Consider the following 56568-nt stretch of genomic DNA (forward strand, 5'->3'; position numbering starts at 1 on the left):
GCATATGTGACGGGAAACGCCTCCATCACGCCTTACAGCGTGGCGCAGACCGCCGCGCAGCAGGGCTATTACATACCCGGCGAGGGCACGAGCTGGGAGCTGATGAATATAGGCGCAGCGGCATTTGGTGTCGTTTGTGAACAGCTCTCGCTGGACAAAGCGCAGATCGACGCCGCGCTCACCGCCGGCCATCCAGTGATCTGCTCGATGCTGCCAGGCGATTTCACATCCTCCGGGCACTTTATCGTGCTGAGCGGCAAGGAGGACGGCGGCTATGCCGTGCGCGATCCCAACAGCCGCGAGCGGAGCGGGAAGGTTTGGAGCTATGACACGCTTTCCGGACAGATCGCCGCGCTGTGGAGCTGCCGCGCCGCTTAACGGGGCTTGTCCCCTGCGGAAAAACATGGTATGCTGATACCGAGGTGAGGAAAATGCGCAGAAAAGACCGGGAATTGACCGGACGGAAAAATATTGAGCCGATCTTGCAGGCTTGTAAGGTGTGCCGGGTAGCGATGATAAGCGGGGGAAAGCCCTACGTTGTGCCGCTGAACTTTGGCTACGAATGGGACGAGACCGGCCTGACGCTGTATTTCCACAGCGGGCTCAAGGGCAAGAAAATCGACGCACTGCGGGCAAACCCCGCCGTGTGCTTTGAGCTGGAGTGCGAGCACGGCGTGATCGACGGCGGTGACGTCGCCTGCAAATACAGCTATGCGTTCGCATCCATCATCGGCGAGGGTGTCATGCAGTTTGCGCACGACAATGCGGAAAAGCGCCATGGCTTCGACGTCATTATGCGGCATTTGACTGGGCGGGACGGCTGGAGCTATTCGGACGCGCATTTATCGGTGGCCGAGGTGTTCTGGGTGCACGCCGATTCGTTTGAGGCATCTTGCAAGAGGCAGAAGCCGGTATGAGCAGGCGCAGCACGAATCGTATCATCGCTGGTGTTGTGACGCTGACGCTGGTGGCCGCGACCGCGGCGGTGGTGGTGCTGGGGGTGCGGCACGCGTCAAGCGAAAGCGATCCTCCGGCAGAGATGCCGCCCGCGCAAGGGCTGCGGCCGCCCTCGTCTGAACAGTCGGACACTGTCGCGACACTGTGCGTCGCGGGCGATATCGTCGCGCATATGCCGCTGGTGAACGAAGCGCTGTCGGTGGGCGGCGGCAACGATTATGATTTTACTTATTTGTTTGAACAGGCGCGGCCATATTATGAGGCGGCGGACTATACGACCGCCTGCCTTGAAACCACGTTCAACGGGCCGCCGTATTCCGGCTTTCCGCAGTTCTGCGCGCCCGACGCGCTCGCTCGCGATTTAAAAGCGGTCGGCTTCGATCTGCTGTCCACCGTCGGCAACCACAGCCTGGACACGTATTACGACGGCCTTGCCCGCACGCTCGACGTGCTGGAACAGAACGGGCTTGACCATGTCGGCACCTACCGTACCCAGCAGGAGCGCGACACGGTCAAAATCGTCGATATCGGCGGCATCAAGACGGCCTTTCTGGGCTATACCTACGGCACCAACGGCCTGCCGTTGGGCGAGCATCCTTACGCGGTGAACGTCTACGCGACCGACTATATGGAGGACAGCACGGAAGTCGATTATGAGATGATCCGGCGCGATTTGGAAGCTGCGAAGGCGCAAAAACCGGACTGCATCGCCGTATATATGCACTGGGGACAGGAATACAGCACGACGCCGAGCGAGCAGCAAACAGCGCTTGCCGATTTCCTATTTGAAAACGGCGCGACACTGGTGCTTGGCGGGCATGTGCACGTGCCGCAGCCGATGGAACTGCGCGCGCTTCCGGATGGGCGGACAGGCTTTTTGTGCTATTGCCTCGGAAATCTGATCTCCAACCAGCACGATCCCTATACCAACCTGACCGCCGCGGTCAACATTGAGTTGACGAAGGATGGCAAGACGGGCGCGGTCACGGTCAGCGGATGCGAGTATATCCCGATGTATATGATGCACGCGGACGCGTCGAACGAAAACCGGTACCGGCTGCTTGATATTCACAAAACGATGCAGGCCTATGAAAACGGCGACCAGTCGATCATTGGGCCCAATAATTACGAAAATTTGAAAAAGGGCTTAAATGATCTGCACGCGATCATGAGCCCCGACGAAAAGCTGAAATAAAAAGAAACGCTGCGAAAGCAGCGTTTCTTTTTATAAAAGAGGAAAAACAGGTTTCAGCGTTTTACAAATTTGCTGCGTGGCGCGCGGCAGATCGGACAGATATAGTCATCCGGGATCTCATCCGACAGACGGACATAGCCGCATACCGTGCATTTCCAGCCTGCGTTGGCGTCCAGCTCGTGATAGACGGGGGCGGCGGGCGGCACATCGGCGCCGCGGGTTTCATATTCCTTGACGGTCAGGCAGTCGCCTTCGTCGAGTAGCTCAGCATCGGCCAGCTCGCAGATAAAGAGCGTGTGCGTGCCGACAGCGACCTGCTCCAGCACCTTGAACGCCAGTCTCGCAACCATGTCTTTTTTCAGAAACGGACAGCCCTGTGCATCGGTTTCAAACGGGAAAGACGCAAATTTGTCCACCGCCCGGCCGGATTTGTAGCCAAATTCGTTTACGATTTCCTTGGGGCAGTCCTTGCCGAGCAGCGTGACGGCGAGCACGCTGGATTTTTTGATAGCGGCGCAGGTGGCGGAATCATTGTGCAACGAAAGCGAAAACTTTTGCGGAGACGAGGACGTAACCTGATGCAATGAGTTTACAATACAGCCAAAATTTTTGCCCTCCGCCGCAGTCGAGGCCAGCGTAAGGCTATAATTGAGCTTTTTGAGAGCCTTTGTATTCATTTGATATTCCTCCTTATAAATGAAAATAATTCCTAATTACAAACTTATATTAACAAATGAGCAGATAGAAAACTAGAGCAATTATCCACAAAAAGGAATGCATTTATTTGGGGAATTAGAACACATTTTTGATGCTGGCCTCGTCCAGCTCGGGCAAATGGGCCAGTTGGGAAAGCAGTTCGGCCCGCTCGATGGCCAGTTCGCGGTCTTCGCCCACATCACGGGCTTTGATGGCACGCGCGAAGAGGCGGTCGGTCTGGTCGAGTTCCTCGTGCATAAGCAGCGCGCCGAACAAAGACTGCGCCTCCGACCATTGTTTCTGTGCGCTGTCGAGGTCGTCCTGCTGCACGGCTTGTTCGATCTGGCCGACCACACGCTCCAGCGACCGGTCGCTCCAGACACAGCCGGCGAGCAGGACGGCGAGCAGAATAAGGGCGATCAGTGGTCTGCGCATATTAGTTCGCCTCCTTTGGCTGGATAAAGACGTTGCCGCAGTCGTCGAGCGTCATGAGGAACACGTCGGCAACCGTATAACCTTGGTTTTTGAGCTGGTTCTCGACCTCTTTGGCTTCCTTGTGAAGCAACTGAAGCGAGCGCTGCACCAGCTTGCCGTCGGACACGACGACGACCGGCAGGCCTTGGTCCTTGGGGGTCAGATTCAGCATTTCCGCAGTCACGGGCTGCTGCGGCTGCTTGAGAACGATCGACAGCGTGCCGTCAGGCTCGATCACGCCGTATTTTACGTCGGACACCGAGGCGACGCCCTGCTTGCGCAGCGTTTCAATGATTTCGTCGGTTGTCAGGCGCATCTGCCGCATTTTTTGGATGTCCAATTCGCCCTTTTTAATGATGATGGCGGGCTGCCCGTTGATCAGGCGCCGGAAGCGGCGGCTTTTCATTGCAAAATAACTCATGAAGATTTCTAGGATGATGAGCGCCGCGATCGGCACCAGCCCGGCGAACAGCGGGATGCCCAGATCCTGCATTGGAATGGCGGCAAGATCAGAAATCAGAATCGTGATGACCAGTTCGGACGGGTCCAGCTCGCCGATCTGCCGTTTGCCCATGACGCGCACGGCGGCGACAACGGCAAAATATAATATGACGGTTCGTAGAAGCGGTACAGACATGGAAAGCAGCCTCATTTCGGATAGATTCCCGGTTAGTATGGCGTTTTCCGTGCAGTTCATTCGCGTAAGAAAGGTTTTGCACAAAGAAAAATAAAAATCACGGTTGACAATTATATGCCGCCGCTTTATAATGATAAAGTAAATTCAAATACCAACAAAGTGCGATGACCGGGAAAAGTAGCGTCCGGAATCCTGCAGAGAGCTGTCGGCTGGTGAAAGACGGCGGAGGATGGAACGTGCGAAAGTCTCCCCGAGAGCAGTATGGCTGAAATGGGATGAAACAGGGCCCTGTGTAAGCCGTATCGTCTGACCCGCGTTATCCGGTCGCAAAGTGGTCGCGCGGGACGCGCGGCAAAAAGAGTGGTACCGCAGAGGTTTAAGTCTTTGTCTCTTTAAGAAGAGACAGGGGCTTTTTTTATTGGCAAACAGAGAAAGGAGGCGGATTCGCATGGTAAAGAACGGTTCGGAGATTTTGGTGGAGGTATTGGTAGAGCAGGGTGTCGATACGATTTTCGGCTATCCCGGCGGCTCGGTCCTCAATATCTACGATGCGCTCTATCAGAACAGCGGCCGCATTCGACATATTTTGACCGCCCACGAACAGGGCGCATCCCACGCGGCGGACGGCTACGCCCGTTCGACCGGCAAGACCGGTGTGTGTCTTGCGACTTCGGGACCGGGCGCGACCAACCTGGTCACCGGCATTGCGACTGCGTACATGGATTCGATCCCGATGGTCGCGATCACCGGCAACGTCGGCACTTCGCTGATCGGGCGGGACTCGTTCCAAGAGGTCTATATCGCCGGCATCACCATGCCGATCACCAAGCACAATTTCGTTGTGCGCAATGTGGAGGAACTGGCCGACACGCTGCGCGACGCGTTCCGCATCGCCAACACCGGCCGCCCCGGCCCGGTGCTCGTCGATATCCCGAAAGACGTGACCGCCGCGACCTGCGAATACATACCGGGCGCGCCGCTCCCCATCGAGGAGCCGCCGGCGGCTCCCGAAGCGCAAGTGCGCGAGATCGCGGCGCTCATTAATGCGTCCGAACGCCCGGTCATCTACTACGGCGGCGGCGTGGAGCTGTCGGATGCGAGCGAGGCGCTGTTTGCGCTGATGCAGAAGGCCGATATTCCGTCCGCGCATACGATGATGGCCATTGGCTGTATTCCGGACAGCGAGCCGCTCAGTCTCGGCATGATCGGTATGCATGGCACGGTTTCCGCCGACTGGGCGGTTGAACGGTCCGACCTGCTGATTTGCCTCGGCGCGCGTTTTTCCGACCGCGTGGCGACCGATACGCGTCGCTTCGCGCCGGACGCGAAGATCGTCCATGTGGACATTGACGCGGCGGAGATCAACAAGAATATCGGAGTGGACGTTTCCGCGGTCAGCGACGCTTCGAAGTTCCTGACCGCCGTGCTGCCGCTTGTAGAGCCTGCAAAGCACGACGCGTGGCGCGCGCAGATCGAAGAATGGCGCGTCAAGCTCGACTATAAGCCGAAAGACGACGAATCTGTCATCCACCCGCACCAGCTTCTGCGCACGCTCGCGGAGGAAACGCCGGAGGATACGATCATCGCCACCGACGTTGGACAGCATCAGCTTTGGTCCTCGCAATACAATTACCGCAAGCATGTGCGGCAATTCCTGACCTCGGGCGGCCTCGGTACCATGGGCTTCGGCTACGGCGCGGCCATCGGCGCGCAGTTTGCCTACCCGGACAGGACGGTCGTCCACATCACGGGCGACGGCTCGTTCCACATGAACCTGAACGAGATGGTCACGGCGGTCTCTTACGACCTGCCGATCATCACCGTCATTATGAATAACCGCGTGCTGGGCAATGTCCGCCAGTGGCAGACCATGTTCTATGGCAAGCGCTACTCCGCGACCGACCCGCAGCGCAAAACCGATTATGTGAAGCTTGCCGAGGCATTCGGCGCGCGCGGCTGCCGCGTGAGCAATATCGCCGAGCTGCGCGCCGCACTGGTCGAGGCGCGAAAGCGTAAAGGCCCGTTTATAATCGACTGCCTGATCGACAAGGACGAGCGCGTGCTGCCCATGATCCCGGCGGGCGGCACGATCGACGACATGGTCGTGGACTGAGGAAAGGAGAAAAGAAATGCAAAAATATATCCTTTCCGTGACCGTCCGCAACAATGCGGGTGTTCTGGCTCGCGTGTCCAGCCTGTTCGGACGGCGCGGCTACAACATCGATTCGCTGACCGTTTCGGCGACCACCGATCCCAAGATCTCCCGCATGTCGATCGTCGTCACGGGCGATGAGCCGATTTTGGAGCAGATCATCAAGCAGGTTTCCAAGCTCGAGGAAGTAATTCTGGTCGAGCATTTGCAGGAGACGGATTCCTATTGCCGCGAGCTGGTTTTCGTCAAGCTCGCCGCTGAGGACGCCGCCGCGCGCGACGCGGTGCGGCAGGTCGCAGAGGTGTACGGCGCGCAAATCATCGAGACGACAGGTCACAGCATGATCGTCGAACTGACCGAGGTGCCCAGCCGTATCGACGCGTTCCTCGCGGTTGTCGCAAACTTCCGGGTCAAGGAAATGTGCCGTTCGGGCGTTACCGCGATCCTCAGATAACCTCAGGTTTCTCAATACATTTTATATACATACTTAGGAGGAAACAACAATGGTAAAGATGTACTATGATTCGGACTGCAACCTGTCCCTGCTCGACGGCAAGACCGTTGCCATCATCGGCTTTGGCTCGCAGGGCCACGCGCACGCGATGAACCTCAAGGATTCGGGCGTCAACGTCGTCGTCGGCCTGCGTCCGGGTTCGGGGCACGAAAAGAAAGCCAAGGACTACGGCCTGACCGTCATGACCCCGGCAGAGGCCGCCAAGGCGGGCGACATCGTCATGATGCTCGTGCCGGATGAGAAGCAGGCCGATATCTATAAGAGCGATATCGAGCCGGGCCTCAAGCCGGGCAACGTTCTGGCGTTTGCGCACGGCTTCAACATCCACTTTAAGCAGATCGTGCCCCCGGCAGACGTCGACGTCATTATGATCGCGCCCAAGGGCCCCGGCCACACGGTCCGCTCGCAGTACCTCGAGGGCCACGGCGTGCCCGATCTGGTGTGCGTGCACCAGAACGCTTCGGGCAAAGCGATGGATATCGCGCTGGCCTATGCCTGCGGCATCGGCGGCGGCCGCGCGGGCATTCTGGAGTCCACGTTCCGCGCCGAGACCGAGACCGACCTGTTCGGCGAGCAAGCTGTCCTGTGCGGCGGCGTGTGCGAGCTGATGAAAGCCGGCTTTGAGACCCTGGTAGAGGCTGGTTACGCGCCCGAGAACGCTTATTTTGAGTGCGTGCACGAAATGAAGCTGATCATTGATCTGGTCAATGAGGGCGGCTTTGCCAAGATGCGCTACTCGATCTCCGACACCGCGGAGTACGGCGATTACCGCACCGGCAAACGCATTATCACCGAGGAGACCCGCAAGGAGATGAAGAAGATCCTGCGCGAGATCCAGGACGGCACGTTTGCTTCCGAGTGGATTCAGGAGAACCGCGCGGGCGGCCGCGCCAAGTTCCTCGCGACCCGCCAGGTCGAAAGCGAATCCCTGCTCGAGGAGACCGGCAAGAAGCTGCGCGGCCTGATGAGCTGGCTGAAGAAATAAGACGAAAACCGCACGGAGGGCGGACGGTGCGAGCCGTCCGCCCTTGCTTTCAAAGAGGAGGTATATCCCAATGTCCAAAAGAAGCGACAATATCGTAGCGGGCGCGGAGCGCATGCCAAACCGCTCGCTGCTGCGTGCCTGCGGCCTGACCGATGAGGAAATGTCCCGCCCGATCATCGGCGTGGTGTCGGCGCACTCGGAGATCATCCCGGGGCATATCAACCTGGATAAGATCGCGGACGCGGCCAAGGCCGGCGTACGCATGGCGGGCGGCACGCCCATCATGGTTCCAGCCATCGGCGTGTGCGACGGCATCGCCATGGGGCACATCGGCATGAAATATTCACTGCCCAGCCGCGAGCTGATCGCGGACAGCGTGGAAACGCTCGCGCAGGCGCACCAGTTCGACGGCCTCGTGCTCATCCCGAACTGCGACAAGATCGTGCCCGGCATGCTGATGGCCGCAGCGCGGCTCAACATCCCGTCGATCGTCATTTCGGGCGGCCCGATGCTGGCCGGACGGTACGACGGCGAGGAGATCTCGCTTTCCAAGACGTTTGAGACGGTCGGCGCGTACAAGGCCGGTCTGATTGGCGACGAAAAGCTTCACGAATGCGAACTCGGCTCGTGCCCGGGCTGCGGCTCGTGCTCGGGCATGTACACGGCGAACTCGATGAACTGCCTGAGCGAAGCCATCGGCATGGCGCTGCCCGGCAACGGCACGACCCCGGCCGTGCACGCCGCGCGCATTCAGCTCGCCAAGCGCGCGGGCATGCAGATCATGGAACTGGTCGAAAAGGATATCAAGCCCCGCGATATCCTGACCCCTGCGGCGTTCCGCAACGCGCTCACCTGTGAAATGGCCATCGGCTGTTCGACTAATTCAGTGCTGCACCTGCTCGCGCTTGCGCATGAGGCGGGCGTCGCGCTCGATTTGAACACGCTCAACGAGCTTTCGGCGGGGGTGCCGAACATCTGCCATCTCGCGCCCGCCGGCCCGCACCATATCGAGGAACTGTATCTGGCGGGCGGCGTGCCGGCGATTATGAAGGAGCTGACCAAGCGCGACCTGCTCGACCTGACGCTGCCGACCGTCACGGGCAAGACCGTGGGCGAAAACCTTGCAGGCGTTATAAACAAAAACCCCGAGGTCGTGCGTCCGCTCGAAAGCCCCTACTCCGAGACCGGCGGCATCGCCGTTTTGTGGGGCAATATCGCGAAAAACGGCTGTGTGGTCAAGCGCAGCGCGGTCGCGCCCGAAATGATGGTGCACGAGGGTCCCGCCCGCGTGTTCGACAGCGAGGACGACGCGATTGAAGCCATTTATGGCGGCAAGATCGTCAAGGGCGACGTGGTGGTCATCCGCTACGAGGGCCCCAAGGGCGGCCCGGGTATGCGCGAGATGCTCAACCCGACCTCGGCGCTTGCCGGTATGCAGCTCGATAAGGACTGCGCGCTGATTACGGACGGCCGCTTCTCCGGCGCGTCCCGCGGCGCGTCCATCGGGCACGTATCGCCCGAGGCGGCGGCGGGCGGCGAGATCGCGCTCATTGAGGAGGGCGACCTGATCGTCATCGACATCCCGGCGAACAGCGTGAACGTCAAGGTGTCCGATGAGGAACTGGAAAAGCGCCGCGCGAAATTCACGCCGCGCGAGCCTAATATCAAGACCGGCTGGCTGGCGCGCTATGCGCGCATGGTCACCTCGGCGGATAAGGGCGCGGTATTAGAGTAAAAAGGAATCCCCCGGCTTCTGCCGGGGGATTCTTTTATTTTTGCGGCGGGAATGCGTCTGCCGCTTGCCGCTTTTGATGGAATCTGCTATAATAAATCCAAATGAGAAAAGGACGGGAATACCATGCTGACAGAGGCCAAAAAAGAGTTTATCGAATTCATGATGAGCGCGGATGTGTTGCGCTTTGGCGATTTTACGACCAAATCCGGCCGCAAGACCCCGTATTTCGTCAATACGGGCAACTATAAGACCGGCCTGCAGTCCTCGCGGCTGGGCGAGTTCTACGCCGCGCTCGTCAAGGAAACGGTGGGGGACGCGTTCGACGCGATGTTCGGCCCGGCCTATAAGGGCATCCCGCTGGCGACCTCGGTCGCGGGCGCGCTCGCGCGGATGTACGGCATCGACAAGCCGTTTTTCTTCAACCGCAAGGAGGCCAAGGATCATGGCGAGGGCGGCTCGATCGTCGGCTATAAGCCGCAGGACGGCGACCGCGTCATCATTATCGAGGACGTCATCACGGCGGGTACGGCTATCCGCGAGACCATGCCGGTCTTGCAGAGCTGCGCGGACGTGCAGGTGACCGACATGTTCATCTCGGTCAACCGCTGCGAGGTTGGCACCACCCCGGGCAAGACCGCGGTCATGGAGGTTGGCGAGGAGTTCGGCATCCGCGTGCACGCGCTTATCACCGTGCAGGATATCCGCGAATACCTCGCGCAGCACGGCGGCTATGACGAAATTTTGCCGCGCATGGATGCCTATATGGAGCAATACTGCGTGTTTTAAAAGAAAAGGGCGTTCCCGCACCGGGAACGCCCTTTTTATACTCTTTTACAGCGTTTTGAGGAACTGCCGCATGCGCAGGCAGGCCTCGCGCAAATGGTTCATCGAATAGGAATAGGAAATGCGGACGTGCCCCTCGCCGCTGTCGCCAAAGGCGTTGCCGGGAACGACCGCGACCTTCTGCTCGCGCAGCAGGCGCTCGCAGAACTCCTCGGAGGAAAGCCCGGTCGATTCGATGGAGGGGAACATATAAAACGCGCCCTCAGGCTCAAAGCAGTCCAGCCCCATGCCGCGTAGCTCGCCCAACAGATAGCGGCGGCGCAGGTCGTACTGCTCGCGCATGCGCGCGATGTCCTCCTCGCCCGTGCGGATGGCCTCGATGCCGGCAAACTGCGCGGTCGTCGGCGCGGACATAATGCCGAACTGGTGGATTTTGCAGATCGGCTTCATCAGCTCCTTGGGGCCCATCGCCCAGCCGAGCCGCCAGCCGGTCATGGCATAGGACTTGGAAAACCCATCCACCACGATGGTGCGCTCCTGCATGCCCGGCAGCTCGGCAAAGCATACGTGCGGCTCGCTGCCGTAGGTCAGGCTGCAATAAATTTCGTCCGAAATCACGAGGATGTTGGTGTCCCGCAGCACGGCGGCGATTCCCTCAAGCTCGTCCCGGGTCATGATCGCGCCGGTCGGATTGTTGGGGTAGGGCAGCACCAGCACCTTGGTTTTGGGCGTGATGGCCGCGCGCAGGCGGTCGGGCGTCAGCTTGAAATGGTCCTCCGCGCTCGTGGGAAGCGGCACGGGTATGCCGCCCGCCATCTGGGTCAGCGGTGTGTAGCATACGAACGACGGCTCGGGGATGAGCACCTCGTCGCCCACGGAGAGAAAGGCGCGCAGCGCGTTGTCGATGGCTTCCGACCCACCGACGGTCACGAGAATCTCCTTTTCGGGATCATAGCAGAGCTGGTACTTGCGGCGGGTCAGCGCGGCGATCTGGCTGCGCAGCTCAGCAAGGCCCCAGTTAGAGGTATAAAAAGTCTGTCCCTTTTCGAGCGACTGGATGCCCGCGCGGCGGATCTGCCAGGGGGTCTCAAAGTCGGGCTCGCCTACGCCGAGCGAAATGGCGTCCTGCATGGTCGACACGATATCGAAAAACTTGCGGATGCCAGAGGGCTTGACGATTTTGACGCGGTCGGACAGAAGCTGCTCGTAGTCTACCATGAAAGCATGACCTCTCTCTTATCCCCGGAGGAAGGATCGAATTCGACGCTTTGCTCCTTGTATTTTTTTAGGATGAAGTGCGTGCCGGTCGACAGTACATGCTCCATCGGCGCGAGCTGCTCGGACACAAAGCGCGCGACCTCGCGCATCGAGCGGCCGCGGATGATGACGGTAAGGTCGAAGCCACCCGACATCAGATAGACGCTCTCGACCTGATGATGCGAGCAGATCTGGCGGGCGATCTCGTCAAAGCCCATGCCTTTCTGGGGCGTGATCTTGACTTCGATGAGCGCGGTCACGTCCTCATTCGAGGTCTTGTCCCAGTCGACGATCGTTTTATAGCCAAGGATCGTGTTGTTTTTCTCATATGCCCGCAAGGTTTCGGCGACCTCGTCTTCGGTCGCGCCCGTCATAGCGGCGAGCTGTGCGGGGGTAAGCCGCGCGTCCTGGCAGAGCAGGCCGAGCAGTTTTTCGGGGTTATTCATAACGAAAATCCTCCCTGCAAAAAAAGATATCCCTATTATACACCACATTTAGCGTTTTCGTAAAGAGAAAATGCAAAATGCGGTTGCGCAACGGGCGGAAACGCGGTACAATAGCAAATAGGAAGGTAGGTGCCCAAACCATGGCATTCACAGGCTTTTCCGCAGAGGGCATCGACCTGCTGCAGCTTAACCGCCTGCAAAATAACAAGGAATTTTACGAAGCGAACAAGGAAGAGATCAAAGCGCTCGGCATCCAGCCCTTTCATGACCTGATCGAAGCGATGACGCCCACTATGCTGGAGATCGACCCGCTGTTCGTCACCATACCGTCGCGCATGGTATCGCGCGTGCGCCGCGATACACGCTATACGACTGACAAAACGCTGTACCGTGCAAACCTCTGGATGTATTTCCGCCGCCAGCGTGAGTATCCGCACGAATCCATGCCATTTTATTATGTGGAGGTCGGCCCGGAATCGTGGGGCTACGGCTGCTGGGGCTGCTTTGGCAAGGGCGAGATGGCCGAGGTGCGCGAAATGATCCTGCATGAGGACAAATTGTTCCAGGAAGCGAAAAAAGCGCTCGACGGATGTCCGGCGTTCTCGCTCGCGGGCGATTTATTTAAGCGTCCCAAGCATCCCGGCGCAAAAGCTGAATATCAGCCTTGGCTGAACCGCAAAAACTTGGGCGCGGATTATACCGAGACAGACGATTTTGCGCCCGTGTTGGATGGAACGTTTCTCGCCTCCATGCTGGAGGGCTTCCGGAAGCTTACGCCGTTTTACCGTCTGCTGGTGGCGGCGAAAGAGCGCGCGGAGGCCGCACCGAGGGAGGCTGTCCGATGAAATATATGGCGATCGACTTCGAGACGGGCAACGCCTCGCCCCTGTCGGCGTGTTCTATCGGCGTCGCCGTGTTTGAGGATGGCGGGCCCGTGGAAAGCGAAGCCTATCTCATCCGCCCGCCGGACGAGGTCGGCAGGTTTCACTGGGGCAATATCCGGGTGCATGGCATTAAAGAACGCATGGTGGCAGACGCGCCGCCGTTTGATCTGGTCTGGCGGCACATCGCGCGCCGCGCGGATGGCGGTGTGCTGGTCGCGCACAACGCGATGTTCGATACCGCCGTATTGTGTGCGTGCCTGTCGTATTACCGCATGCCCATGCCGGACTGCGATTACCTGTGCACGGTCAAGGTCGCGCAGCGGGTATGGCCGGATCTGCCCAACCATAAGCTGAATACAGTGTCTGAGGCATTGGGTATTGCGCTAAACCATCATGAGGCCGGCTCGGACGCGCGCGCTTCGGGGCTGATCCTGCAGGCGGCTCTGCGGGAGACCGGCAGCGCGGACGCCGCGCAGCTCGCCGAAAAGATCGGCATGCGGCTCGGCCGCATCTCCTGCGCCGGGAAGACGGCGTGCAGCATTGCAAAAACCGGGCGTACGCCCGCCAAACATGTGTAAAAAAGGAGAGTACGACCTATGAAAAACTACATTCCCGACATCGACCGCGACGCTGTCCGCGCCCGTGCCGAGCAGATGCTCGCCTATGCAAACGACGCGAAAGACTGTGCAAGCCGCTGGACCGGCCTTGCTATGGACAAGGCGCACGGATTTTCCATCTTTGATTTCGCCATGCTCAAGGTATGCCTGCTGTCACTCGGCCTGTGGCTGGGCGCGTGCTTTGCAAAATTCTTTAAGAAATTCCGCGGGGCGCTGTTCGTGCTGTTCGCGGCGAGCTGGATGTATCTTTTCTGGCGCATCTTTTTTGAAGACGAAGACTAATTCGCCCCATCCGCGGGCAGGGAAGGAGTGCGGCTGTGCACGACCCAACACCGGAAAAACCTAAAAAGCAAGCCGAACAGGGACACTACTTTCAATGGGGGCTGACTGCGTTTTGCGTGATCGTCGCCAGTATTCTGGTGTTTTTCCTGCTGTTCCGGCTGAGCGGCGTGATGTCGGTCATCAAAAAGATTATCGGCATTCTCAAACCGTTTATTTATGGCTTTGTCATGGCCTATCTGCTGCTTCCGATATTCAACGCGCTGTACCGCTGGTCGCGGCCAAAATTCAGCGCGAGGTTTAAAAACGGCGTCGGCATCGCAAAAGGCTTTTCAAGCATTATGGCGCTGCTGTGCGGCGTGATCGTCGTCGGCGGGCTGCTATGGATGGTGCTGCCGCAGTTTGTATTAAGCATTTTTTCGCTGCTCAACTCCATGGAAACATACTTGGATGAGATCTCGCAGTGGGTGGCGGCGCTTTTGAAGGATAATCCGCTTATCGAACGCAATTTCCTGCAGCTTTATGACCAGCTTTCCAATCAGATCGTCAACTGGGTGCAGAATATCGCGCTGCCGCAGCTCGTGGAGCTGATGACTGGCGTGATGAGCACCGTTTCGGTGCTGTTCGATTTCCTGATCGGTATTATTATCACCCTCTATATCCTAAACAGCAAGGACACCTTTTGCGCACAGGCTAAAAAAGCGTCTTACAGTTTGCTCTCTGTCAAGCGCGCCAATCAGGTGATGAGCCGCGTGAACCATCTGCACCGTGTCTTTGGCGGCTTTATCACGGGTAAACTGATCGATTCGCTGATCATCGGCGTGCTGTGTTTTATCGGCCTAAGCCTTTTGAACAGCTTTGGCGTATTGAGTATTTCTGAGTATATTGTGCTGATTTCGGTCGTCATCGGCGTGACCAATATCATCCCGTTTTTTGGGCCGTTCATCGGCGCGATCCCAAGCGTGATTCTGATTGCGGTCATCAGCCCGGTGCAGGCGCTGTATTTTATCATTTTTATCGTTATTCTGCAGCAGTTTGACGGTAATATCCTGGGCCCGAAAATCCTGGGCGATTCCACCGGGCTTTCGAGTTTTTGGGTTATGTTTGCCATTTTGGTGTTTGGCGGCGTATTCGGCTTTGTCGGCATGGCGGTTGGCGTGCCGCTGTTCGCGGTGCTGTACAGCATCCTAACCGAGCGCTTTAATCATTTGCTGAAGAAGCGCGGCCTATCCACGAATACGAACGATTACCGGGGGGCGACCCGCCTCGACCCGGAAACCGGAGAATTTGTTGAAGCAAAAGAAGAGTTCCGGCCGGTTTCCAAAAAAGAACGCCGCAAAGCGGATCAAGAGCAGGCGGCACGGGAAAATAAAAAATAGAGAACAAAAAACCAGCGGATTTATCCGCTGGTTTTTCTTTTTAAATGGTGAACGAACGGTTTGAAAGCTGGAGTTCATCGTCAACTGCACGCATTGCGTCGACGATTTGCTGACAAAAACCGGGCGTGTAGCGGTGCTGCGGCAAAACAATATTGATTCCCGCGCTGTTATCTTGTAATGCGACCGCCAAACAATAAGCGTCCATTTCAGGTTCAAACTTTAAACAGTATCCATCCCGCCGTATATCATTACAGTTTTGCAGGTAAGCGGCAGGGATATCGATGCCACGGTTGGCCAGCACGAGCAAGCCTATGGCGGAATTATAGTATTCGTCCATATTGCCGACTACGGAGGTCATGCGGTAAGGTTTGGACGGCTCGGACTTGTCTATGTAAATCACTTTGTCATCCCGAACAATGCCCAGATGAAACGTTTCGTTGAATTGGCGCGTAAGGGAGACCAGATGCGGATGTACAGAGGCGATCAACTGCTGTTCTACATTAAAACTGAGCGCATAGTGGAACAGGCGGTAGCCGAGGATATAGCGTCCGGCTTCATTTTTTTGAAGAAGCTTCCAGTGCTCCAGTGTTGTGCAAAAGCCGTGCAGCGTGGTGATGGGCAGCCTCATGACCTTGCTGAGCTCGCTTAAGGTATACTCTCCGGGATGCTGGGCGATGGTATCCAGCAGCAATACCGTGCGGTCTACGGATTGAATTGTTTTCATCTTAGCACCTCGGCTTTGCAAACGGATAAAAGGAAAGCCCCTGATGATCCGTCAAGGGCTTAGGGGCTTATTTGGATGGTTTGGCGTCTGCCGGCCGTTCATAGCTGGAAAAGAAATCGGTCGGGTATTGATCTTTGAGACCATACGACTCGGTCAGGTGGCTGATGATGATATTGGTGGCCAGATCTTCATCATAATTCATTAGCGCTTCGGCAATTTCAAAATGCTGGCGCACATGCTTAAACTCGTCAGAAACAGAGTTGGGATGGGTCAAAAGGATAAACTGGACACGCAGATATAATTCTTTTTGAAACTTAACCAAGAGATCGTTGCGTGAAATTTTGGCAAGCTCCAAGTGGAAGTCGCAATCATGCTGGATCTGAGTCAAACGGTCCTGCGCCCCAAGCGCGTTGGAGCATTTTTCAGCGAGTTCAACCAGATGCAGGAAATCCGCACGGCTGCCGTAGAGCGAGGCCAGCTTGACCGCCGTTGTATCAAAGGATACGCGCAGCGTGCCAATCTCGCGGATCTCATCGGCTGAATAGTCCTTGACAAGCGCAAATCGGTTGGGGAAAATTTCGATCAGACCTTCGTTGGCGAGTTGGCGCATGGCATCGCGCACCGGTGTGCGGCTGATACCAAACTGCTCTGCAATTTTTGTTTCCGGTATTTTCTGGCCGGGCTGCAGCTGCTGTGTCATGATCAGCGACAAAATATGATTATAAGCGGGTTCAATCAACCCAACAGAAGTTTTAGACATCGATGAGCTCCTTTGTGTTTGAATTTGCCATCTTGTATTATTTTTATTATAACACGATTATAAAAAAAGAAAAGTGTTTTCCTGGAATAAAATGCATATTTGTTTAATAAAACCGAAAAAATGTCCGTTAACCGTTTCCAAAACCTGTTGTTAATGTAAAAGATCAAAAAGATTTCACAGGATGAGGAAAAAAGAACCAGTTTACGCAGGTTTTATTAAATACTAATAAATAAAACGCAGGTTTTTAATAGAATTCAACAATTTATAACGGACAATACACAAAAATACACAAAAATAAACAATGAAATTCTAATAAATGAAGTGAGAAAACCGTGGTTTCGCCTTGCAAAATATGTCTATATTCGATACAATTAAATTCGTAAATAACGTATTCAGTTCGATAATTACGAAAAAAGGGGAACGGGTATGAGGATGAATTACGAGACACCGGAATTACAGATGGACCTCGTGAACAGATTTATAGAAATATGTGAATGGCTGGAGTATGGACATCCGATTTCGGAAGTTTTGCAGCGTCTGATTAAATTTGATGTCGATCAGCTGGAACTGCTATGCAAAAATGCCCGAATAGGAGAAAGAAAAGCACAGTTTGGCATACTTTCAATGCAAAGCCTGGTTGTGATTGAGGAATATTGCTCTCTGGTGCGTGTGCAGGATCGTGTATGCGCCGCAGTACGAAGCGCCTGAAGTCCCCGATGCACCCTGCGAAGGATTTTCGTAGGGTGCATTTTTATGTATACATCTGATATAATTATAAAATATAAATTGCATACAATATATTGACATATAATTAAGAGTGCTATATGATAATTGAAAAGGCACAGGAACCGTTATGGTAAGCTGCTGCGGGTGCGGAAAGGAGGAGAAATGCAAGTCGAGGTCATGCTGAAATATGGCGGGCATTTTGCTGCGCAGACGGGGTGCGCGCAAGAGCCGCTCGAAGTGGATGAACAGGTAGAGGCCGCATGCGAGCAAGTGCAGCGTTTTGTGCAGCAGCGGTATCAGATCTGTCCGCCATACATCCTGCTGGTCGGAAACCAGCATATGATCGGCGCCTGCAAAAAGCGGAAAGATCAGCCGCTGCAACGGGGAGAGGTGTTTCAACTGCTTCCGTTTGTTTCAGGAGGCTGAGTACAATCAGTGAGGTGATGAAATGAAAGGCTATGCCGGCCAAATCCTGCATGTGGATTTGACAAAAGGACAGTGCTGGGTGGAAAAACCGGAAGAAGGCTTTTACCGTTCATATCTGGGCGGGAGCTGTCTAGGTACGTATTATGTTTTAAAAGAATCCCCGAAAGGCTGCGACCCGCTGGGACCGGAAAACGTAATCGTTTTCTCGGTGGGCCCGGTGACCGGGGCGAGCCTCAGCGGCGCGGCGCGGCACGCGGTAACAGCAAAATCACCGCTCACAGGCTCCATCGGCGCGAGCGAAGCCGGTGGATACTGGGCGCCCGAACTAAAAAAGGCCGGGTTTGACGCGGTCGTGATCAAGGGACGCGCATCCGTGCCGCAATACCTATGGATTCATAATGGCTCCTACGAATTGCGGGATGCGTCCGCCTTGTGGGGCAAGACCACAGGCGACGTACAGCAGATGATCCGGGAAGAGCTGAACGACAAAAACATTCGCGTCGCACAGATCGGTCCGTCCGGCGAAAACGGCTGTATGTACGCCAATATCGTAAATGAACTGGCGCATTTCAATGGGCGCGGCGGTCTGGGTGCGGTGATGGGTTCGAAAAACCTGCGCGCGATTGCGGTGCGCGGTACCGTCCAGGCAGAGTTTGCGGATGCCGCGGGGCTGATGGCGCTGGCCAAACGCGGTGCACAGCAGGTTTTGAACGAGGCGGGCCCGGCGGGCTTTAAGCAGGAAGGTACGAACAACTGCGTCAACGCACACATCGGCTTGGGTGGCTTGCCGACGCGCAACTGGTCGTCCGGCGTGTTCGAGGGGCAGGATGACCTGACGCCAAAAGCATGGGAAAGCGTCATAAAACCCGGCACCTGTTTTGCCTGCGTACAAAGCTGTAAGCGCCATGTCGACCCGAAAAAGGTGGCGCCGGACGTATTAGACGCGCGGTATGGCGGACCGGAATACGAAACGGTCGGCATGTGCGGTTCAAACCTGTGCATTTCTGATAAGATTGCAATATGCAAGATCAACGAGATCGCCGCAAAATATGCGTTTGACACAATTTCTTTCGGCGTAACGGTTGGCTTTCTTATGGAATGTATGGAAAAAGGCCTGATTACGGCAGAGGATACCGGCGGGATCGAACTTCGTTTCGGCGATGCGGACGGGGTCATCCGTCTTGCAGAGCTGACGGGGAAAGGCGAGGGCTTCGGCAAAGAGGTGGCGCTGGGCTCGGCACGTCTGGCGAAAAAAATCGGGAAAGGCTCGGAAAAGCTTTTGGCAACGGTGAAAAACCGGGAATTCCCGGCACACATGCCGCAGGCAAAAGCTTCGCTCGCGCTGGCGTATGCGCTGACGCCGTTTGGCGCGGATCACGTAACGATCGAAATGGATCCGGCGATCGGCGCGCTGCCGCTGTCCGACCAGATGCGCGGCTTTGGCTTTGACCGCGCGGAAGATCCTTATGAGCTGAATCTGGAGAAATCCAAGCTGTTTTGGCGCACCCAACTGATGTACAGCATGATGGACTCCGCGTGTATGTGCCTGCTGGCGTGGGGCATGTGGACGATTTACACACCGGATGATTTTGTCGATGCGGTCAATATGGCAACCGGTTGGAAGACCAATTTATACGAAATGCTGATGGTCGGAGAGCGCCGGCTGCAGATGATGCGCGCTTACAACATCCGCGAGGGCCTGACCAATGCGGACGATGAACTGCCGGGCAAAATGTTTGCGCCGCTCAAAGGCGGGATCACCGACGGCTTCACCGTCGATAAGGATATGTTTTATCAGGCGCGCGAGTTTTTCTATGAGATGGCGGGCTGGACGGGAGAAAACGGCGCGCCGACAAAAGCGCGGTTGCTTTCGCTTAATCTGGATTGGCTTGCAGACTAAAGGTTTTAAATTGAAAACAACGTATATCTCCGAACCCGTTTGCCTACCTGCGTTTGTGCGCACAGGGTGGGCGGGTCGTTAGGGGAGCGGGGGAAACGCCGCTGCCTTCCGTGTTGAAAAGGAGATGGCTTGCAGTGGGAAAACAAGAATTTGCCGATTGCTGCGTCCGCAAAAGATCAATGACGGGAATTTGGAGTTTATACGTATCCATAAATCACATTCTGTCATTATAGGAATGGCTGAGTCCGGACCTGTAAAATAAAAAGATCTTTTGGGGAGTGTCAGAAAACATGAAAAACAAAAAGGGACTGCTGGCGGCGCTGGCCGCATTGCTGATACTGGGGGGCTGCGGACAGGGAGCGTCCGATGCACAGACGCCGGAGGCGCCGGAGGATACGGGTACACAAGCGCCGGAAAAACAGTCCATTATCTTGGCGACGACGACCAGCACGCAGGACAGCGGCCTACTGGATGTGCTGCTGCCGGAGTTTACCGGAGAAACGGGTATCGAGGTCAAGATCATCGCGGTTGGCACTGGAAAGGCGATCCAGATGGGCGTGGATGGGGAAGCCGACGTGCTGCTTGTCCATGATACGGCCTCGGAACTGAAGTTTATGGACGAGGGGAACGGCGTGGAACGAAACCAGGTGATGTATAACGATTTCATTCTGGTCGGCCCGGAGAGTGATCCCGCCGGGATTGCCGCGTCGTTTGGCAGCGATGCTGCCGGCGCACTGGGAAAAATCGCGGAGACTGCATCGCCTTTTGTTTCCCGTGCGGATGATTCGGGTACGCATAAAAAGGAGCTCAAGCTGTGGGGCGACTTGGCGCACGAGGGCGATTGGTACATCGAGGCCGGCGCGGGCATGGGCGATGTGCTCAAGATGGCCGATGAGAAGCAGGCATATACCATTTCTGACCGCGCGACCTACCTCGCTATGCAGGATGACCTCGATTTGGCCATTGTCTGCGAGGGCGATCAGAATATGTTTAACCAGTACGGTGTGATGACGGTCGATCCGAAGAAAAACGACCAGATCAATTACGACGGTGCCAAGGCGTTTTACGATTGGATGATCAGCGACGCCACACAGAACCGCATTGCGGAATTTGGCAAGGATACCTATGGCCAATCACTGTTCACGCCGAACGCCAAGGGCTGACGGGAGCGGAGCGTCATGGCCTATTTATGGGAGGGGCTGGTATCCGCCGTCCATCTGATTCTGGGGGGCGATCCGGAATTCTGGGGGATCGTGCTGCGCTCAGTCGCGGTATCCGGGCTGGCAACAGTGCTGGCGGCAGTGCTGATGTTTCCGCTGTCGGTTCAGCTGGGGCTGTCCTCTTTCCGGGGTGAAAAAACGGTTTCAAAAATACTGGGTACGCTGATGAGCGTACCCAGTATCCTTATCGGCCTGCTTGTTTGCCTGTTTTTATCGCGCCGGGGACCGCTGGGTTCACTTTCCTTATTATATACGAAGCCCGCCATGGTGTTCGCGCAGATGTTGCTGGTATCGCCGCTGCTGCTGGGGCTCGCCTATCCGGCGGTGAAAGGAAAAGGGCGGATGATCCGGGAGACCGCGCAGACGCTTGGAGCGGGACGGAGGCAGGTGCTGGCGGCCGTATTACGCGAGATGCGCGGGGACTTTCTGGTGTTTTTCACCTCTGCATTCGGTCGCGCGTTTTCCGAGGTGGGCAGTGTTATGATGGTGGGCGGCAATATCCGCGGCCAGACACGCGTGATCACCACCGCGATTTCGCTGGAAAATTCGATGGGGGATTACAGCATGTCGATCGCGCTGGGACTGGTGCTGCTGGCGGCGGCGCTGGCGCTGAACTGGATCGTGTATTCTTTCAAGGAGCGAAGCGGCGATGAAAGTCGGGATTGAAAATTTGCAGATGTCTTATGGCAAACGGAAAGTGCTTGATATACCGGCGTTGGAGATCGCGGACGGGAAAATGGCGGCGCTGTGGGGCGATAACGGCGCGGGGAAATCGACGCTGCTCCGTATTCTAGCCGGCGTGCTGCCCGGCTGGACGGGAAAGATCGATTACGGCGGCAAAGCGTGCGGTTCATATTTAAAAGGCGTGACACTGGTGCACCAGACACCCTATATGTTTAACTGCTCGGTGCGGGAAAACATTGGGTATCCGCTGCGGCTGCGGAAAGAACCGGAAAAGGAGATCGTCCGCCGCACGGATGAATGGATGCGCGTGCTTGGGATAGACGCCCTTGCGGAGCGAAACGCGCGCCGGCTGTCCGGCGGCGAGACGCAGAAAACCGCACTGGCGCGGGCATTTGCGGCCGAGCCGGAGCTATTGCTGCTCGATGAAGCAACTGCGGGCATCGATCTGGCTTCAATGTCATGCATCGAAGAAGCTTTGCGCACTTATAGGGCGCAAAAGCATGCCACCATCCTGTTTTCCACTCATTCGAGGGAACAGGCGCTCCGGCTGGCCGACTGCGTGATTTGTTTGGATAAGGGAAAGGTCAGGGCGGAAAATGAATTTTTTACAGATCGTGTCTATTCCACAGGCGATTGAGCTGCTGCTTGGGATCAATGGCGAGGTGTGGAGCGCGCGCGAGCGGGTACGCGCGGCGGACAGCGTCGGGCGTATTGCAGCGAGCGACCACCTTGCTGCCAGCGCGCTTCCGCCATTCAGCCGTTCAACTGTGGACGGGTTCGCGGTGCAGTCCAGTGATACGTTTGGCGCTTCCGAGCAAGCGCCCACCTTGCTACGCCTGTGTGGCGCAGTGCAAATGGGCTGCGAAGCCAAAACGGATGTTGCCGCGGGCGGCGCGGCTTTGATTCCGACCGGCGGCATGTTGCCTGAAGGAGCCGACGCGGTCGTAATGAAAGAGTATTGTGAACAGCTTGCGCAGGACTGGGTCTCGGTCGGCCGTGCAGTGTCGCCGCGTGAAAACACGGTGCTCTGTGGGGAGGATGCGGCGGCAGGCGAGGTGATCCTCGCACGGGGCGCGCGGATCGGCGCGCGGACGGCGGCGGTGCTTGCGGCGTGCGGACTGGAGGAGACAACGGTTCAGATAAGGCCGCGCATAGCCCTGATCTCAACGGGAGACGAGCTGGTCGAACCAGGCAGCGCGCTTGCACCGGGCTGCATTTACGACTGCAATTCAACAGCGCTCGAAGCGCTTTGCGCGGAACAGGATTTGCAGGTATGCTCCGTCCAGCGCACGGGGGACAGCCTGCCGGATTTAAAAGAAGCGCTGCTCCGGGCGGCGGACAGCGAGATGGTACTGATTTCGGGCGGCAGCTCGGCGGGTGCAAAAGACTATACGGTCCGTGCGTTGGAGGAAATACCGGATGGAGACGTGCTGGCGCACGGACTGGCCGCAAAACCCGGAAAGCCGACTATCGTCGGACGGTTGGGGCGCGTGCCGGTGATCGGCCTGCCGGGGCATCCGGCGGCAGCGATGATGGTATTCTCCGAAGTGGCGGCGGCTTACTGGCGGCGTAGGCGGCAAAGCGCGGATACGCGCCGCCGTTTGACGGTGCGGCTGTCGGAGGATGTGCACGCTTCGCCCGGACGGCAGGTGATGCTTCTTGCCAGACTGTTTCCGAGGGAAAATGCGCTTTGGGCGGAGCCGGTTCACAGCAAATCCAGCCATATCCGCACGATGCAGCAGGCTGACGGTTATCTGTGCATCCCTCCCGAACAGGAGGGGCTTCGCCAGGGACAGCTCAGCGAGATGATATTGTTTTAGGAGGATAGCACGTGGAAAACAACCGGTATATTGAAAATTACGACGCGGAGCAGACGATCGAAGCATATGCCGCGCGGTTTTCTTGGGAAGACGCGGAAAGCATAGAAACCGTGCGTGCACATGGCCGGGTGACCGCCGCACCTTGCTATGCGCGGGTGTCCGACCCATGCTATCACGCGGCGGCGATGGACGGCATCATGGTCTGTGCGGCGGATACGGTGGGCGCCTCCGAGACGACGCCGATGACACTGGAGCAAGGACAGTATGCACCGGTCAATACCGGCGATCCCATCCGGCAGCCTTATGACAGCGTGGTAATGATTGAGGATGTTGTAGAAGCCGGCGGGGGCAGGGTGCGGCTGATCACACCGTCCTTTCCGTGGCAGCATGTGCGCGCGGTAGGGGAAAGCGTGGTCAGCGGCGAAATGATTCTGCCGTCCGCGCACCGTATCCGCCCCATTGACATTGGGGCGCTGCTGGCGGGCGGTGTGGAAACGCTCAACGTGAGGCGGCGGCTCATGATCGGCATTATCCCAACGGGGCATGAGTTGGTCGAACATGTGGACGAGCTGCGGCAGGGGCGGCTGGTTGAATACAATTCCCATGTATTCTCCGCGCTGGCGGAGGAATACGACGCCGAGGCGAAGCGTTATCCAATCGTCCGGGGTGACCAAAACGAGCTGTCCCGCGCGCTTTCGCAGGCAGTGGACGAGTGCGATATTGTGGTGATCAACGCCGGGTCTTCGGCCGGTACGCGGGATTTCACGCGCGCGGCGATCGAAGCGGCAGGCACCGTGTATGCGCATGGGCTGGCCATTCGTCCGGGCAAGCCTACGGTTTTGGGGGAAGCGCGGGGCAAGCCGGTGCTGGGTATCCCGGGATACCCCGTGGCGGCCTACCTGATGTTTCAAAAGTGCCTGCGCGCGCTGCTCCGGCCGGGAACGTGCGAAAAAAAGGTAAAAGCGCGTTTGGTGCGGCGGGTGGTTTCGGCACTGCGGCATGAAGAGCTGATCCGCGTCAGCGTGGGCTGGATCGGCGGCGAATGGACTGCCGCGCCGCTCGAACGGGGCGCGGCCTCGATCATGAGCGTGGTGCGGGCGGACGGTGTGCTGACCATTCCCCAGCAGCTGGAAGGGCTTGAAGCGGGGGCAGCGGTCGAGGTCGTTTTGACCGAACCTGCCGAAGAGCTGCGACAAACGCTGCAAATAATCGGCAGCCATGATTTGATGCTGGACGAATTGCGGGAACGTGTGCCGCTTAAAAGCGTGCATGTGGGCAGCATGAATGGCCTGCTCGCGCTGAAAAACGGCCAGTGTCATTTGGCTCCGATCCACATTTTAGACGAGGATACCGGCCGATATAATGAAAATCTGGCGCGCGCGGTGCTTGGCGCGGGCGATTACAGCATCATTCGCGGAGTCGGGCGCGTACAAGGGTTTTACCTGAGAGCGGAAGATCCCTTGGAGACCATATCGTTCGCGGAGCTGGTACAGCCGGAAATTTCGCTGGCCAACCGGCAGCGTGGCGCGGGAACGCGTCTGCTGCTGGATTATCATTTACGGCTGCAAAATATTGATTCGGGCGCAGTCGATGGATATCGCCGGGAATGGAATACCCATATGGCGGTGGCGAGCGCGGTGCAAAGCGGCATGTGCCGCACCGGACTGGGCGTGTATTCCGCCGCAAAGGCGCTAGGGCTGCGGTTTGTCCCGGTTTGCGAGGAACAGTATGATTTTGCTGTTCGCACCGCCGATCTGGAAGACCCGCGCGTGCTGCGGTTTATCAAAGGCTTGCAGTCCGACTGGCTGCAGGAACGTCTTTCCGTGCTGGGCGGCTATACCGTGCGCGGTATTGGAGAAATTCGCAGCTTATGAAAACAGGAGGGAAAGCCGTGGAAGCGCGGGTGATTTGCTTGCAGGTGCAGGAAGAAAAGGGAGCGGCAATAAAGCGCGTACAGCGGCTATACTGCCAAGCGCAGCATGGCGTTCAAAATGATGTGCACAGCGGACCGGGAAAGCGGCAGGTGTGCCTGCGGTTTACGGAAACGAGCCAAGCGATGCCGCCGGACGGCTTATGCGCCAAAAAGTTTCAGGAAAATATTCGGATCGCGGGCATGTCGGAACACCTGCTTTTGCCGGGGACTGTCCTACAAGCTGGCGGCAGCATCATGCGGCTGACACAACGCGGGAAACGCTGTTATACGGGCTGTGCGGCCGCACAAAGGGGCGAGATCTGCGCGCTCTCGCGGGAAACGGCGTTTGCAGAGGTGCTGGAAAGCGGCTGGATCGCGCAGGGCGACCCGGTACGTCGGATTGGAGACAGCGATGAGATTTGAACGGCAAATCAAGCTGACCGGTGCGGCGGGTCAGGCGCGTCTCCAAAACGCGCGCGTGACGGTGATTGGCGCAGGCGGCCTTGGCTGCCCGGTGCTTGTGTATTTGGCGGCGGCAGGCGTGGGGGCGATACGCATTGTGGATGGCGATGCCGTCAGCGAGAGCAATTTAAACCGGCAGTTTTTGTATCATCCTGATGAAGTGGGGAAAAGCAAGGCTGTTTTGGCAGGCCATCGGTTGCGGCAGGCGTACCCGAAGCTGCATGTTGAGACTTTCGCGGAGGCTGCGGATGAGAACCGGGCGGGCGTTCTTTGCGCGGGAAGCGACTTAGTGGTTTGCTGCGTGGATTCAATGGAGGCGAGGTATCTGATCGAACACGCAGCGCTTTCGCAGGGTATCCCGGTGATCGATGGCGGCGTCGGCGGCGCTGACGGGTTTGTGCTTGCAGCCGCACCCGGCGGGCCGTGCCTTGGCTGCATGACGGGCGGCGCGATCGGCAATGCCGGGGCGCCGCAGGTGTTGGGCGCCTCGGCCGGCATGATTGGCAGTATGCAGGCAGGGCTGGCGGTCGAGGTGCTGTTGGGCGGCAGGGAACGGTTTGGGCAGTATACGGCAATCGGTTTTGCGCCCTTTTCTTTGACAACCTTTTCAATAGAATCGACGTGCGATTGTCAAATATGCCAAAAGAAATATTAAAGAATTCAATATATAATACAAAAAGATAAATATAATATAAATCGATTGACAAGTCGACATAAAGTCGATAAAATGAAGATAGCCAAATAGATGATGATTCCCACACATCGTCATCACCATAAGCAAGCTTATTTGCAGCAAAAGGAGGGATATCAAGTGTTGCAGTTGACTCCGAGATTGGAAAAACTGAAGGACCGCCTGTTTAACATTGAATACCATGACCCGGGTGTATGGCATTTTCAGAATGTCAATATTCTGGATATCACCGGAAACGAATTTATGAAGGACGATCCGCTGGTCGTCCGCAAGGCATATGCGCAGCAGCATATCTGCCGCTATCTTCCCGCGGAAATCAAGCCGGATGAGCTGATCGTCGGCCGGCCGAACCAAAACAGCGTCGGCTGGGGCAGCGTACTGCCCAAATACTATACCAAGGACGAGGGCGAGCTTGCGGCACGGTATGAGCTGGACGAGTGCTCACTGTGGGGACATCATCCCCCGGCATTTGACAAAATCCTGACTCAGGGCGTGACCGGCGTCAAGGCCGAGGTAGAGGAGGCGCTGCAGCTGCAGCTTGACAGCGCAGAGCCGGACGAAATGGCGGTCAACGAATACCGCGCCATGCTGATCTCGCTGGACGCATTGGTCGAGTTTTCTCACCGTCATGCGGCGGAAGCACTCAAACAGGCGCAGACTGTGCAGGACGATATCCGCCGCAGAGAACTTATGGATATTTACCACACCTGCCAGCAGGTACCCGAGTTTCCGGCGCAGAACTTGCAGCAGGCGCTGCAGGCGTATTGGTTTACCTATGCAATCGTCAACAGCGGCGGCGAGTTTATCCCGCTGGGCCGCGCGGATCAGTATCTCTATCCGTTTTATAAAAAGGATATTGATTCGGGCAGGCTGACGAAAGAGCAGGCTGTCGATCTGCTGGGCAGCTTTTTGGTCAAGTGTAACGAACGCGTGATCATCGATACCAAAAAGGCGGAAAACCATTTCAGCTTCGGCCTGTTTTCGCAGGGCGTTGTACTGAATGACGAGGAGGCGCAGAGCCGTATCAACGGCACGGGCGGCTTCGCCCAGCGCGCGCTGATGTGGCAGGATGACGAGGATATCAACAGCGAGGCCAACTTTAACTATGGACAGTCAGGCAACGATTGGCTGATGAACTGCATGGTCGGCGGCGTGCATCCGGACGGAACCGACGCCACGAACGATATCTCCTATCTGCTCATCGACATTATGCATTCGATGCAGCTCCTGTTCCCGACGATGGGTGCGCGCGTTCACAAAAACACGCCGCAGAGCTTTTTGGAGCTGCTGGGCGCGGTGCTGCGCTATGGACAGGGCGAACCGATGATTTATAACGACGAAGCGATCATCCCCGGCTTTGTTGAACAGGGGGTTCCTTTGGAAGAGGCGCGCGAATACTGCAACGACGGCTGCTGGGAAACGCTGATTTCCGGCAAAAGCCATTTCAGCTATGCGCATGTGATGAACCTGCGGTGTCTGGAACATGTGCTGTTCCGGGGCGTCAGCCTGAACAACGGTGAAAAGGAAGGCTTGGATACCGGCGACCCGCTGGCATTCCAGAGCTTTGACGAGCTGTATGAGGCGTATGTACGCCAAATGGACGACCGTATCGACTTCCAGTGTGAGCGCCGTTTGGAAAACTTCGGCCTGTCCTATATGATCGCGCCGGACCCGCTGTTTTCTTCCATTACATACGACTGTGTGAAAAAAGGCCGCGATATCAGCCAGGACGGCGCGCGGTATATCTTTCATCTGATTCTCGCGACCGGTCTGGCCGACACGGTCGACGCACTGGCGGCAATTAAAAAGATGGTGTTCGAGGAGAAAAAGGTCACGATGGCCGAGCTGCTCGAAGCGCTGAAGAACAACTGGAAAGGCGCGGAGAAGCTGCGCGCCATGCTGATGAACGCAGTGCCCAAGTTTGGAAACGACAACGATTATGTAGACGAGATTGCCGTGCGCTTGCTGCACGATTTTGAGACGCGCGTGGTTTCTTGGCGCGAGAAGCAGGATCGCCTGATGTTCTCCTGCGGCATCGGCACCTTTGAAAATTACGCCGTACTGGGCCGCGATATCGGCGCGTCCGCGAACGGACGCTGCTTTGGCGACGCTCTGGCACCAAACTACTCGCCGGTGGCCGGACAGGACGTCGAGGGGCCGACTGCCGCGATCAAAAGCATCACCAAACCGGACTTATTGCGCTTTTATTGCGGCACACCGCTGGATATCGCGGTCAATTCCAATGAATTTGTCGGCGAGGCGGGTATCGCGCGCATGTCTGACCTAATCCGCTCGTTCTGCGATCTGGGCGGTCAGATCCTGACGATCACCAGCACGAATGTCGAGGATCTGAAGGACGCAAAAATCCATCCTGAAAACCATAAGAGCCTGCGTGTGCGTATGGGCGGCCTATCAGCCTATTTTATCGCAATGGCGCCTGCACAGCAGGATAATATCATCAAACGGTTTTCCAGATAAACCGGTGGAAGTGGTGCAATGAAAAAAGCATATGTTTCGGAGATCCAACGTTTTTGCGTGCACGACGGCCCGGGTATTCGCACGACGGTCTTTTTTCAAGGCTGTCCGCTGCGCTGCCGATGGTGTCAGAATCCGGAGACAATTTCCGCTAAACCCATATTGCTGTATAATCCCGAGTTGTGCACGGGCTGCCGTTCCTGTCTCGAAGTTTGCCCCAACCACGCGCTGACGTTGGGCGAGGATGGCTTGCTGGTCACGGACGCGTCGCGTTGCGACCAGTGCGGCGCCTGCTGTGACGCCTGCTATTTTTTGGCGCGCAAGCTCAGTTCGCAGGCGATGACGGTCGATCAACTGTTTGAAAACATCATGCGGGACGAAATCGTTTATAAAAACAGCGGCGGCGGCGTGACCATCAGCGGCGGCGAACCGCTGGTTTATCCGGACTTTAACTGGGAGCTTCTCAGCCGCTGCGTGCAAGCGGGCATTACAACGGCGGTGGAAACGGCAGGGCTGGTGCCGCAGGAGGTCGTGGAGCGCTTTGTACCGGTCACCGATACGTTCCTATTTGACATGAAGCTTTTCCACACGGAACGGCATCGGGAATGGACGGGTGTGTCAAATGATCTGATCCTGCAGAATCTGCGTCGTGTCACAGATCTGCACGATAATGTCGTCATCCGTGTGCCGCTGATCCCGGGCGTGAATGACACAGCGGAAGAGTTTGGGGCGATGATGGATTTCGTATCCAGCCTTCGTACGGTGAACGGTGTGCATATCCTGCCGTTCCATCAGTTTGGCGCGGGGAAATACAGCCTGGCGGGTATTCCCTATGCGCTTGCGGACATGGAAGAAGACAATGAGCAAGGGATCGAGCGCTGTAAAGGGATCGCGGAGCAGCACGGCCTGCGGGTAAACCTTGGCGGCACCGGCTTCTTATCCGACCGCAAAGCCACAAATGTATAATAAAAAGCAGCTCCTGTGACGAAACAGGAGCTGCTTTTTGTGAAAACACAGGGCATACGCCATATGACGTATGCCCTGCGCCAGAAAAGAGAACATAGAGGAAGCAGATCAAAGCTTAAGATCGGATGGCAGGTTGTAGAGGAAATTTCGTGGGAAGTACTGGTCGAGCAGATAAAAGCTGCTGAGGTGGTCGGTCAAAATTTCCAATCCAAGTGCCTCATCATGGTTCATCAGCGCGGAAACGATTTCAAAATGCTGCTCCACATGCCGCTGCGTGTTTACTACGGCGTCCGTATGGTACAACAGGATGAACTGCATGCGCAGGTAAAGCTCGGTATGGTATTTCACAAGAAGCTTGTTGTGGCTGATTTTCGCCAGTTCCAAGTGAAAGTTGCAATCCTCAGTGCGGCGGCTCCATTGATCGTTCTGCTCCATGGCCGTACGGCATTTCTCCGCGATTTCGTAAAGATGCAGAAAATCCGCGTGGTTGCCATAAAGCAGCGCCAGCTTAAATGCAATGCTGTCCAGTGAGATGCGCAGCATGCCGATATCACGGACCGTATCTGGCGAATAAGTAGCGACTGTAGCAAAACGGTTTGCCGCAATGTCCACCAGCCCTTGGTTGGCTAAATGGCGCAGCGCTGTACGTACGGGCGTCCGGCTGATGCCGAATTCTTCAGCGATACGTACCTCCGCAATGCGGTCACCCGGGCAGAGCTGTTTGGTCATAATCAGCTCTAAAATATGATCATAGGCAAGTTGGCTTAAAGAGTTGCGGTTTTTTGACATAATCGTATCCTCATATAAAAGTGGTGCGTTGATAAAGAGTTTGAAATACAATTTCTAATTTATACTACAATTTAATAATAACAATAAAATTAAATTTGTCAATTAAATAACAAGAAAAAAGCAAATAAAAAAATATGCATACAAAAATTAATATATAATATTGTTGAAATTCACGGGCTGTTCATTATTGACAAGAAACAAAGGGGTTGTTAATATAATTGTATGCAATACATGCAAATATAAGACGATTATAAATTAACGTCGACTAAATCACGGCAGTGTTGCAGAACCAGATGCGCAGAGGCGTGTGGCGTATCACACAACCACAGAGGAAAAAAGGAGAGTGTACTTTATGAAGAAGCTATTTGCGTTATTGCTATCGGCTGCCATGATGGTAACGGTGCTGACAGGCTGCGGCGGTAATAACACACCACCGGCGGATAATGGCAACGGCGGAGGCGAAGAGGCTGGCACAACAGGCGAAACCTGCTTGATCGGCCTGTCCATCCGCGGACTGGATAACCCGTATTACGTAGAACTGGTTGAATCGGTCAAGGCGTTCAGTGAAGCAACGCCGGGCACTGAGGTTGTTACAATGGAGCACCACAGCGACGAGCAGAAGCAGGTCAACGATATCAAATCGTTCCTCGCGCGCGGCGGCAAGGACTGTGTCCTATATGTCGACCCGCAGTCGGCTTCGATCAACGCGGAAATCGCGCAGCTTTGCGAGGATGCCGGCGTTTACTGGACGAGCACATGGACGATGGCGGAAGACGTTTATCCGCAGGATTACAAATATTATGCGGCGCACCAGACCGTAGATAATACCCAGGGCGCCTATGAGGCGGCCAAGGTGATGTTCGAGAGCTTCCCGGACAAGACCGGCAAGGTCGTACTGCTTGAAGGCGCAGTGGCGAACGACGCGTCCGACGAGCGTCTTGCGGGCTGGCAAAAGGCTCTTGAAGAATACCCGAACGTAGAAGTTCTGGATCAGCAGGCAAGCAACTGGGATCCGCAGACCGGCCTGAATATTGCGCAGACCTGGCTGACCAAATACGGCGATGAGATGGACGGTATCTGCTGTGCGAACGATTCGCTGGCGCTGGCGGTTATCGAGGGCATGAAAGCCAAGGGCAAGACCTCGGACGACATCAAGATCATCGGTTTTGACGGTATTCCGGATGCAATCACGGCGATTCAGAGCGGCGATATGCTGGCAACCTGCTATTCCAACGGCTGGTGCCAGGGCGCTTACGGCGTTGCCACTGCTTACCATGCCTATAAGGGCGAGCTGGATACCGAAACCTGCGATCAGGAAAAGCGTGCGTACTATACCAATGCAATTACAGTCAGCGGGGACAATGTAGAGCAGTTTGTAGCGGAATATATCGACAGCAAGCCCACGCTGGATTACAGCGAGAGCTTTGGCGGCTTTGCGAAGCCCATGGATATCCCCGCCGCCTGATCACTTCTTTAAGATAGGAAATTTGTATCTGCCGGATGAAATACTCCGGCAGATATATTATCTGGGCTTTGAAATTGATAGCATGGGAGATGAATATTTATGGCGATGAAAAATGCGCCTGCTGCATCGGTCGCCGATCAATTTGTGCAGAAAATCGAACGGCAGAACCGAAAAGATAAGATTATTCAATTGGTGCCGGTATGCGTGCTGGTCGGGCTGTTCATTATTTTTTCAATTGTGGCGCCCGGGTTCGCCTCAGTGGAAAACGTGCTGACAATGCTGGGACAAACCGCAACGCCGCTTGCCATTTCACTTGGTATCACGTTTGTCATTTTGATCGGCTGCATAGATCTATCGGTTGACGGCGTGATGAGCCTTGGCGGCTGCGCGGTCAGCATGCTGGTGATGAACACGATGAACAGCATGAACCTCGGCGTGCTCGGCGTGGTGCTGGCGATTTGCATTGGCTGTCTGATCGGCTTGCTGATCGGTCTGATCCATGTGAAAGCGCGCATCCCCTCCTTTATGGTGAGCTTTGGGTTTTCCGGCATCGCCATGGGTGCCGCGACAGCCATCACCGGCGCGGTCGCGCCGAACATAATGGATGAGGGCTTTCGAAATCTTGCGCTTCAAAGCTTTCTTGGCATTCCGTACATTGCGTGGATCAGCTTCGCCATGTTTGCGGTCGCGTATATTTTGCAGGAATACACGGCGTTCGGCCGGTATCTGTTTGCCATCGGCAACGATGAGTCTATCCCGAAGATGACGGGCGTCAATATTACGGCCGTCAAGCTCAAGGCGTTTATCTGGTCGGGTGCAATGATCAGCCTGGCTGGTGTGCTGGGCGCGTCACGTCTCGGCATGGGCACGATTTTGATTGGTAAAAACAACCTGTTCCCGGCAATGACCGCGGTCGTGCTGGGCGGTACGGCACTGACCGGCGGCAAGGGCGGCGTGCTCAATACGCTGCTGGGCGTTTTGATCGTCACTGAACTAAACAACGGCTTGGTGCTGCTGGGCGTTGCGCCCGACATCCAGACCGGCATCCAGAGCGTTATCATACTGGCCGCGGTGGCGCTGTCCTCTGTCCGCGGACGCCGTGTCGTCAGCAAGTAAGAGGTGAATGATTTTGAGTGAGAAAAAACTGCTTTTTGAAGCTGAAAATATTGAAATGCGCTTTCCGGCGACCCTCGCGCTCCAGGGGATTGATATGCAGGTGTACGAGGGTGAGATCATCGGTCTTGTCGGTGAAAACGGCGCGGGTAAATCGACGCTTCTGAAAATCATTCAGGGCGTGCAGACGCAGACCGACGGTACAATGAAGATGCATGGCAAACCCTTTGAGCCAAAATCGCCTAAAGAGGCGATGCAGCAGGGTGTTGGCATGGTGTTTCAGGAACAGGCGCTGATCGGCAACCTGACGGTAGGGCAAAACATCTTTTTCGGACGCGAGAGGGAATACCGCATGGGGCCGCTTGTGAATTGGTCCAAAATGTATAGGGACACGGAGGCGGTCTTTCAGGAACATTCGATCAGCGGCATCAAGCCATCGCGCAAGGTGAATGATTATGATTTCGCCACGCGCCAGATGATCGAGATCTGCAAGGTCATCTCAAACGCGACGACGGGCGACCCGGCCAATAAATCCATGATCCTGCTCGACGAGCCGACCTCAGTGCTCAGCGCGGACGAGATCCAGCAGCTGTTTGGTGAAATGCGGAAGCTTGCGGCACAGGGGCACGCAGTCATTTTTGTGTCGCATCGTCTTGACGAGATTATTGAGATCTGCGACCGTGTCTATGTGTTTAAGGATGGCCGCGGTGTCGGCATGCTGCACCACGACGAGCTCAGCGAGGACGTGCTGTATGAACGCATGGTGGGCAAAACATCGAGCGACCAGTATTATAAGGAAAACCGGCAGGCGAAACCGAAAGACGACGTGGTGCTCGAAGTGCGTGATCTTGGGCTGTACGGCAGCTTCCAGCATGTCAGCTTCAAGCTGCATAAAGCCGAGGTGCTCGGGATCTGCGGCGTGGTCGGCGCGGGCAAGGAAGAGCTTTGCGACGTGCTTGCCGGCATCGAGGGGAACACCAGCGGCGAAATTCTGGTAGATGGTCAGCCGGCCCGTTTCCCGCAGGCAGGCAAGGCGGTGGACGCGGGCATTGTGTCCATTCCGAAAGAGCGCCGTGAAGAAGGGCAGATGGGCAGCCTGAGCATCGTGGAGAATATTACGATCTCAAACCACAAGGCTTTCCGGAAGTACGGGCTGCTCTCCAAAAAGAAGCAGCGGGAAAAAACGGATTTTTGGATCAAGGATATGAAGATCCGCTGTTCAAGCATGGATTCGGATATGAACAGCTTATCCGGCGGCAACGCGCAAAAGGTCGTGTTCGCCCGCGCGCTGACAGCGGACGCCAAAGTGCTCATTTTAAACCATCCGACGCGCGGCGTGGACGTGGGCGCGAAAGAGGAAATCTATAATCTGATTCGGGACGCCACAGAGCGGGATATCGCGGTCATTGTGCTGGGCGATACGCTGGACGAATGTATCGGCCTGAGCAGCCGCATTCTGACGATGAAAGACGGCCTGGTAACCAAGGAATTTGTCTGTGAGGTCGGCAGCAAGCCGGAACAGGTCGAAATCGTCCGCGGCATGATGTGACAGAAAAAAGGGAGGCGTCTTACGCATGAACACAACAGCGCTTAGAGAAAAACTGAAATCGCGTCAGGCGGGCACATGGATCCGCGTGTTTGCCGCCGTTGTGATTTTTATTGTATTTACCTTGTTTAATTTTAACTTTGTAAGCTCCGGCAACCTGAAAAACCTGCTGACCGACAGCGTTCCCTATCTGGTAATGGGCATCGGTGTGACCTTTGTGCTGCTGGTCGGCTCGATCGATCTGTCGATCGGCGCGATCTGTTCAACGGCTACGGTCATTGTCGCGGTATTGCTGCCGACGATGGGATACACATCTTATCTGGTGGCGCTCGTCATGGGCATTGCGGCGGGCTTCATCAACGGCCTGCTGGTGGTCTATCTGAAGATCCCGTCGTTTATTGCGACACTCGGTTCGATGGGGGCTTGGCAGACGGCCGCTTATCTCATATCCGGCTCCAGCCCGATCCAGATCAAAAAAGCACAGTGGCCGATGATTGATTGGGCGCGTTCCGCGTTCGGTATCATTCCGCTGCCGTTTGTGCTGGCCTTGATCCTGCTGCTGGTTTTCTATCTGGTGCAGACGAAAACCAGCTTTGGCAAAAACACCTTTGCGGTCGGCGTCAACGAGCGCGCGGCGGCGGTGGCCGGTGTGAACGTCAACCGCACGAAACTGCTGATCTTTACAGTGTGCGGCGCGTGTGCGGCGCTCGGCGGCATCGTGCTCGCAGCTAAGCTGCGCAGCGGCCTGCCGACCATCGGCGCGACCATGAATATGGCGGTTACCGCGGCGGTCGTGCTGGGCGGCACGGCACTGACCGGCGGCAAGGGCGGACTGGTGCAGACGCTGATTGGCTGCTTTATTTATAACATGCTGCTAAGCGGCCTGAATATGGTCGGCATCACCTCGTACTATCAGGACATCGTGTTCGGCCTGCTCATGATCGCCGCAGTTTACTTTACGGTCGACCGCAGCGACCGGCACAGCGTGGTCAAGTAAAGGAGTCTTCTTAGATGAAACGGGTTTTAATCACCGGGGCGACGTCGGGCATGGGCCTCAGCGCGGTCAAATTGTTTTTGGCGCGCGGCTGGAAGGTCATGGGCGCCGACCTCAACCAGGCGGCGGGCGAAAAGCTGCTTGCAGAACTCGCACAGGCGGGTCATCGGGACACGTTCCGCTTTTTTGCGTGCAACGTGGCGAGCGATGAAGAGGTTTCGCGCTTGTATGACTACACGATGCGGGAGTTCGGCGGGATCGACAGCATCATCAACAACGCTGGAATTTTTGTCGGCGGAGAATTGCACCAGGTTTCGGAAAAGGATTGGCAGCGCGTGTTCGATGTGGATGTCAAAGCTATCTACCTTACCGCGCGGCACTTTGTGCCCTATATGATTGAAAACGGCGGCGGCACAATCGTGAACACCGCCTCGGTATCGGGCATGTGCGGGGACTATAACATGGCGGCGTATAACGGTGCGAAAGGCGCTGCGGTCAATATGGCGCGCGCGATGGCACTGGATTACGGCAAATATAACATCCGTGTCAACAATGTCTGCCCGGCGGCCTGCGCCACGCCGATGTTTCTTGCCAACCCGCCCGAGGTGGTCGAGGAATTTAACCGGGCCAATCCGCTCGGACGTATCTGCACGCCCGACGAAGTCGCCAAGGCGATGTATTTTCTCGCTTCCGACGAATCGACCTCGTGCAACGGCGTTAATCTGGAAGTGTCCGGCGGCCTGAATATTCACACCGGCCAGCCGGTGCAGTAAAGGAGCGGACAGAAATGGATTATCTTCAGCAGTTGTTTGGGCTTTCGGGTAAGGTTGCGGTCGTAACCGGCGGCAGCCGGGGCATTGGGCAGACGGTCGCCCTGGGTCTTGCGCGTGCCGGTGCGGAGGTTGCGATCCTGTGCCGTTCTGAGCCAAAGGAGACGCTCGGACAGATTGCCGCGGCAGGCGGGCGCGCGTACCATATCGCGGCCGATGTGTCGGACGAAGCGGCGGTTGATGCCGCGCTTGCGGAAGTGTTGCGCCGGTCGGGATCGGTCGATGTGGTGTTCAACAACGCGGGCATCTGCATCCACAAACCGACGGTTGAGGCAACGCTCGACGAATGGAAGCATGTTCTTGATGTGAACTTAAACGGAACTTATATCGTTTCCCGCGCGGCGGGGAAACTGATGATCGAAAACGGTATCCATGGCAGCATTATCAACAATGCTTCGATGTCGGGCACGGTCGTCAATGTGCCGCAGTGGCAGTGTTCCTATAATGCATCCAAAGCGGCGGTGCTGCATTTGACCCGTTCGCTCGCGGTCGAGTGGGCGGATTACGGCATCCGTGTCAACTCCATCAGCCCGGGGTATACGGCGACTGCAATGTCGGTCGACACACCGGAAGAACTGAAAAACGCCTGGCTTCCGTTGATCCCGATGCGTAGGATGGGCAAACCGGAAGAACTCGTGGGCGCGGTGCTGTATCTGGCGGGCGGTGCTTCGTCCTATACGACGGGCGCAGATCTGATCGTGGACGGCGGCTATGTCTGCCGATAATAGAGAATCGAGGATAATATGGATCTGAAATTATCGGGGAAACACACACTTGTAACCGGCTCGTCCGCGGGCATCGGAAAAGGGGTCGCATCCCGTCTGCTCCGCGAAGGCGCGGTGGTATATATTAACGGAAGAAACGCGCAGCGCCTGCAAAAGACCTGCGAAGAGCTCAAGCAGTACGGCGACTGCCGCATGGCGCTTGGCGACGCCGCCACGCCCGAGGGTGCGCGGCAGATCATGGACGCGGTCGATGCGGACGGACCGCTTGACGTGCTGGTCTGCAACATGGGCACCTATAAAGGTACGCCCTACGCCGAGATCAGCGACGAGGAATGGAACTGGATGCTGAACACCAACCTGCTCAGCATGGTGCGCTTGACACGACATTACCTGCCCCGGATGCTGGAACGGAACGCGGGGCGTATGGTACTTATCGCAAGCGAATGCGGCATCAAGCCGCTTACGGATATGATCCATTACAGCGTATCCAAAACCGCGGTCATCGGCCTCGGCCGGGGCTTGGCCGAACTGACTAAGGGAAGCCGGGTCGGCGTCAATACCGTGCTGCCCGGTCTTACCTGGACGGAAAACACGGCGGCTTATCAAACCGAACGCGCCGCGCGGGAGGGCAAAGACCTTGATACGGCGATTCGGGAGTATTTTGTCACCTATGAGCCGAGCCAGCTTTTGCAGCGCATCACCTCGGTGGAAGAGATCGCCGATACGGTGGCGTATTTTTGTTCCGAGCTATCCGCCGCAACCAACGGTGCGGCGATCCGTGCGGAAGGCGGCCTGATTCGCAGCATTTGAGAGCCGGAAGATCACTTTGGCGGGAGGAGGCGCGGTAACATGTGGGATGGACGGGGCCGTTTGGTCGATTATCTGCGCATTTCACTGACTGACCGCTGCAATCTGCGCTGTGTTTACTGTATGCCGGAGACAGGGGTCAAGCCGCTGCCTCACGAGCAGATCCTCACGTTTGAGGAATTAACGCGTTTGGCCGCCTGCTTTTCCAAACTGGGCATCCGCAAGATCAAGCTGACCGGGGGGGAACCGCTAGTGCGGCTTGGCATGGTCAAATTGGTTCGCGCGCTGCGGGAGGTCGGTAGCATCGAGCAGATCACGCTGACGACCAACGGCGTCCTGCTCGCGCAGCATCTGGACGCGCTGCTGCACGCCGGGCTGGACGCGGTCAACATCAGTCTGGATACCCTGGAGCCGGCGCGGTTTGCGCGCATCACACGGTCGGATGGGCTGGAGCGTGTGCTCGATGCGATCCGGCGTGCGTCATCGGCAGGATTGCCGGTCAAGATCAATTGCGTGCCGCTGATGGGTCTTAACGAACAGGATGTCGTGCCGCTCGCCGGACTTGCGCGTGAACTGGTGACAGCAGTACGGTTTATCGAACTGATGCCGATTGGCTGCGGTGCGGCCTATACGGCAATGCCGTTTGAACAGCTGCGTTCGATGCTGGAAACGGCTTACGGCGCACTGACTCCGTTTGACGGGAGCCTCGGCAACGGTCCGGCGCAGTACTGCGCATTGAAAGGCTTTTCGGGGAAAATCGGCTTTATTCGCGCGGTCAGCGATGAATTTTGCCATTCCTGCAACCGCGTCCGTTTAGCGGCGGATGGCGGCTTGAAAACCTGCCTGCACCAGAGGGCGGCAGTGAATCTGCGCGACATGATCCGGACAGGCGCGAGCGACGAGGCAATTTGCGCGTGCATTGGGAAAGCGCTGGAAGAAAAACCGGACGGCCATCATTTTGGCTGCGCGCAGCCAAACGATGAAGCGCGGTTTATGGTATCGATAGGAGGATAGGCGGAAGCAATGGGAACCGTAAAAGCAATCTGTATCAGCGACCGGCGCGGAATTCAGAAAAAACCGGTGGCGCAGGCGCAGCTGATCCAGGATTATGGCATTGAAGCGGACGCGCATGCGGGCAAATGGCACCGGCAGGTAAGCCTGTTGTCCAATCAGAGGATAGAGGAGTTTCGCTCGCGCGGTGCGCGGGTGGAATATGGCGCGTTCGGTGAAAACCTGGTTGTCGATGGGATCGATTTCCGTTCGCTTCCGGTCGGCACCGTCTTGCGCGTGGGCGGCGCCGTGCTGCAAATGACGCAGATCGGGAAAGAATGCCACCAGCATTGTGCGATTTACCAGCAGGTCGGTGACTGTATCATGCCGCGTGAGGGTGTTTTCGCGTGCGTGGTCAAAGGCGGCGTGATACGGGTTGGAGATGAAATGCATGTCGGATGAGCGGTTTACGTACCGGGTTGCAATCATCACGGCCAGCGATACCGCCTATACGGGCGGCCGGGAAGACCTGAGCGGTAAAGCAGTCCGGGATATGGTGCAGGAGCACGGCTATACGGTCAAGTCTTACCTTGTGCTGCCGGACGAGCGGCGTATGCTGCGTGAGGAACTGCGGCGGTTATGCGATGAACAGCGCGCCGATCTGATCCTGACAACGGGCGGCACCGGGCTTTCGCCGCGCGATGTAACGCCGGAGGCCACATTGGACATTGCTCAGCGGCAGGCGCCCGGGATTGCGGAGGCGATGCGCATGAACAGCCTTGCCGTGACGGGCCGGGCGATGCTCAGCCGGGGCGTGGCGGCGACGCGGGGGCGCACGCTGATCATCAACCTGCCCGGCAGCCCCAAAGCGGTGCGCGAAAACCTGTCCTACGTGCTGCCGCAGCTCGATCATGCCTTGGACATCCTGACTGGACGGGACAGCGAATGCGGCGCGCAAATAAATGATTGATTGGGAGAGCGATTGTATGAAACATCGTGTATTATTATTAGGCCTCGGCTTCTGGGGCCGCAATTGGATGGAACTGATCACCAAGACCGACCGCTGTGAGCTGGCCGGGGTGGCGGGGGCGGAACAGGAACTAAAACAGGTCGCGGAGCAGTATCACGTGCCGGAAAACATGTGTTTCACCGATTTTCGCGAAGCGATTGAAGAAACCAAAGCAGAAATCGCGATCATCGTCATTCCAGGTGTGTTGCACTTTGAGGCGGATACCCTGGCGCTTGCGCACGGCATGAATGTGATTACAGAAAAGCCGCTCGCTATGAATATTGAGCAGGCTGAGCGGCTGCTGGAAGCCAAAGCCAAATATCCACACCTGAAATTTATGGCGTCCCAAAATTATCGCTGGCGTCCGCACAATCAGGCGATTCGTGACGCAATCGCCGCGGGCATGATCGGCGACGTGGAGGCGGTCGAGGTCACATTCCGCAAACAGGAGGATCTGCAGGGTTATCGCGCGGGGCTGGAACAGCCGCTGCTGCAGGATGTCTGCATCCATCATTTTGATCTGATCCGCTTTTTCACGGGTAAGAACTGTAAGAGCATCTATTGCCGCAGCTACCGGCCAAGCTGGTCGCTGTTTGACGGCCGTCCGTCCACCGACGCGGTCATGACGCTGGACGGCGGCGTGCGGGTGAGCTATACCGGTTCATGGGCAGCGCGCGGCTGTGAGACCTCGTGGGACGGCGATTTTAAAATTACCGGTTCCAAGGGCTGCCTAACGCTGGATGCGAACGATGACGTTTGGTTCTTTGAGCATCGGAAAAACGATGCGGTTGTGATGGTTTCGGGCGCGCAGCAGGGCGTAAAACTGGATAAACCGCAGATGGCGCATACGGAGATGGCCTACGGGTTCCATATGATGATGGATTGCATCGAACAGGATACCGTACCGGAAACAACGCTGGAGGACAATTTTAAAAGCTATGCCATGGTTTGCGCGGGGCTGCATTCGGTGGAGAGCGGCAAGGAAGAAAACTGTAAATAATCGGCGGCAGGGCGGGCGGTAGCCCGCTCTGTTTTACCTATAAGCGCGGCTGTTGACAGTAATATAAACGAAATTCTGTAAAATGAAAAATATATAAAATTATTAATATATAATTGTATACAATACAATTGACATGTCGACTCTGTGGTGATAAGATTACAGTATCAGCAGTTTGATGAATAAGGAGGCTACCATGTATCATTTTGTTTTGCACCCCCAGATCAAGGGCTATCAAAGCTTTGCAGAATTTGCCGTGCAGGAAACACTTCAGGCTAACGACCTCATCATCACAAATGAATTTATTTTTGACCCGTTTATCAAACCGGTCGGCGTGCCATGCCATGTGCTTTTTCAGGAGAAATACGGCGCGGGTGAGCCGAACGATCAGATGATCGACGCGATCCGTGCCGACATCCCGGAGGACACGGCGCGCATTATCGCGGTCGGCGGCGGCACGGTGATCGATATTGCCAAGGTGCTGACGTTCACGGGCGGCTGGTCTACCGAAGACATTTTCATGGGCCGCGTTGTGCCGCATAAGTCGCGCAGCCTCACGGTCATCCCGACTACCTGCGGCACTGGCTCCGAGGTCACCAACGTGACGATCTGCGAGCTGAAAAATTTGCAGACCAAAAAAGGCCTCGCGCTCGATACGATGTATGCGGACAGCGCGGTCCTCATCCCTGAGATGGTGAGCACGCTGCCGTACCGGTTTTTTGCAACCAGTTCTATCGATGCGATGATCCATGCGGTAGAGTCTTACCTTTCGCCCAAAGCCATTCCGCACAGTGAGATATTTTCTGAAAAAGCGATCGAGATGATTGTGAAAGCATACTTATATGTCGCGGAAAACGGGGCGGAAAGCTGGAAAGATAAGACAGCGGAATTTCTCGTCGCCTCCAATTTTGCGGGTATCGCGTTCGGCTATGCAGGCTGCGCCGCTGTCCATGCGATGAGTTATCCGCTTGGCGGCAAGTACCATATTCCACACGGCGAGGCCAATCAATTAATGTTCGCCGAGGTACTGCGCAAATACCGGGAGAAAAAGCCGGTAGGCAAGCTGACGCAGCTGGAAACGCTGTTCGGCAGAGCACTTGAAGTGGAGCCGGGCGAAGCGCTCGAAACGCTTTATGCGCTGATGGAGAAAATTCTGCCGCGCAAACCGCTGCGTGAATACGGCATGACATTGGAGGAATTCCCCGTTTTTGCAGACAGCGTGATCGAAGGGCAGCAACGTCTTTTGAAGAATAACTATGTCGAATTGAGCCGCGCGGAAATGATCGACATTTACAACGCCTGCTACTGACGCGAACGGAGGGATTTGATGAAGACGACAAAGGAACTGCAAATCTTTGCGGCGCAGATCCGAATGACCGCGCTTCGCGGGCTGAGTAAGCTTGGCGCGGGACATATCGGCGGCTCTATGAGTATGGCGGACCTGATGGCGGTGCTGTATGGCGGCATGATGAAAATTGATCCGAAAAACCCCGCGTGGCCGGAGCGCGACTGGCTGGTCGTTTCCAAAGGGCATTGCGGCCCGGCGCTTTACGCCGCGCTGGCACTGCGCGGTTTCTTTCCGGAAGAGGAGATCACGACCATCAACCAGCCCGGCACGCGCCTGCCAAGCCACTGCGACAGAAACCTGACGCCCGGCGTCGATATGTCGACCGGTTCGCTGGGACAGGGGATGTCGACCGCACTGGGCGTTTCCTGGGGCAACCGCTTCCAAAACAAGGACAGCTACACCTATCTGGTGCTGGGTGACGGCGAGAGCGAGGAAGGGCAGGTCTGGGAGGGCGCGTTATGGGCGCATCAGCAGAATCTGGGCAATCTGATTGCGTTTATCGACTGCAACCAGAAGCAACTCGACGGCTATACCAAGGATATCTGCGATCTGGGCGACATTCGGCAGAAGTTTGCCGATTTCGGCTGGGACGCACAGTCGGTGGACGGTCACGATGTCGAGGCAATCATTGCCGCGATCGAAAGCGCCAAGAAAATAACAGACAAACCGCATATGATCGTATTGCAGACAGAAAAAGGCAAGGGCTGTACCTTTGCCGAAGATGTGTTTTATAACCACCATATGAAGTTTACGGGCGAACAGTATGAGGAGGCGGTCGGTGCGCTGCAGCGCGAGATCGACAGGCTTCAGGGAAAGGAGGCGTGAGGCATGTATCAACTGGAAAGCGCCATCGCGGAAGAACAGCAGGAAATGCGCGCGGTGTTTGCCGAAGTCATGGAAGAACTGGCCGGCAAGGATGACCGTGTGGTGTATCTGGACGCGGACATCATCAATAGCATCGGCATGACGGACTTTTGGAAAAAACATCCCGAGCGCACCGTTAACTGCGGCATTCAGGAAGCCAATATGATCGGCGTGGCCGCGGGCATGTCGGCAACCGGGCTTATCCCGTTCGCGCATACCTTTGGCACCTTTGCCACGCGCCGGGTGATGGACCAGGTGTTCCTGTCCGCGGCGTATGCCCGCTTAAACGTACGTATCATCGGCTCGGACCCGGGCGTGACTGCGGCCACCAACGGCGGCACGCACATGCCGTTTGAGGATATGGGCATGATGCGCTGCATCCCAAACGTGACAATCCTGGAACCCACGGATTCGGTCATGCTGGCCGACCTGATGCGCCAGACCAAAGACCTTTACGGCGTGTTTTATATCCGCCTGTCCCGCAAAAAATCGGAAAAGATTTACCGTGACGGCTCGACCTTTGAGATCGGCAAAGCCGCTAAACTCCGTGACGGCAAGGATGTAACAATTTTTGCGACCGGAATTTGCGTCGCGGACGCGCTGCGCGCCGCTGACCTGCTGGGGCAGGAAGGGATCGACGCCGGTGTTTCCAATATTTTTACCATCAAGCCGGTCGATGAGGACGCGGTTGTGGAAGCGGCGAAGAAAACAGGCGCGATCGTCACGGCTGAAAACCATAATGTGATAAACGGTTTGGGCTCGGCGGTTTCCGAGGTGCTGACCTCGACTGTATGCTGCCCGCTGGAGCGCGTGGGCGTGCAGGATCGGTTCGGCGAGGTGGGCGATGTGGAGTATTTGAAACGCACGATGCATATGACCGCTAAGGATATCGCGGCGGCGGCTAAACGAGCAGTCGCAAGGAAGGGGTAGAAACCATATGAAAGCAGCAGTGATCAGAGAGCCGGGCAGCATCCATCTTGAGGAGATCGGCCTTCCGGCGGTCGGCGAGGGGGAAGCGCTGATCAAGGTGCGCTATTGCGGCATCTGCGGCAGCGATTTGCATGTGCTGCACGGGCAGCATCCAACCGCTACTTTCCCCGTCGTGCCGGGGCATGAATTCGTCGGCGAGTTGGTGGAGGCGAAAGGCGTGGGCGCCGATGCGTTCGCACCGGGCGATCTGGTGGTCGCGCAGCCATTTTTCTCATGCGGAAACTGTGAGCCGTGCGCGCAGGGACATGACAATGTCTGCCAGCATCTGTGCTTCATGGGAGCGCACTGCAACGGCGCGTTTGCCGAATACGTCAAGGTGCTGACCCGCAAAATGTATAAGATCCCGAAAGATATGGATCTTCGATTGGCGGCGCTGACCGAGCCTGTGGCGGTGGCGGTGCACGATGTGCGCCGTAGCGGTCTGCAGGTCGGCGAGACCGCGCTCGTCATCGGCGGCGGGCCGATCGGCATGCTGATCGCTATGGTCGCGCGGCACACGGGCGCGCGCAAGGTCGTCATCTCTGAGATCAATCCGTTCCGCCGGGAGTTTGCGGAAAAGCTGGGTTTTGAAACGGTCAATCCGTTGGATGCGGATTTTGACCGGCAGATGATGGGGTTGACCGACGGAAAAGGCTTCCATGTCTCTTATGAAGTCTCCGGCAGCAAGCCGGGTATCACGGCGGCGGTACAGTATACGGCGATCGGCGGCATGGTGATGGTTGTTGGCATGACGCGGGAGCCGTATCCGGTCGACTTGTCGACGATGTTTTCACGCGAACTGCGGATGCAGGGCGTCCGCATCCATTCTCAGTACAGTTTTATCGGCGCGGTAGAATTGCTGAAGAGCGGCGCGCTGAATGAGGAGTTCCTTTCGCTCGTCAGCAAGGTGTATCCGCTGGACGAGGTGGAGCAGGCGTTTGCCTTTTCCGAGATCCCGGGCGATTACTTTAAGGTGCTTGTAGAAATGTGAGAGAACAGAAAGGAAGCTTGACCCATCATGATGACAAAAACAGAGTATATCGAATCGCTTCGCAGCCTGCATTTGAACCTATACCGCTTTGGCGAAAAGATCGAAAACGTGGTGGACGATCCGGTTGTGCGCCCGTCGCTCAATTCTTTTGCCGCCACTTATGAACTGGCCGAAGATCCGCAGTATGAGGATCTGATGGTCGCGACCTCCAACCTGACGGGAAAGAAAATCAACCGCTTTACGCATCTGCACCAGTCTGCCGACGACCTGATTAAAAAGGTCAAGATGCAGCGCCTGCTGGGGCAGAAGACCGCCGCCTGCTTCCAGCGCTGTGTTGGGCTGGACGCGGCGAACGCGGTCTATTCGACGACGTTTGAAACCGACGAGGCGTGCGGTACAAGCTATCATGAAAACTTTAAGCGGTTTTGGTCCGAGGTGCAGGAAAAGGACTGGGGCGTGGACGGCGCGATGACCGACGTCAAGGGCGACCGCTCCAAATCACCCTCTCAGCAGGACGATCCGGATTTGTTCCTGCATGTGGTCGAGCGGACGGCGGACGGCGTTTACGTCACCGGCGCGAAAGCCCATCAGACCGGCTACTTAAACAGCCATTATGTGCTCGTCATGCCTACCATATCAATGCGCGAGGGTGACGAGGACTATGCCGTCTCTTTTGCCTGTCCGACTGACGCGGACGGTATCACCCTGATTCTTGGCCGGCAGTCGTGTGACACGCGCAAACTGGAAGAGCATAACGATATCGACGTGGGCAACAAGGTGTACGGCGGGCATGAAGTGCTGGTGATCTTTGACCGCGTTTTCATCCCGAACGATATGATTTTCCTCAACGGCGAAACCGCGTTTGCGGGCATGATGGTCGAACGGTTTGCAGGCTATCACCGTCAGTCTTACGGCGGCTGCAAGGTCGGCGTGGGCGACGTGCTCATCGGCGCTACCGCGCTGGCCGGCGATATGGCGGGCTCGGCCAAGGCGAGCCATGTCAAGGACAAGATCATCGAGATGACGCATTTAAATGAAACGCTGTATTGCTGCGGCATCGCGTGCTCGTCGCAGGGCTCGAAGACCAAGGCGGGCAACTATTTGATCGACCTGCTGCTGGCGAATGTCTGCAAGCAGAATGTCACCCGCTTCCCATATGAGATCGCGCGTCTCGCGCAGGATCTGGCGGGCGGTATCATGGTCACCCAGCCGTCCGAAGCGGATTACCGCAATCCCAAGACACATGATTACATTGAGAAATATCTCAAGGGCGTTGCCTCTGTCCCGACCGAGGACCGCATGCGTGTCCTTCGCCTGATCGAAAATATGACGATGGGCACCGCCGCCGTCGGCTATCTGCCCGAGTCCATGCACGGCGCGGGCTCGCCGCAGGCGCAGCGTATCATGATCGCGCGGCAGTCGAATCTGGAGATGAAAAAACAGCTCGCGAAAGACATTGCAAGAATTAAGTAAGCCATTGCGTGACAGTGCGATGGAATCAAGCGAGGGAGCGACAATATGGACTGGAGAACTTATTATAAAGAACATACGATGACGCCCGAGGCGGCGGTTTCGGTCATCCGGGACGGCGACCGCGTCGTATTCGGCCACGCGGTGGGCGAGCCAATCGTATTCCAGCGCACGATGGCGCGTCTGGCGGAGCAGTTTCACGGGGTCGAGGTCGCGCACATGGTCTATCTCGGCTCGGGGGAATACCTGCAGCCCGGTATGGAAGAGCATTTCCGGCACAATGCCCTGTTTGTCGGCGGCCCATGCCGCAAGGCGATTGCGGAAAACCGCGCGGATTATACACCGGCGTTCTTTTCCGATGTGCCGCGCATGTTCCGCGATGGCACGCTGCCCGTGGATGTATTCGCGTTCACCTGCTCGCCGCCGGATGACCGCGGCTACATATCGCTGGGCCTGTCTTGCGATTATGGCGCGCAGGCGGTGAAATCCGCAAGAACGGTGATCGCCGAGGTGAACCCCAACATGCCGCGCACCTATGGCGAGAGCTTTGTGCACGTATCGGAGATTGACGGGTTTCTATGCTCATGGGAGCCGCTGCCGGAATCCAAGCCCGCAAAGATCAGTGAGATCGACCGCCAGATCGGCGAGCACATCGCGGGACTAGTGCATGACGGCGACTGCCTGCAGCTGGGCATTGGCGCGCTGCCGGACGCGGTCTGTTCGTTCTTGGGGGATAAAAAGGATCTGGGCCTGCATACCGAAATGATTTCGGACGGCGTACTGCCGCTGCTGGAATCCGGCGTGATCAACGGCAAGCGCAAGCAGCGCGACATCGGTAAGGTGACCGTTACATTCCTGATGGGCACACGGAAATTATACGATTTTGTGGATAACAACCCGATCATTGAAATGCTGCCGGTCGACGTGTGCAACAACCCGGCGGTGATTTCGCAGAACGACAACGTACTTTCGGTCAATTCCTGCGTCGAGGTCGACCTGATGGGGCAGGTATGTGCGGAAGCGATCGGCCTGCGGCAGATTTCCGGCATCGGCGGGCAGATGGATTTTGTGCGGGGCGCCAACCTGTCTAAGGGCGGACGCTCGATCATCGCGCTCCATTCGACCACGAGCGACGGCAAGGTGTCCAAAATTGTACCCATGCTGACGCTGGGCGCGCCGGTCACCACCAGCCGCTGCGACGTGGGATATATCGTCACCGAATACGGAGTCGCCTGCCTGCGCGGGCAGACGCTGCGCGAACGCGCCAAACGGCTGATTGCCATTGCGCATCCCGACTTTAGGGAGGAGCTTTGGGAAGAGTATGAGCGCCGCTTTGGAGAAGCGGGCGCGGAGGCGGGGAAAGCCGCGATGTAAGCAAGCAAAAGACAAAAAGACCGGGCGGCTGAAAGGCGTCTCCCGATAAGAAAACATCGTGGGGCAAGAGAGAACGGTATAGCTTCGGCTATGCCGTTTTTCTCATTCTTGCCTTGATGAAGTGACTTTGGATACTTCCAGAGCTCCAATGCCTTTATAGTAGATGTCGATTTCCTGGGTGCGGTTCTTGCCCTTCGGATCGCTGGCAGCATGAACAACAATCTTCTCGACGAACTCATGCAAGATACATGGAGTCAATTCAGGAATTTCCGTATACCGTTCTACAACGGAGAGAAACCTCTCCACATTTGCGCTTTTGCGTTCCTCTGCCTCGATTTCACCACGGAGGGCAACCGCTACATCTTGAAGCTGATGCTGCTCTTTCTCATAGTCGGTAGAGAGCTTTTGAAAACGCTCGTCAGAAAGTTTTCCCGAAATGGTATCTTCATAGAGCCGCTTGAAAATGCTATCCAGTTCTGCGATCCGCTTTTCAGCGTCAGCCAATGTTTTTTTCCGATTTGCCAAACCTCGGTTACGTTGGCGCATATCTGCATCCATGACCATCTTCACAAAATCGTCTTTGCGCTGTGATGCAAAGGAAACAATCTCACGCAGATTTTGCAGAACCAATTCCTCCAGGATAACAGTTCGGATAGAATGTGTCTGCCCACATATATCACGGCTTTTCCGATAGCCAGAACACAGGTAGTATTCCTGATCGCGCCGGAAATTGGTTGCCCTGCATTGATACATGATGGAGCCGCAGTCGGCACAGAACATCATGCCGGAGAACATCCCCATTTCTCCCATCTTTGTGGGGCGGCGCCGCGTCTGCCTTGCGAGTCTTACTGCATCGGCAATCGCCTCCGTCCAGATAGCTTCATGGGTATTCTCAAAAATCTTCCACTCGGTTTCTGGATTGAGAAGGGTCTTTTTGCTCTTGTAGGATTTTTTGTAGGTTTTGAAATTAACCGTGTGTCCCAGATATTCACGCCAGCGATCCATGATGTCGGCAATCGTAGAAGAATCCCAGGCATAAGGAGAACCTTTCTTTGAGACATTGGTTGTTCTTCCCTTACTTTCGTAGTAAGCGGCCGGAGTAAGGATTTTTCTTTCCGTCAGCTTTCTTGCGATTTGTGAGGGACCAAAACCGTCCATGACATAAAGACCGATTTCATAAACTACCTGGGCCGCTTCTTCATCCTTTATCCATTGCTTTTTATCATCGGGCGATTTCATGTATCCATACGGAGGCATGGTAGTCAAATGTTCCCCCGCATTGCCTTTCACTTTCATAACGGCACGGATTTTTTTGCTGGTGTCTTTGGCGTACCATTCATTGATGATATTGCGGAAGGGCGTAAACTCGTTGTCGCCCTGGGTACTGTCTACACCATCATTTACCGCAATAAAGTGAATATCATGTTCGGGGAACATGATCTCCGTATACATACCCACTTGCAGATAATCACGTCCGAAACGCGACATATCCTTGATGATAACACGCTTGACAAGGCCTGCCTCAATATCTGCGATCATCTGCTGAAAGCCTGGGCGGTTGAAGGTCGTACCTGAGATGCCGTCATCAACATAGAATTTGAAATTGTTATATCCATGCTCACGGGCATACTTTTCCAGGATTTTTTTCTGGTTTACAATGCTATTGCTGTCGCCCTGCAATTCATCGTCGCGGGATAAGCGGCAATACAGAGCAGTAAGTTCTTCAAAACTCATAGCTGTGTAAGGGAATTGAAGCGCGGCAGCGGTGTTTGACTGATAATACATAAATACCTCCTATCTGGCAGTCAAACACGATATTGAAGTCCAACTTCATTATACCGCGCTTTCTTCTTTCTGTCTGCCCGTTAGGAGGTTTTCAAGTCACAGTTTCTTTCTGAACATCGGCTTTTATCAGGTTCTCCAGTTTGGAGGTAATCGTCTGATTTCCCTTTTGAGGAAAAAAGGAATTGACGATAAAGGTCGTGTTGCCGATCTTCTTTTTGCTCCGCATAGGCGGGGCATATTTATTTTCAGATTGATTTTTCTGCATGATAAAGCCCCTTTCATGCTTATTACATTAAAACCATAAAAGAGGCAAAGAACGGACGGCTGCTGGCCGCAGCTCCACGGGAATTTCACCCCGGCCCATACTGATGGGTGCGCCGCGCAATGCTTTGAGGGCGTTCAACGCGGGAGTCTCATTATCCTGCCTGTGTATCCTCGCCCACAGGCTGCCATACCTGTTTCGTGGCCTGGTTTTGTCGCTCGCCTGTTTAGTAGGGGTCCCGTCCTGCGGACTTGCAACAGGGTCATGGCGCACCGGCCGGCCGGCTCCACACAGACAGATCGTATCCGTCTGCCTTATGCTGCCCGGAGGCTTTCTTTGTCAAGGATCATGGACTCCGCTACCGGATTGTCAGGAACAAGGAAAGGGAGCGAAACTTGCCCCGAACAACTTTAGACCGGCAGCACCTTGAAACTCGTCACGATACTATGTATCAGCTTCGTTTCCAGCCTGAGCCGCATATCTTCGTCCACATACAGGTACTCGTTGCCATACTCATCCTTCACCGGTCTGGTGGCAAGCGCCCGGATGTACTTCTGATAGTGAGCGACCACGGCGGCAAGGGCACCCTCGTCACCGTTCACGGCTGCCAGGATCACAGGCACCGGGATAGGTTTCACTTGTCCGGCCATTCAAATCCCTCCTTTACCAGATATTCGTACAATTCTTTCAGCGTAACGAGCCGCCGCTTGGATACAGTCTGATGAACGATATGCAGTTTTTCGCTGATTTCTCGATCCGTCATACCCAAGAAGTAGGACAGCAGGATCACATCCCGCTTGCCCTCCGGCAACTGCGCTAACGCATCGGCCAGGACATTGCCGGTTACGACCACCGGAAGTCCCAATACTTCAAAGACATGCTCGTCCATAAAGTAATCGTCCCACACGGCAGTCTGCTCCAACTCGGAGGCTGTAAGCTCGTCCAATGATTTTTCCTGGTCCAGAAGGCTGGCATAGTCACGCTGGATATGCCGGGCCTCATTTTTCAAAACCTTGACGCAGAAGGCGCCAAACTGATTTTGAATGCGTTGCTCATAGGAGTCTTTCATATTCTCACCTCCCTTCGCGCCGCACAGGTGCGGGGTGGTGATTTCCTCCCTTTCGCCTCAGTAATCCAAGACTTGCAATTTTGGCAACCTGGAAAGGAAAGAAATTTTTATGAAAGGCTCCGTCAAGTGACGAAGGCCCACATAAATGGCAAAAAACGCCCATCCGCAAAACGCGGACAGGCGTAAAGGAATTGACAGAAGCATTTATATGATGTGTTTGTTCATCTTCAAGGTCCAAATATCCCGATAAGGAGAACAGACTTTTTTTGACAAGATGGCTCCTGTCGATTTATACCGAAAGGATTTGTTGTGCATGGCGGCATCCTCCTATGTGCCGCCGTACCAGATTGCAGGGTGTAGGGTCGTCGTTCATTTTAGATAGACGAAAGGAAACGGCGGCTCTGATTTTTTCAAAGCCACCGTTACAAAGTGCATAACAATATAGTCGCTGTACGATGGCTTTTTTTCTTTTGCCATCGTGCGGCAACTTTTCCACTTTTCTTTTATCTTAACAGGCAATCCTCACAGAAATGTCACGGACATACTCCATTTCGACAAAATAACAAGCTGAAATCTCACAAAACTGTGAAATTTCGTTTTTGATGAAAGCCGTGAGAGAATGAATCCTCACGGCTTTTCAATGCAATGTGCTAGATATGAAAGAATCGATATTATTTTGAAGTAGGTAAAAATATTTAATTTTCAAAGTTTTGGATATTCCAAAACTTACATTATAATCAGTTAAATACGTTTTTTCTGCCGCTTAGATACAAACAGATAGAGCAAGAACCAAAGAACACAATGGAGAGCAAGGATAACGATGTCCTTAACCGCTGTTGATGCAGTTCCATTTGCCAAATCCATAATGCCCTCAAAGGTGGCGCTGGACGGGATCAGGTAGCAAATGTAGGAAAGGGCTTTGTTTCCTGCACCGACCAGATAATTCAGGATCGGAACCGCCATAAATACGATCATTACGATTTTAATATAAACCACGCCTACCATCATGCCATCGGAGAGTTTGCCCACAAACAAACCGATCAGAGCCGACACAAATGCGGAAAGGACGATCAATGCCAGCATGACCGCCGCCCCTGTGAAAGAGAGCCGGAAACAGATTGCCGCTGTAAGAATAGCGGACAGGCAGCCGAATACAAAACCCACAAAGATTTTCTGCATCATGTACTGTCTGTGCGTCATAGGCAGGATTTCATTGATCAGCGCAACGCCATCCTCTTTTTCAGAAATAATGTTCATGGCATTAAAGGTACAGCCCATGAACATTGCCACAATCAGCGTAATGGCAATAAAGATATTCTGATAGCCCGCCATCATATCCGGGCGCTCCAATACCTGCACACTGGCCTGTGCCGCCCATTCCCTCTGCTCGTAAAGAGCCGGGAGCGTGTTGGCTGTCTGCTGAAACATATCCAGTTCATCGCCGGAAAGGATCGTCTGGATGTTGCCGTCAGCCATTTCCACGCCGATCAGGTTTGTTGCCGGTTCGTTGATGGCCTCAATCAGTTCTTCCTGTGTGGGATAAACTGTGACAGTACCATACCGTTCCAGCCATATGTTGACTTCCGAAGTGGTGGCTTTTGCCGTTACTCCAAAATGAAATTCCCCCAATGAAGAAAGGTCAATGGAGCCGACAAAATTCAATGCCACAGCGACCACGATAGGCAGGAGAAATGACATGATACAGAACTTGTCTTTTCGGACACTTTTCAGTTGATAGATCAGTCCTTTCATTGTCAGCCCTCCTTTCCCATTTCCTTGCGGAACGCAGCTTCTACAAGGATAAAGAGTAGAATGATTGCACCTATCGCACCGACATAGTAGGCCGGGCTTGTAGTCGGGACACCGAAAAAGGCGTTTTTCAGGCCCATATACACATGGTAAAACGGGTGATAGTCAATCCACGCCATCTTGACAGAAGTATTCGCTGCCAGAAATACCGGCGTAGCCGCAAAGAGCGCAATTACCAGATAAGCCAGTGAAAATTGCTTAAAGTCCCGCAGAAGCATGGTACAGCCGAAGCCTGCCAGTGCCATAATCAAGGAGAGGATAGCGGTCTGCACCAGCACCGCAGGCAAAACCGACATCCCGCCCAGCCCCACATTGAACAGAACCATTAAGGCCGCAAAAACCAGATCGGTAATCAGAAAGAGCATGATTTTGGAGCATACAAACAGGCTCTTATGCAGCGGCATAATGGCATGAACGCGGATCACTCCCATCTGCTTTTCCTTAAACAGAACCGAAGCAATCCCCAAAAATCCAACAGCTACAATCTCAATAAAGAGAAGTTCACAGGTGATCTCCCGGCGCTGCTTCATTTCAGGGCTGTTGCTGCCGACGATTTTAGCTGTATCATTTCCATCTGGGGAAAGCAGGGACAGCGCATAGTCTGCTCTGTGTCTGTCTGCTTTTTCGGTCGCCGCATAGAACAGGACATGAGGCGTCTTGCCGCTGGCGTCAATCCCGACACCGTTCGTATCACTGGCAAGGGCAGTATTCAGTTCTTCTAAAGAAGACACGGGCCGAACGAAGGAGGAAACCTCTGTCTGCGTCCCAGCCGGATCATACAGATACACATTGTAGAGCCGGGCGTCCATGAATTTCACATAGCCGAAATTGATGAACAGCGTGTATAAAACAAGGGAACCCAGCGCCACCAGAAAGAATTTTCCGGACATCATCATCCGGCAGTCTTTTTTGAACAGAGAACAAAGGCTTTTCCACATTAAGACAGCCCCCTTCCCGTGTACTGGATAAAGACATCCTCCAGTGTCGGCTCCTGTGAATGGATGCTGATGATTTCATCATACGCAAAAGGAATACCGGCTTTCAGTTCAGGCGCTTCTATGGTCTGCTTCTTTCGCTTACCCTGATGAAGATAGGAAACCACAATGCGGTGATTGCTGTTTTTTTCTTTCAGATTTTGGGGTGTGTCCAGCGCAACGATATTTCCATTCGTGATAAACGCCACGCGGTCACAGAGCAGGTCAGCATCCAGCATATTGTGTGTTGTGAGAAATACCGTTGTGCCTTTTTGTCGTTCTTCCTCGATGATTTTCCGAAAAAGCACTGCACCGGCGGGATCGAGGCCGCTGGTGGGTTCGTCCAGAAATAAAAGTTTCGGATTGCTTATCAAAGCTCTCGCCATACTCACACGCTGCCTCATCCCTTTGGAGTAGGAGGACACCGGCTTATTGAGAAAGTCTTTCTTGAATTCCAGTTCTTCCAGTAGTTCTTTCACATCCCGCAGTTGTTCTTTGGGATAAAAGGACGCAAAATAGTTCAGATTGTCCACTGCGCTTAAATTGGCGTACAGATATGGAAATTCAAACAGGACGCCGATCTGCTGAAAAAACTCCTGTGTCTGTGCGGTTCTCAAATCCTTTCCAAATAGGGAAACCTCGCCGCCATGCCCTTTCAAGATGCCGGTCAGTATCTTTTGGGTGGTGGACTTCCCGGAGCCATTCGGCCCCAGGAATCCGAAAATCTCTCCATCTGCCACAGAGAAATTCAAGCCGTGTAACGCCTGCTTATCCTTTCCGTAGGAAAAGGTCAGGTTTTTAACCTCGATCATCTTCATCCCCCCATTTTCCGGTCTGGTTCTTTTTCTTCTCCTGTTCCCGTTTGCTCCACCATTTCATAAACTTTACCTTGAGCGGGATGCAGATTACCAGCGCCACAATAATCAAAAGCCACCAGTACGATTCCATACCTAAAAACATAATCGTTACCTCCTTTGTCTGGAGGGTCATTCCCTCCTTGTGGGATAAAGGTACGAAAATGCGTTGAAGTCGGTGTGAGGTCGCTGTGAAGTTGGTGTGAAATCTTCCCGGCAGAAGAAAAGGCCCTGATCTCCATTTGGAAACCAGAGCCTATGAGAGAATATGGACTTGTTATTTTACTATGGGGAGGGAAAAATAAAAGGTCACGCCTCCCGGCTGATTTTCTGCGCCATAGTGTAGGTGCTGCATGGACAAGACCTGTGCAACAATGGCAAGGCCCAGCCCGGAACCGCTGTATTTGGAATTTTTATCACGATAGAATTTCGACCATATCTTTGACAGGCTTTCTTCCGGGATAGGCGGCCCCTGATTGAAGATAGAGAAGTCCAAAAAACCGTCTTTTTCAAGCAGGGAAAGTCTCAAAATCCCGCCCGGTCTGTTATTTCGTTTGGCATTGACAATCAGATTATTCAAGACCTGCTCCATCCGCCCTTTGTCCGTATTGACATAGACAGGATGCTCCGGCAACTCGTATTCCAAAACAAAATCTGCGTCCGGGGTGTCGATCAACAGCCGCCCCGCCACTGTTTCCAAAAAGTCTACAAAGTCAAACCGCTCCAGGCGGAGCTGGGCAGCCCCATTTTCCAGCGCCGACAAATCAAGCAATGTAGTGATCAAGCGGCTCATGCGTTCTGTTTCTGTTATGATGACCTCAGAATACTTTTGCCGCTTTGCTTCGTCTGTTTCGTCCTGTAATCCTTCGGCATAGGCCCGGATCACGCCCAGCGGAGTTTTCATTTCATGGGAGAGGCTGTCCACCAGCTCTTTACGCTCGGCAAGCAGCCTTTTTTTCTGCTCCACATCCTGCTCTAATCTCTGGTTGGCATCTTCCAAAGAAGAAAACGCTTGTTGCAGATTTTCAGCCATCGTGTTCAGGCTCTCCGCAAGTTCTCCAAATTCATCACGGCTTTTCACACGGCAGGGGTGGGAAAAATTAAGCTCTGCCATGTTCCGGGCAGCTTCATTCAGTTCCGAAACCGGCTTTGTGATAAAGCGGGCCATAAGCAGGTCAATGGCACAGATCAGCACCACCACAAAAGACAGCCAGATGATAAAAGAAATATCTGTATTCACTGGCAGCTTGGTGGACAGTATATAAGAAACAATTAGGGCAACGCCAATCAGTTTGGAGGCCAGCAGGATCTTCTTTCGTATGGTAAAGATATTCATGCTTTCATTGATTTTCATACGCTCACCTCGAATTTGTAGCCAGAACGGATCAGAGTAACAATATGCTTACCCTCATCACCCAATTTCTGCCGCAGGGTTTTGATATGGGTATCTACTGTCCGTGTCGTTCCCTCAAAGTCGTAGCCCCAAATCCGATTCAGCAACTGCTCTCTGCTGAATATCTGGCCGGGATTCCCCATGAAGAAATGCAGCAGTTCATATTCCTTGTGGGTCAAATTGATTTCCTGTCCGTCCACAAAGATCTTATGAGATGTGGGAATGATCGTAATTTTTCCGGCGTTCACAGAATCGGCAGGCGTGATAGAGGAACGGCGCAGCAAAGCACCCACCTTTGCCAGCAACACTTTGGGACTGAATGGTTTGGTAATATAGTCATCGGCTCCCAGCTCATAGCCTTTCAGTTTATCTTCTTCCTCACTTT

The 56568-nt window shown here is 55.3% G+C and carries 59 protein-coding genes, 1 riboswitch and 1 other annotated feature (2 of these 61 cut by a window edge); of the genes, 41 read left to right on the top strand and 18 right to left on the bottom strand.

Annotated features, from left to right (window positions below; translation table 11 throughout):
• The 3 genes in view from SO058_RS06620 to SO058_RS06630 are tightly spaced (at most 53 nt apart) and all read left to right on the top strand, a layout consistent with a single transcriptional unit that may run on beyond the window.
• Positions 1–378, top strand: the final stretch of a protein-coding gene (locus SO058_RS06620; RefSeq protein ID WP_320842200.1) for a C39 family peptidase. The gene continues 438 nt to the left of window position 1, outside the view; only the last 378 of its 816 coding nucleotides appear in the window; its start codon lies beyond the left edge, outside the window; the stop codon is at positions 376–378.
• A gap of 53 nt (positions 379–431) precedes the next feature.
• Positions 432–917, top strand: coding sequence for a pyridoxamine 5'-phosphate oxidase family protein (locus SO058_RS06625; protein WP_320842201.1), 486 nt, complete (start codon positions 432–434; stop codon positions 915–917).
• Positions 914–2152 (top strand): CapA family protein, encoded by a 1239-nt coding sequence (locus tag SO058_RS06630; RefSeq protein WP_320842202.1) that lies wholly within the window; start codon positions 914–916, stop codon positions 2150–2152. Before SO058_RS06625 ends, SO058_RS06630 begins: the two co-directional genes overlap by 4 nt.
• Before the next feature lie 53 nt (positions 2153–2205).
• Here the strand turns inward: SO058_RS06630 and SO058_RS06635 are convergent, their stop codons facing one another.
• The 3 genes from SO058_RS06635 to SO058_RS06645 form a co-directional block, all read right to left on the bottom strand.
• Positions 2206–2829 (bottom strand): flavin reductase family protein, encoded by a 624-nt coding sequence (locus tag SO058_RS06635; protein ID WP_320842203.1) that lies wholly within the window; start codon positions 2827–2829, stop codon positions 2206–2208.
• Between the two features lie 115 nt (positions 2830–2944).
• Positions 2945–3283: a DUF4363 family protein gene (locus tag SO058_RS06640; protein WP_320842204.1), complete on the bottom strand. Its 339-nt coding sequence runs from the start codon at positions 3281–3283 to the stop codon at positions 2945–2947.
• A gap of 1 nt (position 3284) precedes the next feature.
• Positions 3285–3959: a DUF421 domain-containing protein gene (locus tag SO058_RS06645; protein WP_320842205.1), complete on the bottom strand. Its 675-nt coding sequence runs from the start codon at positions 3957–3959 to the stop codon at positions 3285–3287.
• Between the two features lie 155 nt (positions 3960–4114).
• Positions 4115–4354 (top strand) — a binding site (T-box leader).
• Positions 4355–4407: 53 nt separating this feature from the next.
• Between SO058_RS06645 and ilvB the strand changes: the two genes are divergently transcribed.
• The 5 genes from ilvB to pyrE all read left to right on the top strand — a co-directional run bounded on the left by ilvB (position 4408) and on the right by pyrE (position 10131).
• Entirely contained in the window at positions 4408–6072 is a 1665-nt protein-coding gene (gene ilvB, locus SO058_RS06650; protein WP_320842206.1) for a biosynthetic-type acetolactate synthase large subunit, read from the top strand.
• 16 nt (positions 6073–6088) lie between these two features.
• Complete coding sequence (gene ilvN, locus SO058_RS06655) at positions 6089–6565, top strand: acetolactate synthase small subunit (protein ID WP_320842207.1); 477 nt, start codon at positions 6089–6091, stop codon at positions 6563–6565.
• Positions 6566–6614: 49 nt separating this feature from the next.
• Entirely contained in the window at positions 6615–7610 is a 996-nt protein-coding gene (ilvC, locus tag SO058_RS06660; protein ID WP_320842208.1) for a ketol-acid reductoisomerase, read from the top strand.
• A gap of 70 nt (positions 7611–7680) precedes the next feature.
• A complete protein-coding gene (ilvD, locus tag SO058_RS06665; RefSeq protein ID WP_320842209.1) occupies positions 7681–9345 on the top strand; it encodes a dihydroxy-acid dehydratase in 1665 nt (554 codons plus the stop codon).
• A 123-nt stretch (positions 9346–9468) separates the two neighbouring features.
• Positions 9469–10131 (top strand): orotate phosphoribosyltransferase, encoded by a 663-nt coding sequence (gene pyrE, locus SO058_RS06670; RefSeq protein WP_320842210.1) that lies wholly within the window; start codon positions 9469–9471, stop codon positions 10129–10131.
• 45 nt (positions 10132–10176) lie between these two features.
• Here the strand turns inward: pyrE and SO058_RS06675 are convergent, their stop codons facing one another.
• Both SO058_RS06675 and SO058_RS06680 read right to left on the bottom strand, forming a co-directional pair.
• Entirely contained in the window at positions 10177–11346 is a 1170-nt protein-coding gene (locus tag SO058_RS06675; RefSeq protein ID WP_320842211.1) for a pyridoxal phosphate-dependent aminotransferase, read from the bottom strand.
• On the bottom strand, positions 11340–11831 hold the full coding sequence (locus tag SO058_RS06680; protein WP_320842212.1) for an Lrp/AsnC family transcriptional regulator: 492 nt from the start codon (positions 11829–11831) through the stop codon (positions 11340–11342). Before SO058_RS06680 ends, SO058_RS06675 begins: the two co-directional genes overlap by 7 nt.
• A gap of 140 nt (positions 11832–11971) precedes the next feature.
• Between SO058_RS06680 and SO058_RS06685 the strand changes: the two genes are divergently transcribed.
• From SO058_RS06685 to SO058_RS06700, 4 genes are read left to right on the top strand one after another with little or no spacing between them, the layout of a single operon-like run.
• Positions 11972–12676, top strand: coding sequence for a DUF2461 domain-containing protein (locus SO058_RS06685; RefSeq protein ID WP_320842213.1), 705 nt, complete (start codon positions 11972–11974; stop codon positions 12674–12676).
• Positions 12673–13293: a 3'-5' exonuclease gene (locus SO058_RS06690; protein WP_320842214.1), complete on the top strand. Its 621-nt coding sequence runs from the start codon at positions 12673–12675 to the stop codon at positions 13291–13293. The genes SO058_RS06685 and SO058_RS06690 overlap by 4 nt, the downstream gene beginning before the upstream one ends.
• Before the next feature lie 18 nt (positions 13294–13311).
• The gene (locus tag SO058_RS06695; protein WP_320842215.1) at positions 13312–13614 is read left to right on the top strand and encodes a hypothetical protein; all 303 of its coding nucleotides are present in this window, start codon (positions 13312–13314) and stop codon (positions 13612–13614) included.
• A 35-nt stretch (positions 13615–13649) separates the two neighbouring features.
• A complete protein-coding gene (locus SO058_RS06700) occupies positions 13650–14990 on the top strand; it encodes an AI-2E family transporter (protein ID WP_320842216.1) in 1341 nt (446 codons plus the stop codon).
• Between the two features lie 40 nt (positions 14991–15030).
• Here the strand turns inward: SO058_RS06700 and SO058_RS06705 are convergent, their stop codons facing one another.
• A complete protein-coding gene (locus SO058_RS06705; RefSeq protein WP_320842217.1) occupies positions 15031–15714 on the bottom strand; it encodes an IclR family transcriptional regulator in 684 nt (227 codons plus the stop codon).
• A 67-nt stretch (positions 15715–15781) separates the two neighbouring features.
• The gene (locus SO058_RS06710; protein ID WP_320842218.1) at positions 15782–16474 is read right to left on the bottom strand and encodes a GntR family transcriptional regulator; all 693 of its coding nucleotides are present in this window, start codon (positions 16472–16474) and stop codon (positions 15782–15784) included.
• A 426-nt stretch (positions 16475–16900) separates the two neighbouring features.
• Between SO058_RS06710 and SO058_RS06715 the strand changes: the two genes are divergently transcribed.
• From SO058_RS06715 to SO058_RS06770, 12 genes are all read left to right on the top strand, one after another.
• Positions 16901–17182, top strand: a complete 282-nt coding sequence (locus SO058_RS06715) for a hypothetical protein (RefSeq protein WP_320842219.1) — start codon at positions 16901–16903, stop codon at positions 17180–17182.
• Positions 17183–17362: 180 nt separating this feature from the next.
• The gene (locus SO058_RS06720) at positions 17363–17626 is read left to right on the top strand and encodes a MoaD/ThiS family protein (protein WP_320842220.1); all 264 of its coding nucleotides are present in this window, start codon (positions 17363–17365) and stop codon (positions 17624–17626) included.
• 22 nt (positions 17627–17648) lie between these two features.
• Positions 17649–19526 (top strand): aldehyde ferredoxin oxidoreductase family protein, encoded by a 1878-nt coding sequence (locus SO058_RS06725; protein WP_320842221.1) that lies wholly within the window; start codon positions 17649–17651, stop codon positions 19524–19526.
• Positions 19527–19541: 15 nt separating this feature from the next.
• Positions 19542–19667, top strand: a riboswitch (molybdenum cofactor riboswitch).
• 149 nt (positions 19668–19816) lie between these two features.
• Positions 19817–20689, top strand: coding sequence for a substrate-binding domain-containing protein (locus SO058_RS06730; RefSeq protein WP_320842222.1), 873 nt, complete (start codon positions 19817–19819; stop codon positions 20687–20689).
• A 15-nt stretch (positions 20690–20704) separates the two neighbouring features.
• Positions 20705–21412 carry an ABC transporter permease gene (locus tag SO058_RS06735; protein ID WP_320842223.1) on the top strand — a complete coding sequence of 236 codons (708 nt, stop codon included), beginning with the start codon at positions 20705–20707 and terminating at the stop codon, positions 21410–21412.
• Positions 21396–22067, top strand: a complete 672-nt coding sequence (locus SO058_RS06740; RefSeq protein WP_320842224.1) for an energy-coupling factor ABC transporter ATP-binding protein — start codon at positions 21396–21398, stop codon at positions 22065–22067. The genes SO058_RS06735 and SO058_RS06740 overlap by 17 nt, the downstream gene beginning before the upstream one ends.
• Positions 22027–23250 (top strand): molybdopterin molybdotransferase MoeA, encoded by a 1224-nt coding sequence (locus SO058_RS06745; RefSeq protein WP_320842225.1) that lies wholly within the window; start codon positions 22027–22029, stop codon positions 23248–23250. The genes SO058_RS06740 and SO058_RS06745 overlap by 41 nt, the downstream gene beginning before the upstream one ends.
• A gap of 11 nt (positions 23251–23261) precedes the next feature.
• A complete protein-coding gene (locus tag SO058_RS06750) occupies positions 23262–25124 on the top strand; it encodes a molybdopterin biosynthesis protein (protein WP_320842226.1) in 1863 nt (620 codons plus the stop codon).
• Between the two features lie 17 nt (positions 25125–25141).
• Positions 25142–25585, top strand: a complete 444-nt coding sequence (locus tag SO058_RS06755; RefSeq protein WP_320842227.1) for an MOSC domain-containing protein — start codon at positions 25142–25144, stop codon at positions 25583–25585.
• Positions 25575–26279: a HesA/MoeB/ThiF family protein gene (locus SO058_RS06760; RefSeq protein ID WP_320842228.1), complete on the top strand. Its 705-nt coding sequence runs from the start codon at positions 25575–25577 to the stop codon at positions 26277–26279. Before SO058_RS06755 ends, SO058_RS06760 begins: the two co-directional genes overlap by 11 nt.
• 156 nt (positions 26280–26435) lie before the next feature.
• Positions 26436–28793 carry a pyruvate formate lyase family protein gene (locus tag SO058_RS06765; RefSeq protein ID WP_320842229.1) on the top strand — a complete coding sequence of 786 codons (2358 nt, stop codon included), beginning with the start codon at positions 26436–26438 and terminating at the stop codon, positions 28791–28793.
• Positions 28794–28811: 18 nt separating this feature from the next.
• Positions 28812–29756, top strand: a complete 945-nt coding sequence (locus SO058_RS06770; protein ID WP_320842230.1) for a glycyl-radical enzyme activating protein — start codon at positions 28812–28814, stop codon at positions 29754–29756.
• A gap of 108 nt (positions 29757–29864) precedes the next feature.
• On the opposite strand, the gene SO058_RS06775 is transcribed toward SO058_RS06770, so the two are convergent.
• Positions 29865–30545, bottom strand: a complete 681-nt coding sequence (locus SO058_RS06775) for a GntR family transcriptional regulator (RefSeq protein WP_320842231.1) — start codon at positions 30543–30545, stop codon at positions 29865–29867.
• A gap of 352 nt (positions 30546–30897) precedes the next feature.
• Here SO058_RS06775 and SO058_RS06780 point away from each other — a divergent pair, with 352 nt between their 5' ends.
• The 17 genes from SO058_RS06780 to SO058_RS06860 all read left to right on the top strand — a co-directional run bounded on the left by SO058_RS06780 (position 30898) and on the right by SO058_RS06860 (position 48037).
• The gene (locus SO058_RS06780; RefSeq protein WP_320842232.1) at positions 30898–32010 is read left to right on the top strand and encodes a sugar ABC transporter substrate-binding protein; all 1113 of its coding nucleotides are present in this window, start codon (positions 30898–30900) and stop codon (positions 32008–32010) included.
• Between the two features lie 99 nt (positions 32011–32109).
• Positions 32110–33126, top strand: coding sequence for an ABC transporter permease (locus tag SO058_RS06785; protein WP_320842233.1), 1017 nt, complete (start codon positions 32110–32112; stop codon positions 33124–33126).
• 13 nt (positions 33127–33139) lie between these two features.
• Positions 33140–34672, top strand: coding sequence for a sugar ABC transporter ATP-binding protein (locus tag SO058_RS06790; RefSeq protein ID WP_320842234.1), 1533 nt, complete (start codon positions 33140–33142; stop codon positions 34670–34672).
• A 25-nt stretch (positions 34673–34697) separates the two neighbouring features.
• Complete coding sequence (locus SO058_RS06795; RefSeq protein WP_320842235.1) at positions 34698–35666, top strand: ABC transporter permease; 969 nt, start codon at positions 34698–34700, stop codon at positions 35664–35666.
• Between the two features lie 14 nt (positions 35667–35680).
• The gene (locus SO058_RS06800) at positions 35681–36436 is read left to right on the top strand and encodes an SDR family NAD(P)-dependent oxidoreductase (protein WP_320842236.1); all 756 of its coding nucleotides are present in this window, start codon (positions 35681–35683) and stop codon (positions 36434–36436) included.
• A gap of 14 nt (positions 36437–36450) precedes the next feature.
• Entirely contained in the window at positions 36451–37218 is a 768-nt protein-coding gene (locus tag SO058_RS06805; protein ID WP_320842237.1) for an SDR family oxidoreductase, read from the top strand.
• Between the two features lie 18 nt (positions 37219–37236).
• Positions 37237–38028, top strand: coding sequence for an SDR family NAD(P)-dependent oxidoreductase (locus tag SO058_RS06810; RefSeq protein WP_320842238.1), 792 nt, complete (start codon positions 37237–37239; stop codon positions 38026–38028).
• A gap of 39 nt (positions 38029–38067) precedes the next feature.
• On the top strand, positions 38068–39039 hold the full coding sequence (moaA, locus tag SO058_RS06815) for a GTP 3',8-cyclase MoaA (protein WP_320842239.1): 972 nt from the start codon (positions 38068–38070) through the stop codon (positions 39037–39039).
• A 9-nt stretch (positions 39040–39048) separates the two neighbouring features.
• Positions 39049–39477, top strand: coding sequence for an MOSC domain-containing protein (locus tag SO058_RS06820; RefSeq protein WP_320842240.1), 429 nt, complete (start codon positions 39049–39051; stop codon positions 39475–39477).
• Entirely contained in the window at positions 39467–39985 is a 519-nt protein-coding gene (locus tag SO058_RS06825) for a MogA/MoaB family molybdenum cofactor biosynthesis protein (protein ID WP_320842241.1), read from the top strand. The genes SO058_RS06820 and SO058_RS06825 overlap by 11 nt, the downstream gene beginning before the upstream one ends.
• Positions 39986–40001: 16 nt before the next feature.
• A complete protein-coding gene (locus SO058_RS06830) occupies positions 40002–41024 on the top strand; it encodes a Gfo/Idh/MocA family protein (RefSeq protein ID WP_320842242.1) in 1023 nt (340 codons plus the stop codon).
• A 193-nt stretch (positions 41025–41217) separates the two neighbouring features.
• Entirely contained in the window at positions 41218–42330 is a 1113-nt protein-coding gene (locus SO058_RS06835; RefSeq protein WP_320842243.1) for a 4-hydroxybutyrate dehydrogenase, read from the top strand.
• A gap of 18 nt (positions 42331–42348) precedes the next feature.
• A complete protein-coding gene (locus SO058_RS06840) occupies positions 42349–43194 on the top strand; it encodes a transketolase (protein ID WP_320842244.1) in 846 nt (281 codons plus the stop codon).
• 3 nt (positions 43195–43197) lie between these two features.
• On the top strand, positions 43198–44163 hold the full coding sequence (locus SO058_RS06845; RefSeq protein WP_320842245.1) for a transketolase family protein: 966 nt from the start codon (positions 43198–43200) through the stop codon (positions 44161–44163).
• 7 nt (positions 44164–44170) lie between these two features.
• Entirely contained in the window at positions 44171–45193 is a 1023-nt protein-coding gene (locus SO058_RS06850) for a zinc-dependent alcohol dehydrogenase (RefSeq protein WP_320842246.1), read from the top strand.
• Positions 45194–45220: 27 nt separating this feature from the next.
• Entirely contained in the window at positions 45221–46666 is a 1446-nt protein-coding gene (locus SO058_RS06855) for a 4-hydroxyphenylacetate 3-hydroxylase family protein (protein WP_320842247.1), read from the top strand.
• Positions 46667–46711: 45 nt separating this feature from the next.
• On the top strand, positions 46712–48037 hold the full coding sequence (locus SO058_RS06860) for an acetyl-CoA hydrolase/transferase family protein (RefSeq protein ID WP_320842248.1): 1326 nt from the start codon (positions 46712–46714) through the stop codon (positions 48035–48037).
• A 102-nt stretch (positions 48038–48139) separates the two neighbouring features.
• Here SO058_RS06860 and SO058_RS06865 read toward each other — a convergent pair whose 3' ends face one another.
• From SO058_RS06865 to SO058_RS06910, 10 genes are all read right to left on the bottom strand, one after another.
• Positions 48140–49822, bottom strand: a complete 1683-nt coding sequence (locus SO058_RS06865) for a recombinase family protein (protein ID WP_320842249.1) — start codon at positions 49820–49822, stop codon at positions 48140–48142.
• Positions 49823–49913: 91 nt separating this feature from the next.
• On the bottom strand, positions 49914–50087 hold the full coding sequence (locus SO058_RS06870; protein ID WP_276914137.1) for a transposon-encoded TnpW family protein: 174 nt from the start codon (positions 50085–50087) through the stop codon (positions 49914–49916).
• A gap of 407 nt (positions 50088–50494) precedes the next feature.
• Entirely contained in the window at positions 50495–50734 is a 240-nt protein-coding gene (locus SO058_RS06875; RefSeq protein ID WP_276914138.1) for a helix-turn-helix domain-containing protein, read from the bottom strand.
• A complete protein-coding gene (locus tag SO058_RS06880; RefSeq protein ID WP_276914140.1) occupies positions 50719–51153 on the bottom strand; it encodes a sigma-70 family RNA polymerase sigma factor in 435 nt (144 codons plus the stop codon). Before SO058_RS06880 ends, SO058_RS06875 begins: the two co-directional genes overlap by 16 nt.
• Before the next feature lie 741 nt (positions 51154–51894).
• Positions 51895–52905 (bottom strand): ABC transporter permease, encoded by a 1011-nt coding sequence (locus tag SO058_RS06885; protein ID WP_320842250.1) that lies wholly within the window; start codon positions 52903–52905, stop codon positions 51895–51897.
• A 2-nt stretch (positions 52906–52907) separates the two neighbouring features.
• Complete coding sequence (locus SO058_RS06890) at positions 52908–53900, bottom strand: ABC transporter permease (protein ID WP_320842251.1); 993 nt, start codon at positions 53898–53900, stop codon at positions 52908–52910.
• Complete coding sequence (locus SO058_RS06895) at positions 53900–54748, bottom strand: ABC transporter ATP-binding protein (RefSeq protein ID WP_320842252.1); 849 nt, start codon at positions 54746–54748, stop codon at positions 53900–53902. Before SO058_RS06895 ends, SO058_RS06890 begins: the two co-directional genes overlap by 1 nt.
• Positions 54735–54896: a hypothetical protein gene (locus tag SO058_RS06900; RefSeq protein WP_320842253.1), complete on the bottom strand. Its 162-nt coding sequence runs from the start codon at positions 54894–54896 to the stop codon at positions 54735–54737. Before SO058_RS06900 ends, SO058_RS06895 begins: the two co-directional genes overlap by 14 nt.
• Positions 54897–55067: 171 nt before the next feature.
• Positions 55068–56144 carry a sensor histidine kinase gene (locus SO058_RS06905; RefSeq protein WP_320842254.1) on the bottom strand — a complete coding sequence of 359 codons (1077 nt, stop codon included), beginning with the start codon at positions 56142–56144 and terminating at the stop codon, positions 55068–55070.
• On the bottom strand, positions 56141–56568 hold the 3' portion of the coding sequence (locus SO058_RS06910; protein WP_320842255.1) for a response regulator transcription factor. It continues 241 nt past the right edge of the window; the window shows 428 of its 669 coding nt (coding positions 242–669); its start codon lies beyond the right edge, outside the window; it ends in the stop codon at positions 56141–56143. Before SO058_RS06910 ends, SO058_RS06905 begins: the two co-directional genes overlap by 4 nt.

It is taken from the genome of Agathobaculum sp. (genome assembly GCF_034098985.1).
Taxonomy (GTDB): domain Bacteria; phylum Bacillota; class Clostridia; order Oscillospirales; family Butyricicoccaceae; genus Agathobaculum.

What these genes read in the sequence shown, in the direction of transcription:
- SO058_RS06785 (WP_320842233.1), top strand. Translation starts at nt 32,110, where the DNA reads ATGGCGATGAAAAATGCGCCTGCTGCATCGGTCGCCGATCAATTTGTG.
- SO058_RS06890 (WP_320842251.1), bottom strand. Translation starts at nt 53,900, where the DNA reads ATGTGGAAAAGCCTTTGTTCTCTGTTCAAAAAAGACTGCCGGATGATG.
- SO058_RS06630 (WP_320842202.1), top strand. Translation starts at nt 914, where the DNA reads ATGAGCAGGCGCAGCACGAATCGTATCATCGCTGGTGTTGTGACGCTG.
- pyrE (WP_320842210.1), top strand. Translation starts at nt 9,469, where the DNA reads ATGCTGACAGAGGCCAAAAAAGAGTTTATCGAATTCATGATGAGCGCG.
- SO058_RS06760 (WP_320842228.1), top strand. Translation starts at nt 25,575, where the DNA reads ATGAGATTTGAACGGCAAATCAAGCTGACCGGTGCGGCGGGTCAGGCG.
- SO058_RS06810 (WP_320842238.1), top strand. Translation starts at nt 37,237, where the DNA reads ATGGATCTGAAATTATCGGGGAAACACACACTTGTAACCGGCTCGTCC.
- ilvB (WP_320842206.1), top strand. Translation starts at nt 4,408, where the DNA reads ATGGTAAAGAACGGTTCGGAGATTTTGGTGGAGGTATTGGTAGAGCAG.
- SO058_RS06735 (WP_320842223.1), top strand. Translation starts at nt 20,705, where the DNA reads ATGGCCTATTTATGGGAGGGGCTGGTATCCGCCGTCCATCTGATTCTG.
- SO058_RS06895 (WP_320842252.1), bottom strand. Translation starts at nt 54,748, where the DNA reads ATGATCGAGGTTAAAAACCTGACCTTTTCCTACGGAAAGGATAAGCAG.
- SO058_RS06770 (WP_320842230.1), top strand. Translation starts at nt 28,812, where the DNA reads ATGAAAAAAGCATATGTTTCGGAGATCCAACGTTTTTGCGTGCACGAC.
- SO058_RS06865 (WP_320842249.1), bottom strand. Translation starts at nt 49,822, where the DNA reads ATGTATTATCAGTCAAACACCGCTGCCGCGCTTCAATTCCCTTACACA.
- SO058_RS06685 (WP_320842213.1), top strand. Translation starts at nt 11,972, where the DNA reads ATGGCATTCACAGGCTTTTCCGCAGAGGGCATCGACCTGCTGCAGCTT.
- SO058_RS06825 (WP_320842241.1), top strand. Translation starts at nt 39,467, where the DNA reads ATGTCGGATGAGCGGTTTACGTACCGGGTTGCAATCATCACGGCCAGC.
- SO058_RS06795 (WP_320842235.1), top strand. Translation starts at nt 34,698, where the DNA reads ATGAACACAACAGCGCTTAGAGAAAAACTGAAATCGCGTCAGGCGGGC.
- SO058_RS06695 (WP_320842215.1), top strand. Translation starts at nt 13,312, where the DNA reads ATGAAAAACTACATTCCCGACATCGACCGCGACGCTGTCCGCGCCCGT.
- SO058_RS06745 (WP_320842225.1), top strand. Translation starts at nt 22,027, where the DNA reads ATGAATTTTTTACAGATCGTGTCTATTCCACAGGCGATTGAGCTGCTG.
- SO058_RS06625 (WP_320842201.1), top strand. Translation starts at nt 432, where the DNA reads ATGCGCAGAAAAGACCGGGAATTGACCGGACGGAAAAATATTGAGCCG.
- SO058_RS06880 (WP_276914140.1), bottom strand. Translation starts at nt 51,153, where the DNA reads ATGAAAGACTCCTATGAGCAACGCATTCAAAATCAGTTTGGCGCCTTC.
- SO058_RS06800 (WP_320842236.1), top strand. Translation starts at nt 35,681, where the DNA reads ATGAAACGGGTTTTAATCACCGGGGCGACGTCGGGCATGGGCCTCAGC.
- SO058_RS06640 (WP_320842204.1), bottom strand. Translation starts at nt 3,283, where the DNA reads ATGCGCAGACCACTGATCGCCCTTATTCTGCTCGCCGTCCTGCTCGCC.
- SO058_RS06710 (WP_320842218.1), bottom strand. Translation starts at nt 16,474, where the DNA reads ATGTCTAAAACTTCTGTTGGGTTGATTGAACCCGCTTATAATCATATT.
- SO058_RS06720 (WP_320842220.1), top strand. Translation starts at nt 17,363, where the DNA reads ATGCAAGTCGAGGTCATGCTGAAATATGGCGGGCATTTTGCTGCGCAG.
- SO058_RS06725 (WP_320842221.1), top strand. Translation starts at nt 17,649, where the DNA reads ATGAAAGGCTATGCCGGCCAAATCCTGCATGTGGATTTGACAAAAGGA.
- SO058_RS06705 (WP_320842217.1), bottom strand. Translation starts at nt 15,714, where the DNA reads ATGAAAACAATTCAATCCGTAGACCGCACGGTATTGCTGCTGGATACC.
- ilvN (WP_320842207.1), top strand. Translation starts at nt 6,089, where the DNA reads ATGCAAAAATATATCCTTTCCGTGACCGTCCGCAACAATGCGGGTGTT.
- SO058_RS06690 (WP_320842214.1), top strand. Translation starts at nt 12,673, where the DNA reads ATGAAATATATGGCGATCGACTTCGAGACGGGCAACGCCTCGCCCCTG.
- SO058_RS06855 (WP_320842247.1), top strand. Translation starts at nt 45,221, where the DNA reads ATGATGACAAAAACAGAGTATATCGAATCGCTTCGCAGCCTGCATTTG.
- SO058_RS06900 (WP_320842253.1), bottom strand. Translation starts at nt 54,896, where the DNA reads ATGTTTTTAGGTATGGAATCGTACTGGTGGCTTTTGATTATTGTGGCG.
- SO058_RS06805 (WP_320842237.1), top strand. Translation starts at nt 36,451, where the DNA reads ATGGATTATCTTCAGCAGTTGTTTGGGCTTTCGGGTAAGGTTGCGGTC.
- SO058_RS06850 (WP_320842246.1), top strand. Translation starts at nt 44,171, where the DNA reads ATGAAAGCAGCAGTGATCAGAGAGCCGGGCAGCATCCATCTTGAGGAG.
- ilvC (WP_320842208.1), top strand. Translation starts at nt 6,615, where the DNA reads ATGGTAAAGATGTACTATGATTCGGACTGCAACCTGTCCCTGCTCGAC.
- ilvD (WP_320842209.1), top strand. Translation starts at nt 7,681, where the DNA reads ATGTCCAAAAGAAGCGACAATATCGTAGCGGGCGCGGAGCGCATGCCA.
- SO058_RS06730 (WP_320842222.1), top strand. Translation starts at nt 19,817, where the DNA reads ATGAAAAACAAAAAGGGACTGCTGGCGGCGCTGGCCGCATTGCTGATA.
- SO058_RS06740 (WP_320842224.1), top strand. Translation starts at nt 21,396, where the DNA reads ATGAAAGTCGGGATTGAAAATTTGCAGATGTCTTATGGCAAACGGAAA.
- SO058_RS06860 (WP_320842248.1), top strand. Translation starts at nt 46,712, where the DNA reads ATGGACTGGAGAACTTATTATAAAGAACATACGATGACGCCCGAGGCG.
- SO058_RS06820 (WP_320842240.1), top strand. Translation starts at nt 39,049, where the DNA reads ATGGGAACCGTAAAAGCAATCTGTATCAGCGACCGGCGCGGAATTCAG.
- SO058_RS06830 (WP_320842242.1), top strand. Translation starts at nt 40,002, where the DNA reads ATGAAACATCGTGTATTATTATTAGGCCTCGGCTTCTGGGGCCGCAAT.
- SO058_RS06905 (WP_320842254.1), bottom strand. Translation starts at nt 56,144, where the DNA reads ATGAAAATCAATGAAAGCATGAATATCTTTACCATACGAAAGAAGATC.
- SO058_RS06635 (WP_320842203.1), bottom strand. Translation starts at nt 2,829, where the DNA reads ATGAATACAAAGGCTCTCAAAAAGCTCAATTATAGCCTTACGCTGGCC.
- SO058_RS06835 (WP_320842243.1), top strand. Translation starts at nt 41,218, where the DNA reads ATGTATCATTTTGTTTTGCACCCCCAGATCAAGGGCTATCAAAGCTTT.
- SO058_RS06675 (WP_320842211.1), bottom strand. Translation starts at nt 11,346, where the DNA reads ATGGTAGACTACGAGCAGCTTCTGTCCGACCGCGTCAAAATCGTCAAG.
- SO058_RS06780 (WP_320842232.1), top strand. Translation starts at nt 30,898, where the DNA reads ATGAAGAAGCTATTTGCGTTATTGCTATCGGCTGCCATGATGGTAACG.
- SO058_RS06870 (WP_276914137.1), bottom strand. Translation starts at nt 50,087, where the DNA reads ATGCAGAAAAATCAATCTGAAAATAAATATGCCCCGCCTATGCGGAGC.
- SO058_RS06885 (WP_320842250.1), bottom strand. Translation starts at nt 52,905, where the DNA reads ATGAAAGGACTGATCTATCAACTGAAAAGTGTCCGAAAAGACAAGTTC.
- SO058_RS06875 (WP_276914138.1), bottom strand. Translation starts at nt 50,734, where the DNA reads ATGGCCGGACAAGTGAAACCTATCCCGGTGCCTGTGATCCTGGCAGCC.
- SO058_RS06840 (WP_320842244.1), top strand. Translation starts at nt 42,349, where the DNA reads ATGAAGACGACAAAGGAACTGCAAATCTTTGCGGCGCAGATCCGAATG.
- SO058_RS06715 (WP_320842219.1), top strand. Translation starts at nt 16,901, where the DNA reads ATGAGGATGAATTACGAGACACCGGAATTACAGATGGACCTCGTGAAC.
- moaA (WP_320842239.1), top strand. Translation starts at nt 38,068, where the DNA reads ATGTGGGATGGACGGGGCCGTTTGGTCGATTATCTGCGCATTTCACTG.
- SO058_RS06645 (WP_320842205.1), bottom strand. Translation starts at nt 3,959, where the DNA reads ATGTCTGTACCGCTTCTACGAACCGTCATATTATATTTTGCCGTTGTC.
- SO058_RS06845 (WP_320842245.1), top strand. Translation starts at nt 43,198, where the DNA reads ATGTATCAACTGGAAAGCGCCATCGCGGAAGAACAGCAGGAAATGCGC.
- SO058_RS06775 (WP_320842231.1), bottom strand. Translation starts at nt 30,545, where the DNA reads ATGTCAAAAAACCGCAACTCTTTAAGCCAACTTGCCTATGATCATATT.
- SO058_RS06680 (WP_320842212.1), bottom strand. Translation starts at nt 11,831, where the DNA reads ATGAATAACCCCGAAAAACTGCTCGGCCTGCTCTGCCAGGACGCGCGG.